50 protein-coding genes, 1 other RNA gene and 1 pseudogene (1 of these 52 running past the window's edge) are annotated in these 57,671 nt (G+C 45.5%); 31 read left to right on the plus strand and 21 right to left on the minus strand.

What is annotated here, in order from left to right:
• On the plus strand, positions 1 to 1,638 hold a 1,638-nt coding region (locus KSW37_RS06985), incomplete at its 5' end, for an ATP-grasp domain-containing protein (protein WP_217743436.1).
• A gap of 114 nt (positions 1,639 to 1,752) precedes the next feature.
• On the opposite strand, the gene KSW37_RS06990 is transcribed toward KSW37_RS06985, so the two are convergent.
• Both KSW37_RS06990 and KSW37_RS06995 read right to left on the minus strand, forming a co-directional pair.
• A complete protein-coding gene (locus KSW37_RS06990; RefSeq protein ID WP_217313749.1) occupies positions 1,753 to 2,091 on the minus strand; it encodes a helix-turn-helix domain-containing protein in 339 nt (112 codons plus the stop codon).
• Entirely contained in the window at positions 2,088 to 2,591 is a 504-nt protein-coding gene (locus KSW37_RS06995) for a hypothetical protein (RefSeq protein WP_217313748.1), read from the minus strand. The genes KSW37_RS06990 and KSW37_RS06995 overlap by 4 nt, the downstream gene beginning before the upstream one ends.
• Positions 2,592 to 2,963: 372 nt before the next feature.
• Between KSW37_RS06995 and KSW37_RS07000 the strand changes: the two genes are divergently transcribed.
• The 8 genes and pseudogenes from KSW37_RS07000 (at position 2,964) to KSW37_RS07035 (ending at position 9,928) form a co-directional block, all read left to right on the plus strand.
• Positions 2,964 to 3,563: a hypothetical protein gene (locus KSW37_RS07000; RefSeq protein ID WP_217313747.1), complete on the plus strand. Its 600-nt coding sequence runs from the start codon at positions 2,964 to 2,966 to the stop codon at positions 3,561 to 3,563.
• A 5-nt stretch (positions 3,564 to 3,568) separates the two neighbouring features.
• Positions 3,569 to 4,999 (plus strand): hypothetical protein, encoded by a 1,431-nt coding sequence (locus KSW37_RS07005; protein WP_217313746.1) that lies wholly within the window; start codon positions 3,569 to 3,571, stop codon positions 4,997 to 4,999.
• A gap of 7 nt (positions 5,000 to 5,006) precedes the next feature.
• Entirely contained in the window at positions 5,007 to 6,197 is a 1,191-nt protein-coding gene (locus tag KSW37_RS07010) for an HIRAN domain-containing protein (protein ID WP_217313745.1), read from the plus strand.
• A 61-nt stretch (positions 6,198 to 6,258) separates the two neighbouring features.
• On the plus strand, positions 6,259 to 6,981 hold the full coding sequence (locus KSW37_RS07015) for a hypothetical protein (protein WP_217313744.1): 723 nt from the start codon (positions 6,259 to 6,261) through the stop codon (positions 6,979 to 6,981).
• Positions 6,959 to 8,119: pseudogene (locus KSW37_RS07020) on the plus strand (ATP-grasp domain-containing protein); the annotation flags it as partial. The gene KSW37_RS07015 and the pseudogene KSW37_RS07020, both read left to right, overlap by 23 nt.
• A 176-nt stretch (positions 8,120 to 8,295) precedes the next feature.
• The gene (locus tag KSW37_RS07025; protein ID WP_117727890.1) at positions 8,296 to 8,610 is read left to right on the plus strand and encodes a type II toxin-antitoxin system RelE/ParE family toxin; all 315 of its coding nucleotides are present in this window, start codon (positions 8,296 to 8,298) and stop codon (positions 8,608 to 8,610) included.
• 7 nt (positions 8,611 to 8,617) lie between these two features.
• Complete coding sequence (locus KSW37_RS07030; RefSeq protein ID WP_117587730.1) at positions 8,618 to 8,962, plus strand: HigA family addiction module antitoxin; 345 nt, start codon at positions 8,618 to 8,620, stop codon at positions 8,960 to 8,962.
• A gap of 303 nt (positions 8,963 to 9,265) precedes the next feature.
• Positions 9,266 to 9,928, plus strand: a complete 663-nt coding sequence (locus KSW37_RS07035; RefSeq protein WP_217313743.1) for a hypothetical protein — start codon at positions 9,266 to 9,268, stop codon at positions 9,926 to 9,928.
• Between the two features lie 483 nt (positions 9,929 to 10,411).
• On the opposite strand, the gene KSW37_RS07040 is transcribed toward KSW37_RS07035, so the two are convergent.
• Complete coding sequence (locus tag KSW37_RS07040; RefSeq protein WP_217313742.1) at positions 10,412 to 11,164, minus strand: YaaA family protein; 753 nt, start codon at positions 11,162 to 11,164, stop codon at positions 10,412 to 10,414.
• Between the two features lie 160 nt (positions 11,165 to 11,324).
• Here KSW37_RS07040 and KSW37_RS07045 point away from each other — a divergent pair, with 160 nt between their 5' ends.
• Together KSW37_RS07045 and KSW37_RS07050 are read left to right on the plus strand one after the other, a co-directional pair.
• The gene (locus KSW37_RS07045) at positions 11,325 to 12,047 is read left to right on the plus strand and encodes a phosphatase (protein WP_153139586.1); all 723 of its coding nucleotides are present in this window, start codon (positions 11,325 to 11,327) and stop codon (positions 12,045 to 12,047) included.
• 34 nt (positions 12,048 to 12,081) lie between these two features.
• Positions 12,082 to 12,627 carry a beta-class carbonic anhydrase gene (locus KSW37_RS07050; RefSeq protein WP_254368571.1) on the plus strand — a complete coding sequence of 182 codons (546 nt, stop codon included), beginning with the start codon at positions 12,082 to 12,084 and terminating at the stop codon, positions 12,625 to 12,627.
• 35 nt (positions 12,628 to 12,662) lie between these two features.
• Here the strand turns inward: KSW37_RS07050 and KSW37_RS07055 are convergent, their stop codons facing one another.
• Together KSW37_RS07055 and KSW37_RS07060 are read right to left on the minus strand one after the other, a co-directional pair.
• Positions 12,663 to 13,172, minus strand: a complete 510-nt coding sequence (locus KSW37_RS07055) for an HD domain-containing protein (RefSeq protein ID WP_254368570.1) — start codon at positions 13,170 to 13,172, stop codon at positions 12,663 to 12,665.
• Between the two features lie 27 nt (positions 13,173 to 13,199).
• Positions 13,200 to 13,661 (minus strand): peroxiredoxin, encoded by a 462-nt coding sequence (locus tag KSW37_RS07060; protein WP_118139131.1) that lies wholly within the window; start codon positions 13,659 to 13,661, stop codon positions 13,200 to 13,202.
• 266 nt (positions 13,662 to 13,927) lie between these two features.
• On the opposite strand from KSW37_RS07060, the gene KSW37_RS07065 reads away from it, so the two are divergent.
• Positions 13,928 to 14,767 (plus strand): phospholipase, encoded by an 840-nt coding sequence (locus KSW37_RS07065; protein ID WP_228113750.1) that lies wholly within the window; start codon positions 13,928 to 13,930, stop codon positions 14,765 to 14,767.
• 4 nt (positions 14,768 to 14,771) lie between these two features.
• Here KSW37_RS07065 and KSW37_RS07070 read toward each other — a convergent pair whose 3' ends face one another.
• The gene (locus KSW37_RS07070) at positions 14,772 to 15,242 is read right to left on the minus strand and encodes a GAF domain-containing protein (RefSeq protein ID WP_217313741.1); all 471 of its coding nucleotides are present in this window, start codon (positions 15,240 to 15,242) and stop codon (positions 14,772 to 14,774) included.
• A gap of 311 nt (positions 15,243 to 15,553) precedes the next feature.
• On the opposite strand from KSW37_RS07070, the gene KSW37_RS07075 reads away from it, so the two are divergent.
• From KSW37_RS07075 to KSW37_RS07085, 3 genes are all read left to right on the plus strand, one after another.
• Positions 15,554 to 16,987: a glycoside hydrolase family 28 protein gene (locus KSW37_RS07075; RefSeq protein WP_254368569.1), complete on the plus strand. Its 1,434-nt coding sequence runs from the start codon at positions 15,554 to 15,556 to the stop codon at positions 16,985 to 16,987.
• Positions 16,988 to 17,071: 84 nt separating this feature from the next.
• Positions 17,072 to 17,620, plus strand: coding sequence for an NUDIX hydrolase (locus tag KSW37_RS07080; protein ID WP_217313740.1), 549 nt, complete (start codon positions 17,072 to 17,074; stop codon positions 17,618 to 17,620).
• A gap of 57 nt (positions 17,621 to 17,677) precedes the next feature.
• Positions 17,678 to 18,010, plus strand: a complete 333-nt coding sequence (locus tag KSW37_RS07085) for a cupin domain-containing protein (protein ID WP_022122055.1) — start codon at positions 17,678 to 17,680, stop codon at positions 18,008 to 18,010.
• A gap of 184 nt (positions 18,011 to 18,194) precedes the next feature.
• Here the strand turns inward: KSW37_RS07085 and KSW37_RS07090 are convergent, their stop codons facing one another.
• From KSW37_RS07090 to KSW37_RS07110, 5 genes are all read right to left on the minus strand, one after another.
• Positions 18,195 to 18,584, minus strand: a complete 390-nt coding sequence (locus tag KSW37_RS07090) for a VOC family protein (RefSeq protein ID WP_118139134.1) — start codon at positions 18,582 to 18,584, stop codon at positions 18,195 to 18,197.
• Positions 18,585 to 18,639: 55 nt separating this feature from the next.
• Positions 18,640 to 19,374, minus strand: a complete 735-nt coding sequence (locus KSW37_RS07095; RefSeq protein WP_217313739.1) for a hypothetical protein — start codon at positions 19,372 to 19,374, stop codon at positions 18,640 to 18,642.
• Positions 19,375 to 19,497: 123 nt separating this feature from the next.
• Positions 19,498 to 20,382: a carbohydrate kinase family protein gene (locus KSW37_RS07100; RefSeq protein WP_217313738.1), complete on the minus strand. Its 885-nt coding sequence runs from the start codon at positions 20,380 to 20,382 to the stop codon at positions 19,498 to 19,500.
• Between the two features lie 168 nt (positions 20,383 to 20,550).
• Complete coding sequence (locus KSW37_RS07105; protein WP_217313737.1) at positions 20,551 to 21,600, minus strand: zinc-dependent alcohol dehydrogenase; 1,050 nt, start codon at positions 21,598 to 21,600, stop codon at positions 20,551 to 20,553.
• Between the two features lie 58 nt (positions 21,601 to 21,658).
• Positions 21,659 to 23,053 carry an MFS transporter gene (locus tag KSW37_RS07110; RefSeq protein ID WP_217313736.1) on the minus strand — a complete coding sequence of 465 codons (1,395 nt, stop codon included), beginning with the start codon at positions 23,051 to 23,053 and terminating at the stop codon, positions 21,659 to 21,661.
• Between the two features lie 280 nt (positions 23,054 to 23,333).
• Between KSW37_RS07110 and KSW37_RS07115 the strand changes: the two genes are divergently transcribed.
• The gene (locus KSW37_RS07115; RefSeq protein WP_217313735.1) at positions 23,334 to 24,341 is read left to right on the plus strand and encodes a LacI family DNA-binding transcriptional regulator; all 1,008 of its coding nucleotides are present in this window, start codon (positions 23,334 to 23,336) and stop codon (positions 24,339 to 24,341) included.
• Positions 24,342 to 24,462: 121 nt separating this feature from the next.
• Here KSW37_RS07115 and KSW37_RS07120 read toward each other — a convergent pair whose 3' ends face one another.
• The gene (locus KSW37_RS07120; protein WP_217313734.1) at positions 24,463 to 25,836 is read right to left on the minus strand and encodes an NAD(P)/FAD-dependent oxidoreductase; all 1,374 of its coding nucleotides are present in this window, start codon (positions 25,834 to 25,836) and stop codon (positions 24,463 to 24,465) included.
• 326 nt (positions 25,837 to 26,162) lie between these two features.
• Between KSW37_RS07120 and KSW37_RS07125 the strand changes: the two genes are divergently transcribed.
• From KSW37_RS07125 to KSW37_RS07135, 3 genes are all read left to right on the plus strand, one after another.
• Complete coding sequence (locus KSW37_RS07125) at positions 26,163 to 27,167, plus strand: LacI family DNA-binding transcriptional regulator (RefSeq protein ID WP_217313752.1); 1,005 nt, start codon at positions 26,163 to 26,165, stop codon at positions 27,165 to 27,167.
• Between the two features lie 260 nt (positions 27,168 to 27,427).
• On the plus strand, positions 27,428 to 28,924 hold the full coding sequence (locus tag KSW37_RS07130) for a mannitol dehydrogenase family protein (protein WP_153086300.1): 1,497 nt from the start codon (positions 27,428 to 27,430) through the stop codon (positions 28,922 to 28,924).
• Between the two features lie 108 nt (positions 28,925 to 29,032).
• Positions 29,033 to 30,340: an MFS transporter gene (locus KSW37_RS07135; protein ID WP_254368568.1), complete on the plus strand. Its 1,308-nt coding sequence runs from the start codon at positions 29,033 to 29,035 to the stop codon at positions 30,338 to 30,340.
• 88 nt (positions 30,341 to 30,428) lie between these two features.
• Here the strand turns inward: KSW37_RS07135 and KSW37_RS07140 are convergent, their stop codons facing one another.
• Positions 30,429 to 30,887: a LexA family protein gene (locus KSW37_RS07140; RefSeq protein ID WP_217313733.1), complete on the minus strand. Its 459-nt coding sequence runs from the start codon at positions 30,885 to 30,887 to the stop codon at positions 30,429 to 30,431.
• Between the two features lie 74 nt (positions 30,888 to 30,961).
• Positions 30,962 to 32,317, minus strand: a complete 1,356-nt coding sequence (locus tag KSW37_RS07145; RefSeq protein WP_217313732.1) for a Y-family DNA polymerase — start codon at positions 32,315 to 32,317, stop codon at positions 30,962 to 30,964.
• Positions 32,318 to 32,487: 170 nt separating this feature from the next.
• On the opposite strand from KSW37_RS07145, the gene KSW37_RS07150 reads away from it, so the two are divergent.
• Together KSW37_RS07150 and KSW37_RS07155 are read left to right on the plus strand one after the other, a co-directional pair.
• On the plus strand, positions 32,488 to 33,009 hold the full coding sequence (locus tag KSW37_RS07150; protein ID WP_217313731.1) for a nitroreductase family protein: 522 nt from the start codon (positions 32,488 to 32,490) through the stop codon (positions 33,007 to 33,009).
• Positions 33,010 to 33,067: 58 nt separating this feature from the next.
• Complete coding sequence (locus tag KSW37_RS07155) at positions 33,068 to 35,254, plus strand: helix-turn-helix domain-containing protein (RefSeq protein WP_217313730.1); 2,187 nt, start codon at positions 33,068 to 33,070, stop codon at positions 35,252 to 35,254.
• A gap of 77 nt (positions 35,255 to 35,331) precedes the next feature.
• On the opposite strand, the gene KSW37_RS07160 is transcribed toward KSW37_RS07155, so the two are convergent.
• From KSW37_RS07160 to KSW37_RS07170, 3 genes are all read right to left on the minus strand, one after another.
• A complete protein-coding gene (locus KSW37_RS07160; protein WP_217313729.1) occupies positions 35,332 to 36,504 on the minus strand; it encodes a MalY/PatB family protein in 1,173 nt (390 codons plus the stop codon).
• Positions 36,505 to 36,537: 33 nt separating this feature from the next.
• Positions 36,538 to 37,722: an aminotransferase class V-fold PLP-dependent enzyme gene (locus tag KSW37_RS07165; RefSeq protein WP_217313728.1), complete on the minus strand. Its 1,185-nt coding sequence runs from the start codon at positions 37,720 to 37,722 to the stop codon at positions 36,538 to 36,540.
• A 169-nt stretch (positions 37,723 to 37,891) separates the two neighbouring features.
• A complete protein-coding gene (locus tag KSW37_RS07170) occupies positions 37,892 to 40,132 on the minus strand; it encodes an outer membrane beta-barrel family protein (RefSeq protein WP_217313727.1) in 2,241 nt (746 codons plus the stop codon).
• A 287-nt stretch (positions 40,133 to 40,419) separates the two neighbouring features.
• Here KSW37_RS07170 and KSW37_RS07175 point away from each other — a divergent pair, with 287 nt between their 5' ends.
• The gene (locus KSW37_RS07175) at positions 40,420 to 42,969 is read left to right on the plus strand and encodes a S9 family peptidase (RefSeq protein WP_217313726.1); all 2,550 of its coding nucleotides are present in this window, start codon (positions 40,420 to 40,422) and stop codon (positions 42,967 to 42,969) included.
• Between the two features lie 101 nt (positions 42,970 to 43,070).
• Here KSW37_RS07175 and KSW37_RS07180 read toward each other — a convergent pair whose 3' ends face one another.
• A complete protein-coding gene (locus tag KSW37_RS07180; RefSeq protein ID WP_217313725.1) occupies positions 43,071 to 44,243 on the minus strand; it encodes an MFS transporter in 1,173 nt (390 codons plus the stop codon).
• A 445-nt stretch (positions 44,244 to 44,688) separates the two neighbouring features.
• Here KSW37_RS07180 and KSW37_RS07185 point away from each other — a divergent pair, with 445 nt between their 5' ends.
• The 7 genes from KSW37_RS07185 (at position 44,689) to KSW37_RS07215 (ending at position 53,229) form a co-directional block, all read left to right on the plus strand.
• Positions 44,689 to 44,862, plus strand: coding sequence for a PG1828 family lipoprotein (locus KSW37_RS07185; RefSeq protein WP_181992451.1), 174 nt, complete (start codon positions 44,689 to 44,691; stop codon positions 44,860 to 44,862).
• A gap of 130 nt (positions 44,863 to 44,992) precedes the next feature.
• A complete protein-coding gene (gene mtaB / locus KSW37_RS07190) occupies positions 44,993 to 46,423 on the plus strand; it encodes a tRNA (N(6)-L-threonylcarbamoyladenosine(37)-C(2))-methylthiotransferase MtaB (protein ID WP_217313724.1) in 1,431 nt (476 codons plus the stop codon).
• Between the two features lie 53 nt (positions 46,424 to 46,476).
• A complete protein-coding gene (locus tag KSW37_RS07195; protein WP_217313723.1) occupies positions 46,477 to 47,382 on the plus strand; it encodes a TIGR01212 family radical SAM protein in 906 nt (301 codons plus the stop codon).
• Positions 47,383 to 47,384: 2 nt separating this feature from the next.
• Positions 47,385 to 48,401 carry a glycosyltransferase family 2 protein gene (locus tag KSW37_RS07200; protein ID WP_217313722.1) on the plus strand — a complete coding sequence of 339 codons (1,017 nt, stop codon included), beginning with the start codon at positions 47,385 to 47,387 and terminating at the stop codon, positions 48,399 to 48,401.
• 347 nt (positions 48,402 to 48,748) lie between these two features.
• Positions 48,749 to 49,996 carry a DUF4861 domain-containing protein gene (locus KSW37_RS07205; RefSeq protein ID WP_217313721.1) on the plus strand — a complete coding sequence of 416 codons (1,248 nt, stop codon included), beginning with the start codon at positions 48,749 to 48,751 and terminating at the stop codon, positions 49,994 to 49,996.
• Between the two features lie 260 nt (positions 49,997 to 50,256).
• Complete coding sequence (locus KSW37_RS07210; protein WP_233399981.1) at positions 50,257 to 51,036, plus strand: gliding motility protein GldB; 780 nt, start codon at positions 50,257 to 50,259, stop codon at positions 51,034 to 51,036.
• 3 nt (positions 51,037 to 51,039) lie between these two features.
• Positions 51,040 to 53,229, plus strand: coding sequence for a S9 family peptidase (locus KSW37_RS07215; protein WP_217313719.1), 2,190 nt, complete (start codon positions 51,040 to 51,042; stop codon positions 53,227 to 53,229).
• Positions 53,230 to 53,339: 110 nt separating this feature from the next.
• Here KSW37_RS07215 and KSW37_RS07220 read toward each other — a convergent pair whose 3' ends face one another.
• The 3 genes from KSW37_RS07220 to KSW37_RS07230 all read right to left on the minus strand — a co-directional run bounded on the left by KSW37_RS07220 (position 53,340) and on the right by KSW37_RS07230 (position 56,449).
• Positions 53,340 to 53,873, minus strand: coding sequence for a hypothetical protein (locus tag KSW37_RS07220; protein WP_217313718.1), 534 nt, complete (start codon positions 53,871 to 53,873; stop codon positions 53,340 to 53,342).
• A gap of 59 nt (positions 53,874 to 53,932) precedes the next feature.
• Positions 53,933 to 54,796: a sigma-70 family RNA polymerase sigma factor gene (locus KSW37_RS07225; protein ID WP_217313717.1), complete on the minus strand. Its 864-nt coding sequence runs from the start codon at positions 54,794 to 54,796 to the stop codon at positions 53,933 to 53,935.
• A gap of 183 nt (positions 54,797 to 54,979) precedes the next feature.
• Positions 54,980 to 56,449: a Do family serine endopeptidase gene (locus KSW37_RS07230; protein WP_217313716.1), complete on the minus strand. Its 1,470-nt coding sequence runs from the start codon at positions 56,447 to 56,449 to the stop codon at positions 54,980 to 54,982.
• A gap of 426 nt (positions 56,450 to 56,875) precedes the next feature.
• On the opposite strand from KSW37_RS07230, the gene rnpB reads away from it, so the two are divergent.
• Positions 56,876 to 57,276: RNase P RNA component class A (rnpB, locus tag KSW37_RS07235), an RNA gene on the plus strand.
• Positions 57,277 to 57,364: 88 nt separating this feature from the next.
• Positions 57,365 to 57,671 carry the 5' portion of a hypothetical protein gene (locus KSW37_RS07240; protein WP_217313715.1) on the plus strand. It continues 131 nt past the right edge of the window, so 307 of the gene's 438 nt are visible here — the first part of the coding sequence; it begins with the start codon at positions 57,365 to 57,367; its stop codon lies beyond the right edge, outside the window.

The raw sequence follows: 57,671 nt of genomic DNA on the forward strand, positions 1-57,671 counted from the left end.
GCAGCAGAGTATCCTGCTCAGACCAACTACCTCTATGTAACCTACGCAGGCGTGATGAGTGACATCAGCTACGAGTACGACCATCGTTCAATCATCGTACTCGGTTCGGGTGCTTACCGCATCGGTTCTTCCGTAGAGTTCGACTGGTGTGGCGTTCAGGCATTGAACACCATCCGCAAGGAAGGCTGGCGCTCAGTGATGATCAACTACAACCCAGAGACCGTATCTACCGACTACGATATGTGCGACCGTCTCTACTTCGACGAGTTGACCTTCGAGCGTGTGATGGATATCATCGAGATGGAGCAGCCTCATGGCGTCATCGTATCTACCGGTGGTCAGATTCCAAACAACCTGGCTATGCACCTGGATGCACAGAACGTGCCAATCCTGGGTACTGCTGCCAAGGACATCGATAACGCTGAGGACCGTGCCAAGTTCTCTCAGATGTTAACCAACAACGGTATCAACCAGCCAGAGTGGAGCGCCCTGACCTCTATGGAGGACATCGACAACTTCATCGAGCGTGTAGGTTTCCCAGTATTGGTTCGTCCTAGCTACGTGCTTTCTGGTGCTGCGATGAACGTATGTTCTAACGAGGAAGAGCTGAAGCGATTCCTGCAGTTGGCAGCCAACGTAAGTGAGGATCACCCAGTGGTAGTTAGTAAGTTTATTGAACATGCCAAAGAGATTGAGATGGATGCAGTGGCAAAGAATGGTGAGGTGATTGCCTATGCCATTTCCGAGCACATCGAGTTTGCCGGTGTTCACTCTGGCGATGCAACCATCCAGTTCCCTCCTCAGAAGTTGTATGTTGAGACAGTTCGTCGTGTGAAGCGAGTAGGTCGTCAGATTGCGAAGGAGTTGCACATCAATGGTCCGTTCAACATCCAGTTCATGGCTCGTGACAATGATATTCTCGTTATCGAGTGTAACTTGCGTGCCAGCCGTTCATTCCCATTCGTGAGCAAGGTATTGAAGATCAACCTCATCGAGTTGGCTACCCGCGTAATGCTCGGTTTGCCAGTAGAGAAGCCACACAAGAACCTCTTTGATCTCGACTATGTAGGTATCAAAGCATCTCAGTTCAGCTTCAACCGTCTGCAGAAGGCAGACCCAGTATTGGGTGTGGATATGAGCAGTACGGGTGAGGTAGGTTGCTTGGGCGACGATACATCTACCGCACTTCTGAAGAGTATGCTTTCTGTGGGTCATCGCATTCCAGCCAAGAACATCCTGCTTTCTACAGGTTCTGCCAAGCAGAAGGTAGATTTGCTCGATGCTGCCCAGATGCTGGTTAAGCATGGTTACAAGCTGTATGCAACTGGTGGTAGTAGCAAGTTCCTCACCGAGAACGGCATTGAGAACACCCGTGTGCTTTGGCCATCAGAGGAGGCAGAAGGCGGTGCGCCTAAGGCTTTGGAGATGCTCCACAACCATGAGATTGATATGGTAGTGAATATCCCGAAGAACTTGACTAGCAGCGAGTTGAGCAATGGTTACAAGATTCGTCGTGCTGCCATCGACCTGAACGTGCCATTGATTACCAATAGCCGTCTGGCGAGTGCTTTCATCTATGCATTCTGCACCACCAAGTTGGAGGATATCGACATCAAGGCTTGGGGAGAGTATAAATAGTTGATAGTTAATAGTTAAGAATTGACAGTTAAGTCATTCTTGATGATTCCCAATAGAAAAATCCCTGCTGTAGGAAAGGCTTCCTATGGCAGGGATTTATTATTATTTGTATGACTATTTTTTGCACATATCCTCAGCTACCATCATAGCAACATTTTGCGTATTTGGAAGTTTGTATGGACGATGGCTCTGTGTTGTGGTAATGATGTCATCACCAAGAACCGTCGCCATCTTTGCAATTGTAGCTAATGTGAGATTGTGTGTTCCACTCAGCCAACGACTTACTTCTGTTTCAGTCTTGCCAAGAGCCTTTGCGAAATCACGCTGTTTCATATTTCGTTCCTGTAATAGTTCAAAGACTCTGTTGGAAATAGCAACGCATAAGTCGACTTGTTTGTTTGTGTCCGCAGGAGTTGACTTGCGGATTTCATCCATCAGTTTATTTGTTTTCATATTAAATCCTCCTTATTATAGTCGATATCTATAGTCAATTCAAGTGGTCCATGTAAATTTGTACCATTGATTGTTATGATTCTTCTATTTTCAAGTTTCTTTATAATAATGTCTATCTTTTGTAAGTTTCGTACGGCTCTATGCAGATTTACATCTTCTTGATATGTTTGCGTTTTCTTTATACCACCATTTCCTAAGATTAAAATCTTATGGCTGATATTAAGGCAATACAATCTTAAATTAGATGTATCAAGATGAGAGGGTAGTGCCATCACCCTGTCACGTTTGCTTCCTTCATATCTGAAGAATCTATCTTCTGCACCATTTTCTTTGATAATATCAATCCTTCTAATGAGGATTTGTACATCTTGGGCATATTGATCCTTATAGGTGAGAAGGAATTTTTCGAATTCGGTATATTCCTCACCCTCGAATCTTGGAGAATAAAGGCTGACTTTTTCTCCAGTTTCCAATAGCTCTATTAATAAGTTCTTTTCCATATAACTTATATTTTTGCTGCAAAGATAAACATAAAAGTTGATTTTTGCAAGAATATTATGTTAAACTTTACTTTTATGTTTATCATTTTATGATAGCATGCATAATCCCACTTGAAGCTTTTCGATTTGTTAGTTTATAAACTTAGAAGTTTATAATATTGATGCTTAGCTATTTGCCATTTGATAAAACTGCAAAGTAATTATGTCGAATTGTGAGTGTAATAATAACAACCAGCCAACAAAATCCATGTAAATTATGCAACGCATACAAAAAGGGTTAAATATATAATGATAATAGGGAAATTATTTGTTGTATAATAGATTTTTCTGTATCTTTGCACAGAATTTTTAAATAACACAAAAATAAAGGTTATGCAGAAAAAGTGGACAAAAGAAACTGTTTTTGAAGAAAGCAAGAAATATTCTTCAAGATCTGAGTTCAAAAAAAAGAAATCTGGTGCATTCCGTATTGCGTATATGAACGGATGGTTGGACGAAATGATATGGTTGGTGCGTCCGACAGCCAAACCTATCAAATGGACTAAAGAGGCGGTTTTCGAAGAGTCAAGAAAGTATTTTATAGTTACGGAATTTATGAATAATGCCGTGACTGCATACACTATTGCCAAAAATAATAATTGGCTAACTGAAATGGATTGGTTAGCTCCTAGCAAGCGTAAGCCTTCTGGATATTGGAAGATAAAAGAGAATGTAATAAATGAATCTAAAAATTATAAGTCGGTTACAGAATTTCAAAGAAAGAATAGTCGAGCTTTTGATTCGGCAAAACTCAACGGATGGCTTGATGAAATGGACTGGTTGGCAAAAACAAACAGAAAACCTGTTGGCTATTGGAAAGAGAAAAATAACGTATTTGAGGAATCTAAGAAATACAACAATAGGAGTGATTTTTGTGAAGGATGTTATCTTGCTTATATTACAGCTAAAAATAATGGAGGCTTAATGAAATGATATGGTTGAAAAAAACAAGAAATTCTCCAAAAGGGTATTGGGAGGATAAAGAGAAAGTTTTTAAGGAAGCCCGAAAATACAAATATAAAAGTGAGTTTCGTCATAAGGCTCCGTCTGCATATAAATCTGCACTATTACATCATTGGCTCGGAGAAATGGAATTTGAAACAAAAGTCTCAAAAGGGGATCCACGAGGTCCGATTCATATTATTTATGTATATATAGACGAAGTAAATAAATATGCTTATGTTGGTGCAACGAATGATATGAAGAGGCGAGATTGGGAACATAAAAATCAGAAAAATGATCCTGTCTATAAGTATTTTTATAGTAAGAGTTTGAAAATTCCAGCATATAAAATCTTATTAGACGGGCTAACAATAGTCGAGAGACAAAGAGAAGAACGTGTTCAATCTTTATATTATCGTGATGTTTTGCATTACACATTGATTAATAATATCAATCTGACAGGTGAAAATGTTGGCTCTGTTGGAAGTTTAATAAAGAAATGGACAAAGAAAGCAGTATTGCGTGAAGCTGAAAAATATAAAACTCCAACAGAATTTTTTACAAAATCTGCTGGAGCGTATGATGCAGCTCTAAAATATAAGATGATGAACAATGAAACATTTCCATGGTTTTACAGTAAACGTATGCCTCCACGATGGTGGAGTGTAAAAGAACATGTGTTTGAAGAGTCAAAGAACTATAAATCATGGAATGAATTCTTTTTGAAGTCACCAGCAGCTCATTTTTCTGCAAGAAAGCATAAATGGGAAGATGAAATGACATGGTTGCTCCGTGACCAAGTTCCACAAGGTTATTGGCAAAATGAAGAAAATGTAATAGAAGAGTCTAAAAAGTATTCAACGAGAACAGACTTTTTCAAAGGTTGCCATGCTGCTTATGACTATGCAGCCAAAAATAATCTATGGGAGAAAATGCCTTGGATAAAAACTAAGGTGAAAGAACATGGTTATTGGACAAAAGAACGTGTATTCGAAGAAGGTGGCAAATATTCAACCAAAATGGAGTTTAAAAGAGGTGCACCAACTGCTTATTCTTTAGCGACAAAAAACAATTGGATAAACGAAATGGAGTGGGCTGCTTCTGATGCCAAGCCACAGGGATTTTGGCAAAACAAGCAGAATGTAATAGCTGAATCACATAAATATTCTTCACGAAGTGAATTTAGATGGGGTACTCCGAGTGCTTATAGGTCAGCTATAGATAATGGCTGGATAGATGAAATGAAATGGCTGAAGCGTCCGCAAAATTATAACCTCAAGTGGACTCGTGAGAATGTATTCATAGAATCCCATAAATATGACTCTCGTGGTGCCTTTAAAAAAGGATGTCCATCTGCATACCGAGTGGCAAACGTAAATGGCTGGATGGTAGAAATGATATGGTTGAATATAAAGAACAAAAAATAAGATAGATATGAATGATATAAATTTTGATATAACAAAACATTGGCTTCCTGTTGGTGAAAAACAGGGAAGTATAGAGAAAGACACCTTAAGAATAAAGGTGTCTGGCATAAATTTTCACACAAAACCTGAAGCAAACTTTTGGGGAGTTTTTACAGGATGCATCAAAACTGAACCAAACAATCCATATGATACTAATGCTATTGGTTTCTATAAGACTGATGGGCAACTTTTGGGATTTGTTCAAAAAGAGTTGCAAGATTACGTTAATAAGTTTAGCAAAGGAAAAGAGTTGGACTGTGTAATTGCAATTACACCATTCATTTCTAAGGATGGTAAGGTTCGTAATCAGGCTTATGCAACAATCCTTAAATTTTTTGAGGATGATGTAGAATATGCAACAGAAATGATTAATAGAATCACTGAAGATGTTGGCAATGACGCTTTTATTGAAATTACTCATTTTGAAAAAGAGTTGCCAACACTCAATGTGTCACAGCCAAAAGTTGATGATAAAGATAATAATAATGAAAATAAAGATAGTAATGTCATATTCAGATATGATGAATTTTACAAATTTTCACAAAGCGATAAAACAGGAAAGAAAACTTATGATACACTCACAGTAAGAATAGAGAATGCTGATTGGTACTTTGATAGAAAGAAGTGGCAAGCAGGAGTATTCAGTGGATATGTGGATGTAGTGCATTTGGAAAGCCTTAATCAATATGGCATTTATCGAGAAGACAATACCCTTGTTGGTTGTCCTAATAGTTTTGACTTTGATGATGAAATCAAGGAATTCGCAGAAGGACAGCGTGTATATTGTATATTTTTGCTTGTTCCGCATATTGACAGCAAGACTTCTTGTATTGATATTAAAGGGAAGGCTGTTTTGATTAAGTTCTTTGAAGGGGAAAAGGACTATGCCCGTAAATTATTTGAAGATACTAGAACTCGACTTGCCCAAGATGCTATTTCTGATTACAAGAAATTCGTGGAAAAGAAAGAAGAGTTAGAACTTTGTGATATTAAGGTAATGTTAAGTTGGTCATTTGATACTCGCCGATATACCTTTGGAGATGATGCTACAACCTATCTTGATGACAAAGGGAAGCCCCAAAAGCCCAAAAGTGGGTGTGTAACTCTTGTAGCAATGCTTGTCTTGGGCTGTCTCTATGTTGTTTATTATACTTGGTGACAGTTATTGATTAATTTGTAATGTTGAAGTAGCAAGAGTTATTGTAAAAATATAATTCAATATGGAAGAAAATAGAATAAATGAAATTGGCAAGATGAGTCTGCCTGACAAGGTTTGTAATATATTAAAGGCTATTGGCAGCTGTTGTCCATTTACAGCCCCAATAGTAAGTCTGTTATCTGATTTTCAAAATCACAAGCAGAATCTATTGATAGAAGATGTGCTAAAAAAAGCATTTGCAATGATAGATGAACTTGATAATAGAGTTCGGAACATGGAATATATAAATAGTCAAGAATTTATCTGTGACTTGTTACGAACTGTAGATTATTCAAAAGATGAAATCGATGAAAATAAAAGAATTATGTATGCTAAATATTTAACAGCATGTTGCCACATTGATAATGCTGAGAATAGATGCAAGCGTATGTTCTTAGAATTAATGGAAAAAATTGATGGATTAGATTTCTATATTTTAAAGTCTTTAAAAAACACTTTTGATGGTAAAAATGCCATTGAAAGGATTTATAGTAAGTACAACGATGAATATAATAGCGATGTTTCGAAGAAAGAGGTTATGAACCACTTCTACTATCTGACTTCGCTTGGTTTAATAGAGATGTCAGACCAAGAAGAAGTTGAAGCTTTTTTGCAAAAATACAAAGAATGTCTATCTAGCAGTACGTTTAGAAAGGCTCATTTATATCAAAGAACAACTTTGGGTGATGATTTATACCATTTTATAAGTAAAATCGACATGTCTTCTTGTAGTAAAGCAGATTGATACCCTTGCAGCAGAGTATCCTGCTCAGACCAACTACCTCTATGTAACCTACGCAGGCGTGAAGAGCGACATCACCTTCGAGAACGACCATCGTTCAATCATCGTACTCGGTTCGGGTGCTTACCGCATCGGTTCTTCCGTAGAGTTCGACTGGTGTGGCGTTCAGGCATTGAACACCATCCGCAAGGAAGGCTGGCGCTCAGTGATGATCAACTACAACCCAGAGACCGTATCTACCGACTACGATATGTGCGACCGTCTCTACTTCGACGAGTTGACCTTCGAGCGTGTGATGGATATCATCGAGATGGAGCAGCCTCATGGCGTCATCGTATCTACCGGTGGTCAGATTCCAAACAACCTGGCTATGCACCTGGATGCACAGAACGTGCCAATCCTGGGTACTGCTGCCAAGGACATCGATAACGCTGAGGACCGTGCCAAGTTCTCTCAGATGTTAACCAACAACGGTATCAACCAGCCAGAGTGGAGCGCCCTGACCTCTATGGAGGACATCGACAACTTCATCGAGCGTGTAGGTTTCCCAGTATTGGTTCGTCCTAGCTACGTGCTTTCTGGTGCTGCGATGAACGTATGTTCTAACGAGGAAGAGCTGAAGCGATTCCTGCAGTTGGCAGCCAACGTGAGTGAGGATCACCCAGTGGTAGTTAGTAAGTTTATCGAACATGCCAAAGAGATTGAGATGGATGCTGTAGCAAAGAATGGTGAGGTGATTGCCTATGCCATTTCCGAGCACATCGAGTTTGCCGGTGTTCACTCAGGCGATGCAACCATCCAGTTCCCTCCTCAGAAGTTGTATGTTGAGACAGTTCGTCGTGTGAAGCGAGTAGGTCGTCAGATTGCCAAGGAGTTGCACATCAACGGTCCGTTCAACATCCAGTTCATGGCTCGTGACAATGATATTCTCGTTATCGAGTGTAACTTGCGTGCCAGCCGTTCGTTCCCATTCGTGAGCAAGGTATTGAAGATCAACCTCATCGAGTTGGCTACCCGTGTGATGCTCGGTTTGCCGGTAGAGAAGCCACACAAGAACCTCTTCGATCTCGACTATGTAGGTATCAAGGCATCTCAGTTCAGCTTCAAGGCGGATCCTGTATTGGGTGTGGACATGATATCCTTTGTTTTAAATTGTTATTTTGGGACAAAGGCAATAAAAATAATGAGAAACGAGATGATTCTTATGATTTTTAACACAGATAATCACAATTATAGTTGTTAAGCAAAAGTTTCCTTCACAAAATTTGTGAATATCGAATTAAAATATTATCTTTGCAGCATCAAAACATTAAGGTTATGATAGTAAATTTCAACGAGGATTATCTGCGTGATCTATATAGATCTGGCAAATCTGATAAAAAGCATCGCTTTCAACCGCAAATAGTTAGAAAGTATATTCGAGTGATAGACCTTATGATATCGGAAGATAACGTTCAAGGTCTATGGAAATATAATTCTCTCAATTATGAACGGTTAGAAGGAAATAAAGAAGGTTTGTCCTCGGTAAGAGTGAATGACCAATATCGAATAGAATTTGAAGAAGAATTTGAGGATGGTCAAACTATTGCAACCATATGTAATATAACTGAATTGTCAAACCATTATAAATAATATAGTTATGAGCAACGATAATAAAACAACAAAGGAAATGCGAGCAAACGAGATGACTCCAGCTTTTCCTACGCATCCAGGGGATGTTCTGAAGGATGAGATAGAATACCGTGGAATCTCTCAGCGCCAGTTGGCGGAGGAAATGGGGATTGCTTATTCTGCCCTGAACGAAATTCTGAATGCTCGTCGCCCAGTAACGGAAAAAACGGCCCTGCTCTTTGAGGCTGCACTTGGAGTGAATGCTGAGCCTTTGTTGAAAATGCAGATGAGATATAATCTGCAATCTACTAAAAGTGATTCTACTTTTATGACGAGATTGGCAAAAGTAAGAAGGGTGGCTGCAGCCTTGTAAAAACAGAAGATATGAATAGTGATAATATAGATTTTGTAACTTGTTGCATTGGCTACTTGTCTCGTTGCTTGGGATAATATAATCAGCAAGTATATCTACGTCTTAAGACTTCTGGTATACTTGCTGATTTGATTTTTTACACAGATAATCATAATGTATAGAGTCTGATAACTCTATCTTTTATCATAAAACGCCCATTTATAACTCTATCTTTTAGCAAAGTTAACATAAAATAATTGCTTATCTCGCTAATAATCAGTATTTTTGCGCATAATCTTTTAAAGAATCAAAAAAACTAAGAATATGGCTAGAGCAACAGGTTCAATCAATTATTTGGAGCATCGCACGCCCTTGAAGGACGAAAGCGGTAAGTATCAGATACATCCGATGTTCGTAAAACGGGATATCGTTGACCAGGAGAAAATGGAGAAGCGTGTTCGCGATCATTGTGCGATGAACGTTTCGTCCTTTATCTCCGCATTGGAAACGCTGGAGGATGAAACGCTTTACGCCTTGGCTGAGGGCAACGAGGTGAGGGTAGGCGATATGTTTATCGTCAAGCCTAAGCTGGGGATGGTGAAGCATAAGGACAAGAATGGAATCGAATGGAAAAAGACCTATCATGAGGGGGATCTGATTCCAGCCAATGAGGTGGATATCTGCGGCTTGGAAATTCAGCCCACGAAGGAGTTTCTGGAGAGGCTGAAGCGCCACTCTAATGGTTGCAGCCGACAGTATTGGAGTGTGAAATCTACTCCAAAAGAGGCGGATAAGGAGTTTGCTGATATTGTAGAGATTTGTCAGCAGCAGGGTTATATTACGGTGAAGGATATGATTCGTGAATTCGGTGTCACCCGCTATCATGCCAATAAGGTATTGAATGATCTCTGTGAGGAACCGGCTGCCAGAATGTATGCTACCAAGGAAGGTCCTATAACGCTCTATCGTTTGTGGAAGAAGGAGTAACTAAGACGTAGTTGTTGAAACGGCTCTTTAGGTTGACGGAATCGTTTCCTTAACTTGAATGAATCGGTTCCTTAACTTGAATGAAGCGTCTCTTCTCGTTGAAGGATGCGTATCCGAGAGTTAAAAGAAGCGTTTCCAGGAGTCAGAACAAGCGTCTTTTAGAGTACAAGCATATACCTTCTCAGACATTGCCACTAGGCTCAGCAGCTCTGCCGAGCCTAGTCAGCAGGTCTGCTGACTGCAGTCAGCACCTCTGCTGAGCCTAGTGACAACACCTTTTAGTCGTACAGCTATAACCTGTTTAGTTGTACAACTGTATACCCTATAGTCGTACAACTATAACCTCTTTAGTTGTACAACTATACACTTTTTAGTTGTACAATCGTAAAATGATGATACTTCTATGAGATATATTGGGTGCTCTCATTCAATCCAAACATACAGCATCTTCCTTTTATAACGTTCGTTTGCTTTTGTTCTATTTCAACGAACGAAATGAGGAAAAGCAGCTTCTCCTAATTCTGGCGCATATTCAAAACCTTCGTAACTGAAGCCTGCCAGTTCCTCTGGAGTAAGAAGCTGATTATTCAAGATATATCTCACCATGGCTCCACGGCAAGATTTAGCCCATACAGCCTGCATCTTCAATCTGCCGTCTTTCTGGCGGACATAAAAGAGTGGCTGAATGACCTTTATCTCCTGACAGACTCTCTTCCAATCAAACAGATGTTCATATTCCTCTGTAGAAAGATGGATGAGTATACCATCGTCAGCTTTCACACTATCGATGAGAACATCTGTCAGTTTGTCTTTCCAGAACTGATTGATAGGCTTGTCGTTTGTAGCTTCGAGCGATACGCAATGCTCCATACGATAAGGTACGATGCCATCCAACGGTCGAAGCAAGCCATAAAGGAAGCAGGTAATCCAGAGATGTTTCTGGGCATACTCTAACGCCTCCTCGCTCAAAGAACTGGCACGCAAATGTTTGTATGCCTGACCATTGTAAGCCAGGATAGCCGGCCTCTTCTCTGCAGCCATAAAATCATGATATCGCTTCCAGTTCGTCATTGCAATCTTGCTGCTGCAATCCAGTTGCTTAGCCAATTCCTCTACATTCATCATTGCCATTTCTTTGGCCAAGTCATTGGCAACTGATTGGAATAGTGGCACGGAGATAGGCTTCCTGTCTGCCTTCTCAAACATGATTTTGGCATTTGCCAATAATATCTGCATAATAATCAATCTTTTGAATTGTACTTGCAAAGATAAGAAAAAATCAATATACAATGCTAAATAGCCAAGAAAAATCCCATAAAATTAAAATTTTTTATAAAACGAGCATTATATAGTACTTTTTCTTGTGTAATCTATAAATATTTGTTACCTTTGCCCCATGAAAACATTATTAGACGTTCATACACATACAATAGCATCAGGTCATGCCTTCAGCAGTTTGCAGGAAATGACCTTGACAGCAAAGGAGAAAGGGTTGGATATCTTGGGAATCACAGAGCACGGTCCCAATATCCCGGGTACCTGTGATCCTATCTATTTCAGAAACCTTCATTGTGTTCCACGCCAGCTCTATGGAATCAAACTGATGCTTGGAGCAGAACTCAACATCCTCAATACGAAGGGAGATATCGATCTCGACGAGGATTACTGGCGTATGCTGGATATCCGAATAGCAGGCATCCATAGCCTTTGCTGGCAGGGAGGAAGTAAGGAGGAGAATACGCAGGGTGTCATCAATGCCATGCGCAATCCCTTCGTGCAGATTATCTCTCATCCCGGCGACGGTACGGCAGAACTGGATTTCGAGGAACTCATGAAAGTTTCCAGGGAGACGCATACCTTGCTTGAAATCAACAACCATTCCATGGCTCCCATCCGCCACAAGACTGTGGCTGCTCCCAATAATCTGGAACTGCTGGAACTTGCCAAGAAGTATGAAACTCCAGTCATCTTCGGAAGTGATGCCCACTTCTCTACGATGATTGCCGACTACAGCAACATTATGCCACTGGTAGAAAAAGCTGAGTTCCCGGATGAGCTGGTTCTCAACTATCAGCCAGAGAAATTCATGGCTTACCTCAAGCCAACCCCAGAGAAATAGGAAAATTTAGTTTCACTTTTCAATTTACACGACTATGATTATAGAAGAAATCATCAAGTATAATGAAAACTTCGTAGCCAGTAAGGGTTACGAAAAGTATCTTACGAGTAAATATCCAGACAAGAAACTTGCCATTCTTTCCTGTATGGACACCCGCCTGACTGAGCTTCTGCCAGCAGCTTTGGGCCTGAAGAACGGAGATGCCAAGCTCATCAAGAACGCCGGTGGACTGATTATCAGTCCTTTCGACTCTGCCATGCGTAGTCTCCTTGTAGCCATCTACGAGTTGGGTGTAGAGGAAATCATGGTCATCGCCCATTCCAACTGCGGTGCATGCCACATGAACGGACAGCAGATGAAGGAATTGATGCTCAAACGTGGCATCCATCAGAATGTTATCGATACCATCGGGCTTTGCGGCATCGACCTCGACCATTGGCTGGAGGGATTCCACGACACAGAGGATTCTGTAAGGAATACCATCAATACAATCCGTACACACCCTCTCGTACCAAAAGACGTCAATCTTCATGGCTATATCATTGACTCACAGACGGGCAAACTGACAGAAGTGAAATAGAATAAAGGTATTATTTTAATTAAAACACATTTTCGTTACAGCCCCCACATATCATTCAGCATACTGATAGCTGATTCCGAGCGGAATACATGGTCGCGGAAGGTGATGATACCTTCGGGAGCAAGGTGGGCTTCGAAGGAATTCACCAGGAAATCTGCTTCGAGCAGAATGCGGTGGTCGAGGCTGGTAACATCTTGATAAGTATGATGATGGGCAATGAGCCAGCAGATTCTTTCTATCTGTGCGGCTGTGAACCCATCTACTTCTGACAGTACTTTTCTTGCCTCGTCAGGACCCAGTTCTTCCTGATGTTTGCCATCGCAGTTGCCGTATCTGGCTTCTGAAACGTGAATGCCTACATCGTGAAGGATAGCTGCTGCTTCGAGCACGTAAAGGTCTTCCTGGTTCATTCCCTCTGCTATCGCTATCATACGGGCAAAATCGTGTACCTTTACGAAATGCTGGATGCGAGGCGCATCGCCACCATCATATTTTATCATCGCCTTCATCAGTTGGGCGAGTGTCAATTCCTTGTTTGTCATCATTTTATCTGATTTTGTCAATATTGTTTTTTATTGATGGATATAATCCAAAATCTGTTCGGCATGAATCTTGGTCTTGATCTCTTTAGGAGTGAAGATCTTTTCGATGACTCCTTCTTCGTTGACAAGATAGGTAGTGCGGAGAATGCCTATGGACTTTCTGCCGCAGGTTACCTTCTCGCCCCAGCAGCCGAGTTCCTGCAGTAGTGTGGTTTCGGTATCTGCGATAAGAGGGAACTGCAAACCCTTGGTTTCGGCAAACTTCTTCTGCAGAGCCTGTTTGTCCTTGCTCACGCCGATAATCTCGTAACCGGCTGCAGCCAGCTCTTCCTTATGTGCCTGCAGTGAGCAAGCCTCGGCAGTGCATCCGCTGGTGTTAGCCTTCGGATAACTGTAGAGCACAATCTTGCGACCACGATAGTCGCTTGCCTTTATTTCACGTCCGTCCTGGTCAATGCCAAGAATCTCTGGTATTTTATCTCCTACATTCATAATTCTATATTTATTTATTATATGTATTGTTATGATGCAAAGATAATAAAAATAATGCGAACCGATGTGATTCTTATGATTTTTAACACAAATAATCGTTGTTTATCTTTCTACCTGGAAGTTTAAACGAATCTTTCTTTTGGATAAAAAAAGAAAAATATAGGTAGGATATTTGGTAATATGCTGATATTTACATACTTTTGTGTGATGAACGTTCATGGTATGAAACAGGGAGCGTGATACTAAACAGGTAAAAAAGGAAGAAAATGAAGAAGATATTTTTGTTCATATTATTCTGTCTTTCCGTATGCAGCATGTCGGCTTACGACTTTCTGCGAGCTGTGAAAGATGAGATTCCGGGAGGTTACAACTTCTGGGTTTATACGCCGGTAGATTATTTTTATTCGCAAGAGCAGACACCGGTCATCATCTTTCTGCATGGTGCCAGTCTTTGTGGAAGAAATCTGAATAAGGTGAGAAGATACGGACCGCTTGATGCCATCGTCAAGGGGCGCGATATCGATGCGCTGACCATCGTTCCGCAGAATCCGGGAGGAGCCTGGAATCCGAAGAAAATCATGGATATGCTAGACTGGGTGAAGAAGAATTACCCATGCGATTCTAATAGGGTTTATGTCTTGGGCATGAGTTTGGGCGGTTATGGTACCATGGATGTCTGTGCTACTTATCCCGATAGGATAGCTGCCGGCATGGCGCTGTGTGGTGGCTGTTCGTATAAGGATGTGAGTGGATTGGGCGATTTGCCTTTCTGGATTATCCATGGCACAGCAGATAGGGCAGTACCGGTCAAGCAATCGAAGGTGGTGGTAGATAAACTTGTGAAGGATGGCAAGGATACCCGATTGATATACGACTGGTGGAAGGGTGCCAATCACGGTACCCCTGCCCGCGTGTTTTATCTGAAGAAAACCTATCAGTGGCTCTTCTCGCACAGTCTATTAAATAAAGACAGACCCGTGAACCGCAACATCAGTATTACGATGAGTGATCTGGGCAGAGCATATGGTGATGTGAACCGAAATGCCCCTCAGCCTGAACTCATCGATGGTCCGAGTGTGATCAAGCAAGAGGGAAATGAATATTAAGGAATCAGGTGAACAGTTCTGCTACCTTCTCCAGCCAATTCTTATCAATATCATCGAAGGTGCTGAGGTGTTCGCTGTCAATATCCAGTACGGCGATTACCTCACCATTCCTGATAACAGGCACTACAATCTCCGAACGGGAGGCACTGCTGCAGGCAATATGCCCCGGAAATTTCTCAACATCTTCTACCACGATGGTTTCCGCCTTGTCCCAAGCTGTGCCGCAAACTCCCTTGCCCCTTTTGATGCGAGTGCAGGCCAGCGGTCCCTGAAAAGGACCCAGCACAAGAGTTCCATCGATGACCCGGTAGAAGCCCACCCACCAGAAGTGGAAGGTGTCCATGATGCATGCTGAAATATTTGCCATATTGGCGATGATGTCGCTTTCGCCCTCTATGAACGACTTGAGCTGAGGGAGGAGCATGGCGTAAAGTTCCTCCTTCGTTTCTCCTTTTATAATAAGATGTTCTGCCATGATGTCTTTTTCTTTGATTAAATCCCTTTATGTGAATGAATTTTATGCCTTGCAAAGATACTGTTTTTTCTAAAATTAGGGGCTAAGAATGGGTTAAATCTTCTAAAATTAGGGGCTAAGAACGGGTTAAATCTTCTAAAATTAGGGGCTAAGAATTAGTTAAACTTTCTAAAATTAGGGGCTAAGAATAGGTTGTTTGTAGCAGTTCCCCAAAGTGGAATAGGTTATACAAGTTTTTTTTCAGGTCTTTTTCAATGATATCTGACGATTTTTTATTAACTTTGCAATCGAAATCATAAAAACAAACTATAATGGATACAAAAACAATGTTAGTGGCGATGACATGCCTTTGTGCATTCAACAGCCTTCAGGGAAATGCTCAGGTGGTAGGAGGTAATACTTTGGCTGCAACTGTGGTTGAGCAGCATAGAATCACGCTTCGTGACAGTATCTTAAACCATATTAGCGGAGCAAAGATTGCTGAGAAATCATTGCAGATTAAGAAGTTTGGAGCCAAGAACGATGGTAAGACCGATTGCCGTGCAGCCTTTGCCAAGGCTATCAAGAAGGCTTCGGCTATGAAGGGTGCCAAAATCGTGGTGCCTGCAGGTACCTATTATATCAAGGGACCTATCGTACTAGCAAGCAATATCTGTCTGGAACTGCAGAAGGGAGCTACCCTGAAGTTTGCGCCAGAAGAGAAGTACTATCCTATCGTTAATACCAGTTGGGAGGGAACTTTCCTCTACAACTATTCTCCTCTCATCTATGCCTATGGCTGCAAGAACGTTTCCATCATCGGCGAGGGCACTATCGACGGTAATGCCATGACCACCTTTGCCAAGTGGAAGCCTAATCAGAAGAAAGCGCAGCAGTTGAGCCGCAAGATGAATCACGAGGAAGTGCCTGTAAGTGAGCGCAAGTTTGGAGATGGCTGTTGGCTTCGTCCTCAGCTCGTGCAACTCTATAATTGCCAAGATGTTACCTTGGAAGGTGTGAAGATTACCAATTCTCCATTCTGGTGCATCCATCTGCTGAAGAGCGAGAATATCATCTGTCGTAATCTGCGATATGATGCCAAACTTGTCAATAACGATGGTATTGACCCGGAGTGTTCCCGAAACATTCTGATAGAGGGGGTGGCTTTTGATAATGGCGATGACAACGTTGCCATCAAGAGTGGTCGTGATAATGATGGCTGGAATGCCAAGATGCCATCAGAGAACATCATCATCCGAAACTGCCATTTCAAGGGCTTGCATGCTGTGGTTATCGGTAGCGAAATGTCTTCGGGAGTAAGAAACGTCATCGTAGAGAACTGCGATTATGCTGGTTATTGCAAGCGTGGCATCTTTATCAAGACCAATCCCGACCGTGGCGGTTTTGTGGAGAATGTTTTCGTAAAGAACTGCAGTTTTGGCGATGTGGAAGACCTCTTCTATGTAACCAGCCGTTATGCTGGCGAGGGGTTGACCAATCATCATTTCTCTACCGTGAAGAATATCTTTGTGGATGGTTTGAAGTGTAACAACGTGAGCGCTGCAGCCTTGGTTTTGCAGGGTACAGAGGCTAAGCCTGTTACTAATGTTTCTTTCGATAATATTGAGGTGAAGAATGCCAAGACTGGCATCAGCTTCGAGAATGTAATGGGGGTAAACATGGGTGAATGCAGCATTGGCGGCAAGGTGGGAACTCCTACCCAGGTTACATCAAAGGATAAAGTTTTGGAAAGAAATAACAAGTAAACTTTTCTCTTTTCAATCTTTTTTCGTACTTTTGCACCATCAATTAAAATAAAGAAAATCCAGTTTTTTAAATGAAGTAAGAAAATGGCTGATAAAGATATGAAATGGAAGACGCTCTCGCAGAAGTATCTGATAGAGAAGCCATGGCTCACGGCACGAGTGGATAAGGTGGAATTGCCTACGGGAGCCATTATCGATGAATATTACGTGCTGGAATATCCCGATTGGGTGAACACCATCGCCATCACGAAGGACGGAATGTTCGTATTTGTGCGCCAGTATCGCTATGCGATAGGTAAGACGGTGAATGAACTCTGCGCAGGAGTGATAGAGAAGGGCGAGGACCCGATGGCGGCTGCCAAGCGAGAGCTGATGGAAGAGACTGGGTTCGGTGGCGGAAACTGGCAGAAGTGGATGACGATTTCGGCTAATCCGAGCACTCATACCAATCTTACCCATTGCTATCTGGCTACGGATGTGGAGCGCATGGATGTTCAGCATCTTGACCAGGCTGAGGATATCGAGGTTCGCCTCTTCTCAAGAGAAGAAGTAATGGAAATGCTGGAGAAGGGAGAAATCTGGCAGAGCCTGATGGCCGCTCCGCTATGGAAGTATTTTGCGAAGGAAAAGTAAACTGCAACTTTTTACTTGCAAGAGTAAAGTAGACATTAAACAATAAACATTATAAAGATGGTAATAGATTTCGAAAAGATTGCTGAGGCTCATTTGGAGGGCTTCAAGGGTGGACAGGGAAAACTCGATACTCGTAACTATGTGGATGACAAGGTGAAGATTATGTATTCCACCTTGCGTCCGGGTGCATCAACTGGTCTTCATACTCATGAGGGCAACTGCGAGATTATCTATGTGGTAAGCGGCACTGCTACTTTCCATTATGATGATACCGTGGAGGAGGTTCGACAGGGACAGGTGCATTACTGCCCGATGAACCACGCTCATTATATGGAGAATCTCACTGACCATGATCTGGTGTATCTCGCCATTGTGCCTGAGCATCATTAATATCCTTGAAACATCAATTAGGGAAAACGCATCATATTCCTCAAGGAAAACGAAAAAAGAAAGTCCAACTCGGATGCCTCTCTCTCAGAAAGGCTCCAAGCTGGACTTTCGTCATTTTTATCTCTCTCTCTCTTTCTCTTGTATTGCTATGCTAATCTGTGTTTATCTAAAAGTCAGCTGCGGATTAGAGTTTCTCGCAGAATTCGATTTTCTCCTTGTTTGGACCCTCAATGGTGAAGAACTTTACGCCGTTCTCCCAGAAAGGAAGACCATTTACCTGCTGATCCAGCATCTTGAAGGTGCCGGCTTCCTTCACTACCAGGAAGAGATTCTCTATGTTCTTTACATCGATGGCGATGTGGTCGATGGCTCCATATTCCATCTTTGCCTGATGGTTCTGATAGGTCTCGATGATGAGATTGTGGAGCTGGAGGAAGGCTACTTCCTCGGTGCCGTTTACTGTGCGGAGGGCTGTCTCGAAGCCCAGGGCATGATAAAACTCAATGGTCTTGTTGATGTCGTTGGTAGGAATGCCAATGTGCTGCACACCTGTTGTAAAATCTTTAATCTTCATAATGAATCTGTGTTTAGATGATTGTTATGATAAAACTTTCTGTGTTTTTTGAGATTTAGAAGCGGATGATTTCTGCTCCAATCTGGAAATAGCTCTCGTTGCTCTGAGGATTCCACATGCCCTTGGCATAAACCGGAACGGTGTAGTTGCCGAGCTTGAGGTCGTGGGAGGCTTGCAGCGATACGTGAACGATGCCTGCCGTGGTTCCAAAGAAGTGGGCATCCTCGCCAGCTCTGTTCAGGGCGAAGGCTCCACCAACTCCTGCATCTACCTTCCAGCCATCCTTCTGGTAGATAGGGTATTCCGCATAGGCGAAGGTGGAATATTTCTGCTTCGTATTGTCGCTGTTGCGGTCGCGTCCGAAGACTACCGTTGACCAGCTCAGGAGCAGTGGAAACTTCTCGTCCTGAAACCGGTAGCTTAATGTAGCATCGAGGAATCGGCCCGTGGTATGGGCAGAGTAGTTCCAGTATTCCTTATTATTATAGGTGGCACCAGGGGAGAAGTTGTAGGTGTCCCACAGGGCGAATCCCCATCCGCCAGCCTTCAGATTCAGATAATGGTTAAACTCCTTATAGGAGCCTTCCGAGTTGCAACCACCCCAAAGGCCCACGGTAACGTGGTCATTGACCATCGTATAGCTCAGGTCGGTGAGGAGGACGATGCCGTCGGAAACTTCCATGCCACGCCACAGATGATTGTTCTGCACGTTGGCTTTCAGATGGAGCTGTGCCTGGGCATTTCCCAGACACGCTGCCATCATCAATACAATAACTACAATTCTTTTCATGGTTTTACTACAAAATAAACTTTTTGAACCTAACTAATTATGAACCTTATAAACGTTAACTAATTACTTAAACCATATATTACAGATAATTATAATTTGCATATAATTTGGGCAAATAAGGGCTTATCTTATAAATTCCTTTGGCAAGACCGACATGGCTCCATTCTGTGTACAGACGAATGCTGAAACCTTTACAGCCAATTCATGTGCCTCTCTGACGCTCTTGCCCTTCAGGATGCTTGCCACGAATGCGCCTGTGAATGAATCACCGGCACCTACTGTGTCTGCCACTTCCACTTTTGGTGTCTCGATAAACGAAACCTCGCCAGGAGTGAACACATAACTGCCGTTTACGCCGCAGGTAAGGATGAGCATCTTCAGATTATACTTGCCCAAGAGGAGCCAGCATTTATTCTCCAAGTCGATGCCCGGATAGCCGAAGATGCGGCTTACGGTGATCAATTCCTCGTCGTTGATCTTGAGGATGTTGCATCGTTTGATGCTCTCGGTGATAATTTCCTTGGTATAGAATCCCTGACGGAGATTGATATCGAATATTTTGAGGATTCCTTCTCCCTCAGGCATGTGGTCGAGGAAGCGGTAGATGGTGTTGCGGGAAACCTCGTTGCGCTGAGCCAGCGAACCGAAGCAGGCTGCGGTGCAGTTCTTTGCCAATTCCTCCAGGGCTGGGGTGTAAGGAATGTTGTCCCAGGCTGCTCCTTCCTTAATGTCGTAGCAAGGAATGCCGTTGGCATCGAGTGAAACCTGGACGGTGCCTGTAGGGTAGGCTACCTTATCTATCTGATAGTTGAGATGGTGATCGTTGAGTTCCTTTTCCAGTTCCTTGCCCAGCTCATCATCGCCCATTGCGCTGACCGCACAGCTATTGAGTCCGAACTGTGAAACGTGGTAAGCAAAGTTGGCAGGAGCGCCACCTAGCTTCTTTCCTTCAGGAAGCACATCGAAGAGTGCCTCGCCGATACCTATCACTGATTGTTTCTTTTCCATTGTCATTTTTACTTTAAGAATGTTAGAGATGTTACTTGATTTCTGTTGCAAAGGTAGCATTTTTCAGCTACCTTCACAAAGAAAAATCATCTAAACTTTCTGCAAACGTTCCCGCAATCGTTTCCAATTTCTGCAATCGTTTGCAGTATGTTTCTTCTCTCCTATCCTTTATTTATTCTCTCCTGGTTTCTGTTCGAAATCGATGAGAACCTTCATGCTTGTTTCGCGATGAGCGTCGATAAACTTGTAGGCATCATCGTATTCCTCGAAGGCAAAGCGGTTGCTTACCAGTGGCTTGAGGTTAACGATACCCTTGTTGACATAATCGATGGCTGTGAGATAATCTTCGTGGCGATACATCATTGAACCGATGAGTCTCAACTCATGCTCGCCCAGATAGAACATGCTGAGGGCTGGGTCCTTGGCAAAGACTGCCACAACCACGATGTCGCTACCTTTCTCGATGGTCTCCATCAGCGAACGGATGGAAACTTCTACACCTGCTACCTCGAAACCTACCTGATAGCCTTCCTCTCCGAAAAGTTCCTGGGCTGCCTCCTTCAAGGTCTTCTTGGTGATGTTGAGAGTATGCTTGATGCCGCACTCGCGAGCCTTAGCCAGGCGGAGGTCGCTTACATCGGTAATGAGTACATTCTTGGCACCACGTGCAATGCAGAACTGGGCTATGAGGTTGCCGATGGTTCCTGCACCGCTCACTACTACATTCTTACCCTTTACGTCGGTGCGGTTGCTGGCATGGGCACCAACGGCTGAAGGCTCAATCATGGCACCATAGTCGAGGCTCATGCCTTCCGGCAACTTAGCCACGCGGTCGTCATCTACAACAAAGAAATCCTGTGCTGCACCATCTGCCTGGAAAGCCTGAACACGCAGGTGCTCACAAACGTTATACTGTCCTCTCTTGCAAGGGTTGCACTTGCCGCAAACCAACTGTGGGCGAGCGGTGATGTGGTCGCCAGGCTTGCAGACGGTAACTTCGCTGCCTACAGCCATAACCACTCCTGAGTACTCATGTCCCTGAACCACTGGGTAGAATGTGGCTGGGTGAAGACCGTGGTAAGAGTGAATCTCGCTACCGCAGATGCCGATGCGCTTGATGTTGACGAGAACCTGATGAGCAGTTAAGTCTGCTGCCTTTGGTTCTGCTACTTCCTTGAATTCGATATGCTTTGGTTCTACCAATATTGCCTGTCTCATAATTATAATGTTTTGAAATTGTTATTGTTATGTTGGTGGGATGAAAGATCCCGTTTTTTTATTTCTTCTTATTCTCCAGATCGGTCATGATCTGCTTGTATTGCTTCTTGTTGAGCTTGTAGAAGCAGAGGCATCCTGCGGTGATGATCCACAAGACTCCCGGAATGGTGCTGAAGGCGTGGTGCATGATGCTCAATACTTCTGGATTCTGCACTGCGTTGCTTACATATCCTGCACTGCCCAGAGCAATGGCGAGAAGCGATGTTCCGAGTGCCATTCCTATCTTGTTGCCCAGCGAAATGAAGGCGTACTGGAATCCGTCGTTTCTGATGCCCGTCTTCCACTCGCCATACTCCACACAGTCGGGGATGATGGCATAGATGGCTGTATTGAAGCCTGAGAAGAAGAACCACGACAAAGCTGAGAACAGATAGAACATAATGGCGCTGCCGTTAGGGCTGAAGAAGTACAGACCTATCATCGTAATACCGGTGAGGAAAGCGAAGATGGCTGCCGTGAAACCCTTGTTGCCCGTTTTTCTGAATACCAGAGGGAAGCAGGCTGCACCTATGATGCTTGGCACGATGATGGCCATGGAATAGTAGGAGAAGAGCGTTGCCGAACCTTCTACATAAGTGAAATAGTAGAGCATGTCAGCGTTGCGTCCGTAATGGATGAAACCGAAGAGCAACTGTCCTAAGAGGGCGAGCAGATAGGGCTTGTTCTTCATCACGGAGCGAAGCTGCACCTTTAGAGGGAGCTTCTGTCCCACAGGAACTTCTACCACTTCCTTGGTCTTGTGGAAGCAGAACAGATGGCAGGCGGCGAAGATGATGCCGTAGAGTACAGCCACAGCCAGATAACCATATTTGGTATCGCCTGCGCCAAACCAGCTGATGAGCGGAACAGTTACGATGTTGATTACTCCAATGGCCATCATGGCGCTCACCGAACGGCTGGTGTTGAGCTTGGCTCTCTCATCAATGTCTTGCGTCATGGCTCCGCAGAGTGTGCCGTAAGGCAGGTTCACGCAGGTATATCCCAGCACCAGGATGCAGTAGGTTACTGCCATATAGATAATCTTGGCGGTCTGGCTCCATTCCGGATGAGCCCAGAAGGTGAGTATAAGTACCAGTGCCGTGATAGGAGCTCCGAAGAGCAGCCATGGGCGGAATCGTCCCCATCGGGTGTGGGTCTTGTCGGTAAGTGTGCCGATGATGGGGTCGTTGATGGCATCCCAGAATCGGGAAACAAGCATCAGGGTTGCTACGGCACCCATGCTGATTCCGAACACGTCGGTGTAGAAAATCATGAGGAAATTGCCCACGAACATCCAACTGAAGTTGCAGCCCACATCGCCCATTCCATAGGCGAGCTTACTGATGAAGGGAACCTTTCCCTGTGAATTGTTCTCTAGCGAAGTGTTCGCTTGAAATTTAGAATCTTGTTCCATATTTCTTTTTTTAGGTTTGATTGTGATACTTAATGTTGTTTATTCTTTGTCTTGTGAAAAAATAGAGCGATTTGAGAAATCGTTTTTCCTTTTCACGCTGCAAAGATAGAATGTTTTTACTGGTAAAACAAGAAAAAAAACGATTCTTTTTTCGCAACCGTTCCCGCAACCGTTCCCATTTTCCGCAACCGTTCCCAAAAAGATTTCTCAGTTTTTTGTTGTTGCTTTCATGGAAAATAAGTATCTTTGCGGGCACATTTAACAAGAAAGAAAAAGAGATATGGCAAAATATGTAACCATCATGGATATTGCAAGGGAGTTGGGGATTTCCAAGTCCACCGTTTCGCGTGCTCTTTCGGGAGATACGGGTAATGTGAAGACGGAAACCTTGCAGAAGATATTGGCAACTGCCGAGCGGATGGGCTATCATCGCAACGAACTGGCAGTGAACTTTCGCCAGCAGAGTACTCATAACATCGGCATCATCATCCCCGAAATCGTAACAACGTTCTATATGACCTTTATTAATGATGCTCAAGCCATCTTGCGCAAGCAGGGGTATAAGGTGATGATTGCCATCTCTAACGAGAATCCTGAGCAGGAGAGAGAGAGCATTTTGATGATGGAGCAGCTGCGTGTGGATGGCATCCTGATGAGTGCATGCGATAAGGAGCATAATGTGGACCTATATAATAAGGTGATAGAAAGAGGCATTCCCATTGTGTTTTTCGATAGAACGGTGGAGAAGGTAAAGGCTTCACAGGTGCACATGGACGATTACATCATGTCGTTTTTCATGGTGGAGGCTTTGTTGCGCAAGGGGTATAAGCATATTATTCATATCCCGGGACCTGCTTATATCCGAAACAGCTATGAACGATTGAGGGGCTATAGGGATGCGCTGGAAAAGTTTCATATAGAGTATCAGGCGCAAGATGTCTTGTCGCCAGCCTTGTCGGCTGAAGAGGGTAGTTGGGTGATGGAGCGTTTCCTGGAGAAGAATGTGCCCTTTGATGCGGTATTTGGCTTTACGGAGACTGCTGTGTTGGGAGCCAAGAGTGCTATCCAGAAGCGTGGCTTGCGCATTCCTGAGGATGTGGCACTTTGCTGCATGTCGGGCACAGCCTTGGCTACTTTGGTTCATCCTCAGTTGACGGTAGTGGAGCAGCCTATTGAGAAAATGGCGCAGGAAAGTTGCCGACTGTTGCTGGAGCATATTGCCGATGGTTATAGAAGGATAGAGGAAATTGCATTGAGAGGTGAAACAGTGATAAGGGAATCTACTTAATAAAGGTATCGACTTCTGAAATCTGCATAAAAGAAACGGGTGTATCATCTATATTATTGAATGATACACCCGTTTTCTATCTCTTTATCTTAAGCTTTTAAACTTAATCTATCGCCTTATCTTAAGCTTCCTCTTCCTCTTCTTCATTTTCCAGCAAGTCGGTGCCGAGGTGAGTGGTCTGCTCACGCTTCAATCGGTCGCGCACCTCCTTAGGCTTGGTGGCGTAGGTAATCATTCGGATAGAATCGTTATAGCTTACGTACTTCCAGAGCCAGTTGAGCATTACCATTACCTTGTTCTTTACGCCAAGGATAGAGCGGAGGTGAACTACCAGCCACAATACCCAGGCAAAGAAGCCTTGGCTGTGGAACTTGCCAAGCTCTACTACAGCCTTGTGTCTTCCGATGGTAGCCATAGAACCCAGGTTCTTGTAGCGGAAAGGCTTGAGCTGGGAATCAGTGGCTCCCTCTGCAATCTTCTGGATATTTTTAGCCAGGAGTGCTGCCTGCTGAATGGCTACCTGTGCCAACTGTGGATGACCGCCAGGATAAGCTGGGTCTGTGGTCTGGATACACTGGTCGCCGATGGCGAAGAGACCGTCCATGCCAGGGATGCGGTTGAATTCATCTACTACGATTCGGAAACCACGGCCCAAATGGTCGCCATCGATACCTGTGATAGGCTGTGCCTTTACACCTGATACCCAGAGGAAGGTGCGGGTAGGAATCTCCTGACCGTCCTTCATCAGAACCTTGTGGTCCTTGTAGTCGGTTACCATTTTGCCAAACTGTACATCCACACCCATGCTGGTAAGGAATTCGTATGCTTTCTTAGAAGAGTCCTGTGACATTCCGGCGAGCAGTCTGTCGCCCGCTTCCAGAAGATAGATGTGCATCAGAGATGAGTCCATATCAGGATAATCATAAGGAATCACGTAGCGCTTCATTTCAGAGAGGGCTCCGGCAATCTCTACACCTGTGGCACCACCGCCTACAATGACCACGTTCAGGAGTTCCTGTCGCTCCTCTTCTGTGGCACAGGTCAATGCACGCTCTAGGTTACTCAACACAGCGTTGCGCAATCCCATTGCTTCAGAAACGGTCTTCATCGGAATCGCCCATTTCTCGATGTTGGCATTGCCATAGAAATTGGTGGTGGTTCCTGCTGCGAACACCAGGTAATCGTACTCGATCTTACCGATGGAAGTCTGCAGAATCTTCTTGTCTGGGAATACGGCTCTCGCTTCTGCCATGCGGAAGTAGAAGTTCTTGCGCTTGCGGAAAATCTGGCGGAAAGGGAAGGAGATGGAACTTGGGTCGATACCTGCCGAAGCTATCTGATAGATAAGCGGAGGGAACTGATGGAAATTGTTCTTATCGATCAACACCACCTGCAGGTTTGAATTGCAGAGGTCTTCTGCCAAACGAAGACCACCGAGTCCGCCACCTACGATAACTACTCTCTTCAACTGATTTCTCTTGATATTAATGCTCATAACTACTGCTGTTTTTACATATTAATTACATATATTTGCAGAAAATTCTGTTCTCTATAAGGCGTAATGCCTGGTTCTTGCTGAAAATTCGACTGCAAAGGTACAACTTTTTGATGAGGTGGCAAAGGAAGATGAGAAGAAATGTAGGATTGAAGATTGTTGCAATCGTTCTCATTTTAGATTTAGGAAAATGAACTTGTAAAATGTAATATTCAGATAGCATTTTTATGAGCATTTTTTCGAGAAATGTTGTCGGTTTAAAGGAAAAGTTGTATATTTGCATCGACAATTTTAAAAGACGAACGAATTTTTATAAAAACATCATGATGAAACATGTAACAATTAAGGATATAGCCCGTTCGCTCTGCATCTCGGTTTCTACCGTTTCCAGGGCGTTGACGGATGACAAGAACATTCGCAAGGAGACGCGAGAGATGGTGGTAGAGGAGGCAAAACGACTCGGCTACAAGCGCAATCCGGTGGCGATGAACCTGAAGATGGGGCGTACGAACACCATAGGTGTCATCGTGCCGGAAATGCATACTCCTTATGCTTCGCAGGTGATTAACGGAATGCAGGAGGTACTTTACAAGAAGAATCAGAAGGTGATGATTGCCGAGAGCGATGAAAAGCCGGAGCGGGAGTTGGAGAACCTGAAGATGATGGAGCAGTTTATGGTAGATGGTCTGATTGTGAGCCTCTGCAGCTACCGTAAGAACATAGAAATGTATCAGCAGTTGGCAGCAGATGGTATGGCGATAGTCTTCTACGACCGCATTCCATACGGATTGAAAATGCCGCAGGTAATGGTGGATGATAATGTAGATTCTTATTTCATGGTAGAGCATCTTATCCGCCTGGGCAGGAAGCGCATCGTCTATCTGCAGGGACCCGACGACATTTATAATGCCTATCAGCGAGGCTTGGGTTATCGTGAGGCGATGGAGAAATTCCATCTCTTCGACCCGGAGCTGATTGTGAAGACGGGAATGACCTTCAAGGATGGAGCTGATGCCATCGACCATCTTATATATAATAAGGTGGATTTTGATGCCATCTTCGCCTTTACCGACACCTTGGCGATAGGTGCACAGAACCAACTCCGTGCCTTGGGTAGACGGGTACCGGAAGAGATATTCGTGGCAGGTTTTTCGGGCACCGAATTATCAACCATCGTATCTCCTCAGATTACTACTATGGAGCCTCCGTTGGAGGAGATGGGCAGAAAGGCGGCAGAACTGGTGATGGAGAAAATCAATAATCCGGAGATGGAAGATAGACAGGTGGTGTTGAAGACCACGATGAAATGTAGACAATCTACGGGAGAATAATCAAACTTCGTGGTTTCCGGTAATCACTAGAAAGTGGTTCTCGGTAATCGCCTGAAAGTATTTAAAACGTTTGCAGAAATTGGGAACGTTTGCGGGAACGTTTGCAAGTTTTTTTCGAAAAAAATATCTTTTTATCTCGAAAAAACGCAATATCTTTGCCATCGGAAACGGGAGATAAGATAGCTGAGGAAACTCCTCGGCTACTTGCTTCTCCCAAAATGAATAAACAATTAATATTTACAGCTAACAATAAAAGAATTATGGCAAATTTAGTGAATGCAAACGCAGCAAATGCAGCTCAGGTAGTAAAAGGTTATGCTTATAACCGCAGTTTGGTAAAGGCAGGTATCCTGCACTTCGGAGTAGGTAACTTCCATCGTGCTCACCTGGAGTTTATGACCAATATGCTCCTCGAGAACAATACCCAGCAGAACTGGGGCATCTGTGGAGCAATGATACTCCCTGGTGATGAACGTCTCTACCATGCCCTGAAGAAGCAGGATGGTGAATACACCCTTACCGTATGTGGACGTGATGACAGCATCCAGGTTTATCAGTTGGGTGCGCTCGTTGAACTCTATTGGGGCATTGAGGAGCAGGAACAGATTCTGAACAAGATTGCGTCTAAGGATATCAAGATCATCACCCTCACTATCACCGAGGGCGGATACAACATTTCACGTCAGAGTGGCGAATTCATGCTCGACAATGCGCAGGTGGCTCACGATATCGAGAATCCAGCCAAGCCGGTTACAGCCTTCGGATATGTAGCCGAGGGATTGCGTCGCCGCAAGGCAGCAGGCAATGGTCCTATCACCATCCTTTCCTGCGATAATCTGCAGCACAATGGCAATACAGCCCGCAAGGCTTTCATGACTTTCGTGGGAGCTCAGGACAAGGAACTCGCTGCCTGGATGGAGGAGAACGTTACCTTCCCTAACTCAATGGTTGACCGCATTACTCCAGCTACCCGTCCTGCCGACATCGAGCGACTGAATGCTCAGAACGGCACTTGCGATGAGGCTCCTGTTTATTGCGAGGATTTCATCCAATGGGTAGTAGAGGATAATTTTGCAGCCGGTCGCCCAGCATGGGAAACCGTGGGCGCTCAGATGACCGACGATGTGACAGCCTTCGAGAATATGAAGCTTTCTCTCTTGAATGCTTCACATACATTGCTCTCTTATCCATCTTTCCTCGGCGGTTACCGCAAGGTAGATGCAGCCATGCACGATGAGAGAATCCGTAAGTTTGTACGTGCCTTCATGGACGATGACATTACTCCTTACGTGCCAGCTCCAAAGGATACTGATCTCGAGGCATACAAGCAGTGCCTGGTTGAGCGCTTCGGCAACCGCATGGTCAGCGACCAGGTGGCTCGTCTCTGCTTCGATGGTGCAAGCAAGTTCCCGGTTTACGTAATGCCGAACCTGGAGAAGATGATTGCTGATGATGCTTCTGGCAAGCGCCAGAATGTGGAGTTCAAGCGTGTGGCTTACCTCTTTGCTGCTTACCGTCATTATCTGAAGTATCAGGTAGATGACAATGGTGATGCATTCGAAGTGGCAGATCCATGGCTCACCGTTGATGACCATAAGGCCATCGATAGCGATGATGCGCTCGATTTTCTCGGCATTTCAGCCTTTACAAGTACCGATCTCAAGGCAGCTCCTCATTTCGTAGAGCTTTACTTGAAGATGGTAGAAGACATCAAGGCAAAGGGTGCCATGAAGGTTTTGGAAGATGAAATCTTGTAATTTAGAGAATAGTTTTTGGGAATAAAAGTCAGGTGTTTTTATGGATTGTTTAATTCGTCGAAACACCTGACGATAGCGTAACTTTCTCTAATTTAAACCTAGATAAACATGAAACAATCGATAACACTCAAGAGTGCAGGACCCTTCCTGCTCCTGACATTCATCTATTTTATAGTGGGCTTTCTCACTACCGTCAATGGTCAGTGTCAGGGTCCCTTGAAGATAGCCTTCCTCTCGGAGGTTACCACTACCAAGAACTCCCTGGCAACGCTCATCTCCTTCGCTTTCTTCCTGGGCTATCTGCTCAATAGTGCGAAGACGGGACGCTTGCTCAACAAAGTGGGCTATAAGAAGACGCTCATCCGTTCGATGCTGGTAATGGTGCTGGGACTTGCCTTCTATCTTGCTTCGGCGCTGATTGCTGAATATTGGGGTGGGGCAGGCGTGCATCTCTCGCAGGATTTCGTACCATTCGGATATTTCGTTTTCCTTTTCGGTTCCTATCTGATGGGTACGTCAGCGGCAATGCTTCAGGTGGTTATCAATCCTTACGTTGCTGCCTATCCTTTGCCGGGAACCCAACCGGTGCAGCGCATGAACTTCACCTGTGCGGTGAATTCTTTCGGAACTACCATCGCTCCATTCTTCGTAACGGGCGTGATGTTTGCAGGTGTGTCCCTGGATTCTGTTTCTGCCGACCAGCTCACCATTCCATTCCTGGTAATGATGCTCATCATTGCCTTTACAACATGGAGCACTTCCAGGGCGAATCTTCCAGACATTGAGGGTACGAGAGAGGAGACTCAAAATGTGGAATCTGAAGGAAAGACAACTCCTTCTGATGATTCCGGAAATGCGAAGAAACGCAGCATCTGGTCGTTCCGCCATTTGAAATATGGTGTGATTGCCATCTTCTTCTATGTGGGAACCGAGGTGGGAATCGGCAACAATATGAATCTCCATGCAATGGATTTGATGGGGCATGGTTACGATTTTTCTCCAGCCCTTCTTGCCACACTCTATTGGGGTGGATTCATGATTGGCAGAATGGTTTCTGCCGGTTTGAAGAACGTGGCACCTCGCCCTATGCTCATCACCGTTACGGTGGCGGCAATCGTATTGATGTCTGTTTCCATGTTTACCGAGAATCTCTGGCTGATGGCTGCTGTGGGATTATTTCATAGTGTGATGTGGAGTTGCATCTTTACTTTGGCGGTGGATGGCTTGAAGGAGTATACTTCCAAGGCTTCGGGCGTGTTCATGATGGGAGTTTTCGGTGGTGCAGTATTCCCTGTGCTTCAGGGTTTGCTTGCCGATTATATCGGTTCGTGGCAGTTCACCTGGCTCGTTCCTCTCTTCTGCGAGTTCGTTATCCTTTGGTACGGACTTGTGGGGTATAAGAAGCAGGAAGCATAAAAGGCAATAGTTATAATAAGCATAAAAACCGGGATGTTTTTTATTCGAAGCATCCCGGTTTTTCTATCTCTTCAATTTCTCTTTTTAATCATTCCGCAATCTGATGAATCACATAGGTAACCACGCCCCAGATCATGAAGCGGTTGGTTTCATCTACCCGGATAGGAGAGAAGTTCTTGTTCCATGGAATGAGCCAGCCGAAGGTGCCGCTCTCATCCATCTTGAATTGCTTGATGGTGAATTCGCCATCCACGAAGGCGATGACGAAGTTGCCGTTGGATGGCTCTATCTGCCTGTCTACGATGGCTAGGTCACCGTCGAGAATGCCTGCATCTTGCATGCTGTCGCCTGAAACACGTACATAGAAAGTTGCCTCACGATGGCGAACCAGAATATCGTTGAGGTCTATCTCTCCCTCCATATAGTCTTGTGCCGGCGAAGGGAAGCCTGCTTTTACGCTTTGCTCTGCCAGCGGAATAGGCATCTTGGCTCCGAATTCCGCAGGGTGAAATGTCAGTTTTATCTTGTTATCGTTATTCTTATTCATCTTGTTTTTTCTTATTTATGGAGCTCATTTTTAGAATGGGCTTATTCTGCTTTAGAATGGGCTTATTCTGCCTCTCATTGAGTTTTTACTTTCAGAATATCATGGATGTTCGTGGTAAACTGCTTCGACATGTATTCGCGTTTCAGGTCGAATCGGCAGTCTGTGCCTTGTATGGCCTGGCGTATGGTGCCATAACCATTCTTCCGGTTGATGGCGTCGATAGCCTCCATCAGCTTTTTTTGCTTGCTTCGGTCGATGGGGTCGAAGAGGTCTTGCTGGCGAGGATGGTCGGGTGAGATTTGCCACAGGATAACGCCAGCTTTCTTGAAGTGAAACGACATGTCGGGGCAATCGGGCCTGCTGTCTGCCATCGGTTTCGGGTATTTAGCCCGGAGAATGGTGAGGGCAGCACCTACTATCTCTTCCTGCGCATTGGTGGCAATGGGCAGGGTAAGGGAATCGTGGATGGTGTATTCAGGCACATGCTCGTTAAAACGGGAAGTCCATGCGAACACTGTGATGCCCTGACATACGCTACCTTGTCTCCTTAATTTTTCTGTACAACGTACAGCGAAATTAGCCACGGCTTCTTCTATCACATTTTTGTCGGTAATGCCCTCGTTGGCAAAACTCCTGCTGGTGCAGATACTCTTCTTCTGCGGCAGTTCCTCGATGCTGATGCAGCTTTCGCCATTCAGTTCTTTCCATGTTCTTAGGGTGGTGATATTGAAATGGCTGCGGACCCAACTTTCTTTCTTGTCGGCAAATTGGGCAGCAGTTCGGATGCCCATATAATCGAGTTTCCTAGAAATCTGTCGTCCGATTCCCCATACATCTTCTATCGGGAACAGAGATAAAGCCTTGTGTCTTCGCTCATCAGTATCGATGAGACAGCAGCCTTGGTAACCCTTGTATTTCTTGGCGAATTTAGAACCGATTTTTGCCAGAGTCTTTGTTTCTGCAATGCCGATGGAGATAGGGATTCCTACGGCTCGGAGCACATCGGCAGAAATCCTGGCGCCATATTGGTGGAGCAGGGATTCATTATTTAAAAATGTATCGTTTTCTTTCAGATTATCCTGGAAGAAGCGCTCTGCCATAGACTGATCCACATCGAAGAAACTTTCATCGATAGAGTATTGGTCGATGTGGGGCGAGTAGTGCGACAGCATAGACATCACTCTGTTGGAGAGCGAACCGTAGAGTGTATAGTTGCTGGAGAAGATAGCCACTCCCTCAGCCTCCAGTTTTTCCTTAACCTGATAGAACGGGTCCCCCATCTTATACCCCAATGCCTTGGCTTCTTCAGAGCGCGCAATGACGCACCCGTCGTTGTTACTCAATACAACCACGGGCTTTCCTATCAGGTCGGGGCGAAACACTCGCTCGCACGAACAGTAGAAGTTGTTGCAGTCTGCCAGTCCTATCATATCTTATAATTAACATCTCTTGTTATCACCAGAAATCCTGGTTTGATGTGCAAAAATACAAAAAATAATCCGAAAACGATAGTTTTTCATTCAAGTTTTTTGTCGTTTCATGATTTATTCTTACCTTTGTGGTCATAAGCTAGTATTGAAACATCATAAAACTGAACGATATGAATCATAAGAATAACATGTTGGCATTGAGCCAGGAGCGTTTCTCGGCTCGCAAGTTTACTCCAGAGGCAGTTAGCCAGGAGGATTTGGACTATATTATGGAGTGTGTGCGCTTGGCACCATCGGCAGTGAATAGGCAGCCTTGGCGCTGGCTCATCGTGCGCTCGGAAGAGGCGAAGAAGAAACTGCAGGAGTGCTATGACCGTGAATGGTTCAAGACGGCTCCTATATATATTATAGGTATGAAAAACGTGAATGAGAACTGGGTGCGCAGATATGATGAGAAACCGCATGGCGATATTGATGTGGCGATAGCGGCAGAGCATCTCTGTCTGGCTGCAACAGAGTGCGGACTGGGCACCTGCTGGGTCTGCAATTACGATACGGCGAAGATGCAGCAGTTCTTTGCTCGCGAGGGCTATGAGGCGGTGGTCATCATTCCTGTAGGTCATATTGCTGAAGACTGTCCACGCGCAGAGAAGAAGCGTAAGGAGATGAGCGAAATCACGGAAGAAATCTAGTCCTGATATAAGAAGAAATCTAGTTCTGATATAAAATCTGGTACAAAAAAGAAGCTGTATGGAAATGAACGAAGAATCCATCCTGGCATGGAATATCATAGAAAAGACAAGTGCCAACCTCTTCCTTACCGGAAAGGCGGGCACAGGTAAGACGACCTTCCTCAAGCGATTGAAAGAATTGTCGCCAAAACGGATGATTGTGCTTGCTCCTACGGGCATTGCAGCCATCAACGCCGGAGGAATGACCATCCATTCGTTCTTCCAGCTTCCCTTCTCGCCATACGTGCCGGGCACGACCTTTGGCAGCGGCGAACAGAAACGCTATCAGTTCAGCAAGCTCAAGCGCAATATCATCCGAAGCATCGACCTGCTGGTAATCGACGAAATCAGTATGGTGCGTAGCGATTTGCTCGATGCTATTGACTCCGTGCTTCGCCAGTATCGCAAGCGCCACGACCTGCCTTTCGGTGGTGTGCAACTCTTGATGATAGGCGATTTGCAGCAGCTCGCACCTGTTGTTACGCCACAGGAAGAGCATCTTTTAGGGCAGCATTATGATACTCCTTTCTTCTTCAGCAGCAACGCTCTGAAGCAGGTGGGTTATCTTACCGTCGAACTTAAAAAGATATACAGACAGCAAGATGAGCAGTTTATCTCGCTGCTCAACCAGATTAGGGAAAACAAGGCTTCAGAAGAGACATTGCAGGCTCTGAACCAGCGCTATATTCCAAATTTTGTACCGCCAAAGGAGGGCAATTATATCCGGCTTACCACCCATAATGCACCTGCCCAGTATATTAACGAACAGCAGCTTGCCGCCTTGCCTGCGCAGTCGTTTTCTTTTACAGCAGACATAGAGGGTGACTTTCCGGAAACATCTTATCCTGCCGATTTCAAACTCACATTGAAACCGGGAGCCCAGGTGATGTTCATCAAGAACGACCCGCAGCATCGTTTCTATAATGGTATGATAGGCGAGGTGATAGGGGTCAAGACCGATGAAAACGGCAGCAAGATTATCGTTCGCAGTAAGGACTCGGGCGAGGAGTTTGAACTGGAGAAAATGGAATGGACCAATGCGAAATATACCCTGAACGAGAAAACCAAGGAGATAGAGGAAACAGTGGAAGGAAAATTCATGCAGTATCCTCTGCGTCTGGCGTGGGCAATAACTATCCACAAGAGTCAGGGACTTACTTTCGAACATGCCATTATTGATGCTTCTCATTCTTTTACGCATGGTCAGACCTATGTTGCATTGAGCCGCTGCAAGACTTTAGAGGGTATGGTGCTCAGCGAACCGCTTTCTCGCGGAGCCATTATCAGCAGCCAGACAGTGGATGCATTCAGCAGTCAGCTTACTGCGCCTACTCAGGAGCAAATCAGCAGTCTGGAGCTGCAGTATATCATTTATTGCATCAGTGAACTCTTCGATTTCTATTCTATCAGAGCCAGTTATGAGCATCTGATGCGCTGCCTGGTAGAGTTTTTTAATGGTAAATATCCGCGTGTGGTAAGCGAGTATCAGAAGCTGCAGGTGGTATTGAAGAGTCTGATAGCCGTATCGGATAAATTCCGTGTGCAGTATACGGGTATGCTTGCCCGAAATCCTGATGTAAGACAGGCTGAACTGCAAGACCGTATTCATAAGGGAGCTATGTATTTTCTTGATAAAATCGGCATTCTGATTGATTTAATCAGAAAGTCGAATCTTGATACAGACAACAAGGTAGCAAGGAAGCAGTTTGAAGACCGCTTCTCTGTTTTCTCAGAGGATGTAAAATTAAAAGAACGGCTTTTGAAGTATGAATGTAGTGCCGAATTCACGGTAACGGATTATCTGAAAAAGAAGGCGCAGTTCTTGCTGTTGGATGCAGATGCCTCATCAGATAGCGGTTCGGGCAGAAAGTCAAGGAGACAGAAGAGGTCGAATGAACCGAAGGTGCCGAAAGTCGCTTCGAAGGAGGTAAGTTATGATTTCTATATGCAGGGAATGACGGTAGATCAGATTGCTGCTAAGCGGGGTTATACCAAAGGTACCATTATTGGTCATCTTACTCCTTATGTGAAAGAAGGAAAGATTGGACTGCGGGCGCTGATTTCAAGTGCCCATGAAAAGAAAATCCGTGATTTCATGAAGGCTCATCCTGAATTGGAGCATTTTAGCGAAATAAGGGAAGCTTTGGGAGCTGGTATTGATTATTACGAAATCAAACTGGTTCATGATTTGATGGAGGGGAAATAAAGGTCTTCTTCTACCATATTATAATAATAGCCGTAACTATATTTGCAGTAGTTACGGCTATTGTTTTTCTTAAAAATCTAGAGTTGGCTCACAGCCTTTTCCTGCTGCTGTAAAGCCTGTTTGATAACACTTTTTGGTGCAGCCACATTCAATCGCATGAATCCTTCTCCGCCAGGTCCGAACATCTCTCCATCGTTCAATGCCAGATGAGCCTTGTCGATGAATAGGTCGAGAAGCGCATCGTGTGAAAGATGCAGGTCTCGGCAGTTGAGCCAGACAAGGAAGGATGCCTGTGGACGCAACGGGCGAATGCCCGGAATATGTTCGCGGCAGTAATCTTCTACAAATCGGATATTGTCCTCAATATAGGCAAGCATCGCCTTGCGCCATTCTTCTCCCTTTCGGAAGGCAGCGATGGTAGCGATAGGAGCAAAGAGGGTTGGTTCATCCAACTCATTTGCGCTTAACCATCTATAAAACTTATTCCGAATATCTTCGTTTGGAATAATGGCGTAGCTGCTCACGATTCCTGCAATATTAAAGGTTTTGGAAGGAGCCTGGAAGGTGATGCTGATGTTGCGTGCCTTGTCTGAAACCGAGGCAAACGGGATGTGCTTGTGTCCGAAGAGCGCCATATCCGCATGAATCTCATCGCTGATAACGAGCAGATGGTGCTCATAGCAGAAGTCGGCAAGCTGCTGCAAGGTTTCCTTGCTCCAGGTAATACCGCCCGGATTATGAGGATTGCAGAGAATGAGAATCTTGCATTTCTTATCGCAAACCTTCTCGAGGTTTTCGAAATCCATCTCGTAATATCCGTCTTCCCTCATCTTCAGCGGATTGAAGACCACCTCTCTGCCATTACCCTCTGGGGTGAGGCGGAATGGGTGATAAACGGGAGGCTGGATGATGACTTTTTCATCAGGCTGGGTAAAGACATTCACCACGAGTCCGATGCCTTTTACAATACCTGGAATGAATCTTATCCACTCTCGTTTCACATCCCACTGATGGTGGTCGCGAACCCAGTCGATGATGCTAGGCAGGTAATCTTCCGGTTCCATGGTGTAGCCGAAAAGGGAGTGTTCCAATCGTGCCTTAAGGGCATCTGTAATGAAAGATGGGGTCTCGAAATCCATATCGGCTACCCAGAGTGGCAGCAGGTCATCTCGTCCCCAACGAGGCAACAAGGCACCATGTTTCAGGTCGTCGCTGCCCGAACGGTCTATGACTTTATCGAAATTGTACATTTTACTTTGAGTCTATTAACTATAAACTATCAATTATAAACTATCAACGGCCTGCTTGATGTCTTCGAAGAGATCATCCACATCCTCCAGGCCTACGCTGAGGCGGATAGTGGTGTCTTTCACGTCCATCGACTTGCGCATGCTCTCAGAGAAAGCTCCGAAGATGGTGCTTGCCGGATGGATGGCGAGCGAACGGTTGTCGAAGAGGTTGGTAGCGCGATGGATGAGTTTCAGATTGTTCAGAAAACTGAAGCAGGCTTCCTTGCTCTCCAGGTCGATGCAGATCATGGCTCCCGCCGTTTTTCCAAACTGACGCTGTGCCAACTCGTGATAAGGATTATCCTCCAGACCAACATAGTTTACATATTTTATCTGAGGCAGAGAGCACAGCTTCTTGGCAAGTTCCAGGGCATTGCTGCTCTGCACACGATAGCGCGCATCGAGCGTTTCGAGTCCGATGGTTTGCATATAAGCTACCTGTGGGGTCATATAGGCACCGAAATTGAAGAGCATTTCTCCATAGAGACGTTTGGCGAAATCGCCGTTGTAAGGAGTACCGTAGTCGATAACCAGACCGCCGAGCGAAGTTGCACCGCCACTTACATATTTAGAACTGGAAACCACCTCAATATCTACTCCCAGACTCTTAGCCGAGAACTGTGTGAAAGGAATCACGGTAGAATCCACTACCAGCGGAACATTCTTTTCGTGAGCCACTTCCGAAATGGCTTTCAGATCGGCAACCTCCAGTTGTGGGTTGGTCAGGATTTCGAGGAAGACGCAGCAGGTGTCATCATCAATGGTTTCGCGCACGGCTTCGATATTGGTCAAATCGCGCAAGCGCACCTTTACGCCAAAACGGCGCAGAGTGGCTACGAGCAGGGCATAAGTATTGCCGAAGAGATGCTTCGAGGTAACGATGTTCTTACCTTGTGCAGCCAGCGCCATGAGGGTGTTGCTGATTGCCGCCATTCCTGAGTTGAAGGCTGTGGCGTGGGCAGCATCGGTGAGGGCTGCCACGCGACGCTCCAGGTTGGTTACCGTAGGATTCTCTACGCGCGAATAATCTGGAGCCTTAATCTTGTCGGTGAATGCTTCTGCCATGATGGCAGCATTGTCGAATTCGTAGGCAAGGGTGTTATATACTGGCACGCTCAGCGAATCGTATGCATCGCGGCGCTCATATTCCAAATGAATAGCTTGAGTCTGTTTCTTCATTATTCTGTTATTTTATGTGATATTTTTGCGTGCAAAAGTACAAAAAAGAAATTGAATAGACAATAAATCGTATAAAAAAACGAGTTGCGAATGCTTTTTTTATGCATTGCAACTCGTTGGAGAGAGTATTGTTTATTCTATTCAACGTTTTCTATTGTTTCTGATCTTGTTAATTTTCATTCATTCCACCCGTCTGGATTCCCTGCTTTTCTTCCTGGAAATCATTCTTGATGTTGGATTTCACCTTTTGGAATTGCTTCTTGGTGTTGCCGAATTTCCAGGTGAGTGTGAGGCTGATCTGGCGCAGAGGCACCTTTACCGTCATATTCTGTACATAGTCTGAACCCACGGCTTTCTGCTTGATGTTGAGTTTGTTATCGGTTGGTGTGAGGAACATCAGACTCAAGTCCAGCTTATCCTTGACGATGGATTTGGAGAGAGTGGAGTAGAAGAATGACATTCCGTTCTGATAGCCTTGCAGGTTGTGCTGTTTGCTCTGAATGATACTTCCTACAGTCCATTGCAACTCCCAAGGAAGTGTCTGTTGCAGATTAATCATCGTACTGCTGTTCCAGCCATGATTCTTCCATCCCAAGACTTCACTTCGCAAATCATTGTAGCTCAGACTCTCGTTCAGCATCAATCTCGTCTTCTTGAACACCAGCCAGTTGGCAAAGATATTCAGACTGGCGTTGCGGGTTTTCGAAACTTTGCCGTAGGTGGTGTTGAGCAGGTTGTCTGCATCGATGAACGAATACTGCTCTATCTTGTTGTTGCAGAGTCCATAGCCCAGAGTTGTACTCAGAATGAAGCGTGGATTGTAATAATTAAATACCATGCTCACCTGATGCGACTTCACCACGTCGAGGTCAGTATTACCATAGCTGATGGCGGTAGGATTACTGCGGTCAACATAAGGGTTGAGGTAGGTAATTCCCGGACGGGTGATGCGCATGCTGTAGTTCACACCGAGATTCATGCCTGGAGCGATGGCGTAAGAGATGCTGGCGCTCGGTACGAGATTGCCGTAATCTTTATCAAAATCATCACCCTTACCCTGTTCAAACTTCACTTTCTCCCAGGTTTGTTCGTATCGGGTTCCCAGCATGGTTCCTATCTTTCCGAAGTTTCCCTTCCATTCTGCATAGGCGGCAAGAATGTTCTGGGTGTTCTTATACTCCATACTGTTGGCAGGGGTCAGCGTCTCAGTTTTATCTGCCGCCACATCGTAGTAGCGTGAATCGCTTCTGTTGATGCGAGCTATGTATTTGGCTCCGAAATTCAGGCGCTGGGTGGCGCTGAGCGAATGGGTAAAATCTGCCTGGAAAGTATGTTCAGTGCCTCGGGTCTTACTTTTGGAGAGCAGATCGTTGAGCTGGAGAGCCGTCACATGGCTGATGTCGTCGTAGAACGTATAGTTGTCTGTGTGAGATGGGTTGGTACTGAATAGATAGCTGAGAATGAGGTAGTTCGTGCGCTCCTTGTTGAAAAATCGCTGATAATCGATGCTTCCGTTGAAGGAGGTATTGTCCAGATTCTGTTTCATCTCATTGCCGTATTCGAATCCTTTGCCGTAGATTCCGCCTGTCATCTTTGTGAGTGGGTGACCTGTAATCTTCTGGTTGAAGGAGGTCAGACCTGCCGTAGCGCTGATGCTGCTCAGCGAATCGAGATCGTAGCTTAAGCTGATGTTGCCCATTGAGAAAGGCTGCTTCATATCCGAATTCTGATAATAGTTCATCGTGCAGCCATCCTTCTGGAATCGGTCGAAGGAGATGGTGGTTCCATTCATGCGCTGATGATTGTACATTCCGTTGGCACTATAGGTGAGCTTGCCCTGCTGACCGCTGATGAAGGCGGAGATGCGCTGCGTCTGGTTACCGACAGCAGCACTGATGTTGCCATTATAGCCATTGCTGAAGTCGTTGCCTCCGGCTCCATTCACTGTTTGCTTGTTGAGTACGATGTTGAGCACGCCGCCCGTACCTTCAGCATCATATTTGGCTCCCGGGTTGGTGATTACTTCTATGTTTTTTACCATAGTTGCCGGCATTGCCTTGAAAATCTGCGAAGGGTTGGCTGAGAACATCGGATTCGGCTTTCCATCCACATACACTTTGAAACTGGATGAACCGTTCACGGTGATATTGTCCTGTCCATCCACCGTAACCATCGGCACCTTGCGCAGCATGTCGAGAACGGTAGAGGCCTTGGCGTCAGCATCCTGTTGCACGTTGTAGGTCATCTTGTCGGTCTCCATTTTTACCAGCGGTTTCGAGGCAACCACGGTAACGCTTGCCAGGTCGAAGTCCTTCCATATCGAGTCGTTTTTCTCGACATCACTCTGTGCGAAACTTTCGAGTGAGCAGACGAGCAGGGTGCTCATCAATATCAATGATTTCTGTTTCATATTCTTTCCCTTTTCTTTTCTTATGTTAATGCTATCTTTTTCTTATTCTTTTTAAGTTCATGCGCCTTTCTTCTGTAGATTGGCGATGCAAAGATAAGGTGTTTTCTTGAAACAGCAATGAATGGGAGAGGGGTTTAACCCAACAATAACCTACTGGCTCATCCGATTAACTTAAAGATAACATTTGTATGGCAAAAATGCAGCAAAAAAAGCAAATTGTAACAGAAATATTCGTTTATCTCGAATTTTATTTGTAATTTCGCACAAAAATCAAAATAAGGACATTTATGAATAAACTGATTCTGAAAACAACAAAAAGCGGACTGCTGGCAGCTGCCCTGATGGCTTCAATCTCTGCCAGTGCCGAAACTATAGAGGTGAAAACGCTGAAATATGCAGGCCCCTATGCCGTAGCACAGCCTTGGATGGCTGACAGTGTGAACATCAAGGGCGAAGCGTTCGACCTTAAGCAGCTGCTCGATTCGCCATTGTCTTTCACCTTATTAAACAAGGGTAAGGAGGTGAGTGCAGCCCAACTCCTTGCCGACAAGCAGGATGCGCTCCATCTGGCTTCTTTCTGCGTATCTAACACCCAGCGCACCAAAGCAACCATTGCGGTAGAAGGATTGGAGCAATACCGCCTGTTCGTAGACGGCGAACAGGTAGCGGTGAACGGCGATAAGGCTGAAACCATCCTGACTCCTTCGCAGCATACAGTTGTCATCAAATTTCTTACCCGGAAGAATGCATCTTCTGATAAGAAATCAATCAAGTTGACCGTAACCGCAGCCAACGGTGCTCCGCTTTCTGTAGGCGATGCGACGGCAAAGCGTGCCTATAACATTTATGATGTGATTTGTGCGCCTAACTATCCGAGTGTTTCTATCTCGCCAAACGGAAAGTTTATCGTAGTTCGGAAAACCTGGGTAGATAGAAAAGGTAATAACCATAGCATTAGTGAGTTGCGCAACTCTCAGACTAACAGACTGATGGCTACATTTGAGGAGAGCGTGAAATGGATGCCTTCAAGCAATAAACTGTATTTCACGCAGAAGGCGAGCGACAGCAGTATTGCCGGAGAAGAAAAGCAGGATGGCACATTGCAGCTCATTACCATCAATCCGCTGACGATGGAGCGCGAAGTGCTGGCAAGCAATCTTCCTGAAGGCTGGTTCCAGTTTACACCCGATGAAAAAACGCTCATCTATACGCTCACTACTGAAGGCAGAAAAAGGGATCCGCAAGTTTATGATGTAAAAGAACCGGAAGACAGACAGCCTGGTTGGCGCGAGCGCAGCAATCTCGCCAAATATGATCTTGCATCGGGCATTCTCCAGCCGCTCACCTTCGGTTACCACAACATCTACCTGATGGATATTTCTGCCGATTCGCGTTATCTGCTGATAGGCAAGGGAGAGGAGCAACTCACCAAGCGTCCAACAACCCTAACATCATTCTACCGCCTGGATTTGGGTAGTATGAATGCATCTGCAGCCACTGCGCCAAAGGTAGAAACCCTGATAGAAAAGGGCGAATTTCTGAACAGCGCCCAGTTCTCGCCAGATGGCAAGAGCATTCTCGTGAGCGCTTCGCCGGAAGCTTTCAACGGCATTGGAAAGAATGTGGAAGAAGGACAGACACCTAGCATGATCGACACCCAGCTCTATCTGATGACCTTGTCGGATAAGAAGGTTCGTCCGCTGACCAGGGATTTCAATCCGAATGTGCTGAGCACGGAATGGAGCAAGGTCGATGGAAACATCTATTTTACAGCCGAAGATAAAGACTGCGTGCACCTCTTCCAGCTCAATCCGAAATCGGGTAAGTTTACGCTTCTCAAAACTCCTGAAGAGTACATCAAGAGTTTCTCGCTTGCATCTTCTGCAGCAGAAATGGCTTTCTCCGGTCAGAGTGCATCCAATGCCGACCGACTCTATAAGATGAATACGAAGGCGCTGAAATCGCAATTGGTTGACGATTTGAGTGCGCGCGAGTTGAAGGATGTTGAACTGGGCGAATGCAAGGCTTGGAATTATGTCAATTCAAGGGGCGACACCCTTTGCTGCCGTTACTATCTGCCACCTCATTTTGATGCTGCCAAGAAGTATCCGATGATAGTGAACTATTATGGCGGATGCAGTCCTACGAGCCGCATGTTCCAGAGCCGTTATCCTCATCATGTTTATGCGGCGATGGGCTATGTAGTGCTGGTTGTGAATCCTAGTGGAGCCACCGGATTCGGTCAGAAATTCTCAGCCCGCCATGTAGATACGGCAGGCGAGGGAGTGGCTGAAGACATCATCTCCAGCACCCAGGCTTTCTGTGATGAGCATGCTTTCGTAAACCGCAAGAAGATAGGCTGCATCGGCGCCAGCTACGGCGGATTCATGACTCAGTATCTTCAGACCAAGACCGACCTCTTTGCTGCTGCCATCTCGCATGCAGGCATCAGCGACCACACCAGCTATTGGGGTGAGGGCTATTGGGGCTACAGCTACAGCGAAGTTTCTATGGCGAACGAATATCCTTGGACCAACAAGCATCTCTTTGTAGATCAGAGTCCACTCTATAATGCCGACAAGATTCATACTCCGCTGCTGTTTGTTCACGGTACGGCAGATAATAATGTGCCTGTGGGCGAGAGCATCCAACTCTATACAGCGCTGAAACTCCTTGGCCGTCCTACGGCGATGGTATTGGTAGATGGTCAGGATCATCACATCATCGACTACGAGAAGCGACTGAAATGGCAGAACACCATCTTTGCCTGGTTTGCCAAGTGGTTGCAGGATGATGCTTCCTGGTGGACGGAAATGTACGGAGATGAAAAGATGTAGTTGAAGCCTCGGCAGAAATGCCGGCTTCAGTCTCTATCAAATAAGAAAAGAGATTATGTTCCTGTAAGTCGGGAATATAATCTCTTTTCTTTTTTATATGTTTATTTCTTGCAGCTTAGCGTGATAAGCAGAGAAATCATGGCGAAAGCGATTCCTACGATGCAGACACCAAGCCAGTCGGCTTGCGTCCAGACGTAACCGGCACAGAAAGTGCCTAGCGAACCACCGATGAAATAGCTGGTCATGAAGATGGTGTTGGCGCGGTTGGAAGCTTGCGGAATCTCCTGCAGACAACCACTCTGATTGCTGAGCTGCTGACATTGCAGACCGATGTCAACCAAAATGATGGCTGCGATGAGTCCGGCGTAAGTGTCGCCGAAAAGCAAGGCTATTGCCCAGGCGATGATCTGCATTCCTGCTCCGAACAGATTGAATTTTCGAATGCCAAACCTAGGAATCAGTTTTCCCACACCACTGGCAGCAACGGCTCCCATGATTCCGCAAAGTCCGAGCATTCCTACCATATCACTTCCTGCGCTGAAAGGTGGCTGCGCCAGATGGAACGCCAGACAAGACCATATTGCCATCATACTGCCGAACCCGAAGGCTGCACGGATGGAATAGATGCGGATAGAAGGATGGAAAACGAAAATTTCTGCTATCGTGGTCATCAGCCCTCTGTAGGTTCCTACATAGTTGCGCTTCATTTCAGGCATCATCAGCAGCATGATTCCCATGCAAAACACCATCACGAAAGCAGCTATGATAAACATCTCCCGCCATCCCAGCCATTCGCCGATGTAACCGCTGATTACTCGTGAGGCAAGAATGCCCGTCAGCAGTCCGGAGAGTACAATGCCCATATTCCTGCTCTTGTTCTTGGGTTCCGAAAACTGTCCGGCTATCGGAATGAAGAACTGCGGAATCACCGAACAGGCGCCAATCAGCAGTGAAGCTCCCCAGAGCATCCATACGTTTTGCGCTGCAGCCATCACAATTGCCATCAATGCAGCAATGGTCATATTGACAAGGATGAGTTTCTTGCGCGAAAGCATGTCGCCCAAGGGGATGAGGAAGAATAAGCCCAGCGCATAACCTATCTGGGTAATGACGGTGATGAGGTTAGCCTTCTGCTCGGTAATATCCAGGTCGTGGCGGATGAGTTCGAGAAGCGGCTGATTGTAGTAGCAGTTGGCTACGGTGAGTCCTGCGACGATAGCCATCATCAGGAGAATGCTGCGGGGAATGCCCTGATTTTCTTTTAGCTGTATCATTTTCTGTCTGTTTGTTTCTTTGTTTTGAGTGCAAAGTTACGAAAAAAATCTCGGCAATCAAAGTTTTTGGGGACGATTTCTTGGGAAAAACTTCTCTCTCATGCAGAAAATCTTCTCTCTCAGGCAGAAAAAGTTTCTGTCTTTTCCCTCGCGCGCGTACCTTATTATATGTATATAGTGCTGCTCTGAAGAGGTGTTGGCGCGCACCCTTGTTACGCTAAAAAACACCGAAAAGTGTTAAAATTAGGCTGTTTCCGAGCACACCAAAAACTTTAACCTTTGTTAGCACTTTGTAAGTAGCTGATTTATAGCGATTTGTAATTTTGTTACAAAAACGCCTAAAAAAAAGTCGCAAAAAAAAGAACAACGTATCAAAAAAATGCTTACCTTTGCATCGTTCAAAAGAACAAATGATTGTTTTACAGATTTTAAAAAAGCAAAGAAAATGAAGAAATTAGTTTTTATGTTCGTAGCTATCGCAGCTATCTCTTTCGCATCATGTGGTAACAAAACAGCTCAGAACACAGCTTCTGCTGATTCTGACACAGCTCAGGTAGATACAACTGCTGCTGACACAACTGCTGCTGCTGATACAACAGCTGCTGATTCTGCTAAGTAATTTGAAATTACTTGCGAACGAAAAAATGAGAGAAACAACCGCTGGACTTCGGTCTAGCGGCTTTTTCGTTTTATAGAGACTATGTTTCATTTTTTTAGGTTACCTTTTAGAATATTAGAAAAGATAATTTATGATAGATTCAAGTGCCTTCCAAGGTAAAAAGGCAGCTTACTATACGCTAGGCTGCAAACTCAACTTCTCTGAAACTTCCACTTTTGGCAAAATGCTCGAAGACATGGGCGTCATTACTGCTAAAAAGGGGGAGAAAGCTGATATTTGTCTTATTAACACCTGCTCGGTAACAGAAGTTGCCGATCATAAATGCCGTCAGGCTATCCACAGGATGGTGAGAAACAATCCGGGTGCATTCGTTATCGTGACGGGCTGTTATGCGCAGCTCGAATCAGAGAATGTCAGCAAGATAGAGGGCGTAGACCTCGTGTTGGGTGCTAACGAGAAGGCTCACTTGATTCAATATCTCAGCGATGCATGGGCGCAGAAGTTTGCCCAGGAAAACGGATTGGCTGCTCAGACTCCTCAGAACGTCGATGCGGAAAGTCCTCAGAACTGCGATGCTGAAACCTCTCAGAACGGCGATGCTGCGGCTCTTCATCAGCATTATAGCGTGAAGACAAAGGAAATCAAGACCTTCCAGCCTTCTTGCTCGCGTGGCAACCGTACCCGTTATTTCCTGAAGGTGCAGGACGGCTGCAATTATTATTGCACCTATTGCACCATTCCATTTGCCCGAGGCAATTCGCGCAACCCGAGCATCCAGTCGCTTGTGGCTCAATGTGAGCAGGCGGCTGCTGAAGGCGGTAAGGAAATCGTCATTACCGGTGTGAATATCGGTGATTTCGGTCAGACTACCCACGAGCGATTCATCGACCTTGTCAAGGCGATGGATCAGGTAGAAGGAATCAAGCGTTACCGCATCTCGAGTCTGGAGCCTGATCTCTGTGATGATGATCTCATAGAGTATTGTGCCCAGAGCCGTGCCTTTATGCCTCATTTCCACATTCCTCTGCAGAGCGGAAGCGATGAGGTGCTCAAGCTGATGCACCGTCGTTACGACAAGGCGCTCTTTGCCCACAAGGTGAATCTTATCAAGGAGAAGATGCCTGATGCGTTTATCGGTGTCGATGTGATGGTGGGCTGTCGCGGCGAAACTCCGGAGTGTTTTGAAGAATGCTATGAGTTTCTGAAGAGTCTGCCTGTTACCCAGCTTCACGTCTTCCCTTATTCTGAACGTCCGGGTACGGCTGCCTTGAAGATTCCGTATGTGGTTGACGAGAAGGAGAAGAAGAAGCGCTCCAAGCGACTGTTGGAGTTGAGCGATCAGAAGACGCAGGAATTCTATGCTCAATACATCGGTACAGAGGCTGAGGTCCTCTTCGAGAAGGCGCCAAGAGGTAAAGCGATGCATGGATTCACCAAGAACTATATCCGCGTAGAACTTTCGCCAGCTCTCGCCAAGGAAGAATACGACAACCAGCTTATCAAGGTTCGCCTGGGTGGTTTTAATCACGATAAGACGGCGCTGAAGGGAGAGCTTCTTTAGTTGATAGTTAATAGTTTATAGTTTATAGTAAAAAGGGCTAATCATAAAGTTCAATGTTCAAAGCTCAAAGTCCAATGTATTACAACGATTTTGGAACATGGATCCGGAAGCAGTTTCCTGATTTCCGTGTTCAGAAGATTTCGATAGACGCGGGATTCTCCTGTCCTAACAGAGATGGGAGAATTTCGAGTGGCGGATGTACGTATTGCGACAACCGCACCTTCAATCCCAGCTATTGCGACCGGAAAAAGTCGATTACTGAACAGCTGGAGGAGGGAAAGGCTTTCTTCAGCAGGAAGTATCCTGATATGAAATATCTGGCTTATTTCCAGGCTTATACCAATACATACGCCAGGGTGGAGCAACTGAGGCAGATGTATGAAGAGGCTCTTGAGGTGGAAGATGTGGTGGGAATCGTTATCGGAACCCGTCCGGATTGTGTGAGCGATGAATTGCTCGATTATCTTGAAGAACTGAACCGCCGCACCTTCGTACTGGTGGAATATGGCATTGAGAGTGCCAATGATGAAACCTTGAAACGCATCAACCGCGGACATGATTTTGCCTGTTGCCGTAGTGCCGTAGAGCGTACTCATGCCAGGGGAATCCTTACGGGCGGTCACATCATCATCGGCTTGCCGGGAGAAGATGCGGAAGAAAGTCTGCGCCAGGCTCCTCTCATCTCTTCCTTGCCGCTTGATATTCTCAAGATTCATCAGATGCAGATTATCAGGGGCACCCGGCTGGCACAGGAATATGCTGAGCATCCCTTCCATGTTTACACGGTAGAGGAATATATTGATGTCATCGTGAAATACATCCGTCTGCTCAGAAAGGATTTGGTGCTGGAGCGCTTCGTCAGTCAGTCGCCCAAAGAACTGCTGATTGCTCCCAAATGGGGACTCAAGAACTATGAGTTTACCAATCTCCTGAATAACAGATTAAAGAGTTTACAATAAATATGGCAAAAGTAGCAATCGTTATATTAAACTGGAATGGTCAGAAGATGCTGGCAAAGTATCTTCCGAATGTCATCGAATATTCCCGTCAGGATGCTGAAATCTGGGTGGCGGACAATTCTTCTTCTGATGGTTCGATGCACCTTCTGGAGACTCAGTTTCCTCAGGTTAAGACCATTGTTCTGGAGCAGAATTTCGGCTTTGCTGAAGGCTATAACCGTGCCTTGAAGCAGATTGATGCAGCGTATTACGTGCTCCTGAATAGCGATGTTGAGGTTTCGCATCATTGGCTTACACCGCTCATCGAGTTTATGGATTCGCATCAGCAGGTGGCTGCCTGCCAGCCTAAGCTGCTTGCCGAATACGATAAGGACAGCTTTGAGTATGCTGGCGCTTGCGGCGGATTCCTCGACAAATATGGCTATCCGTTCTGTCGCGGCCGCATCTTTGATACGGTAGAGCGCGATAATGGGCAGTATGATTACCAGCAGGAAATCTTGTGGGCTACGGGTGCCTGTATGATGATTCGCTCAAAAGATTATTGGACTGCCGGAGGTTTAGACGGCCGTTTCTTTGCCCATAATGAAGAGATAGATCTTTGCTGGCGCTTGCGTCTGATGGGCAGAAAAATCTACTGCATTCCTGAGAGTGAGGTTTATCATGTGGGTGGTGGAACCCTGCCGAAAAGCAATCCGATGAAGATTTATCTGAATTTTAGAAATAATTTAACCATGCTTTATAAGAATCTGAGTGATACGGAGTTGACTCACGTAATGCGTATGCGCAGATTTCTGGATTACCTTGCTGCTTTCGAAACATTGGTTCTGAAGCGCAACTGGGGCGACTTCAAGGCCATCTTCAAGGCGCGCAGGGCTTTCAAGGCATGGAAACATGAGTTTGACGAAGATCGCAGAAAGATACAAGCGGGTAGGGTGAAGGAGGAGATTCCGCAGGTTTACAATCTCTCTATCATCTGGCAATATTACGCCAAGGGCAAGAAACTCTTCTCGCAGTTGTAGATAATAAACTGAAGTTTCGCATGTGGTTTAAGTACGGGCTGAAGGCCCGCTCCTAGAAGCAGCACGCCCTGAAAGGGCAGAAGCTCTTAGCCCAGGGCAGCGCCCTGGGTATAATAGCAATCAGCAAGGCGCCCTGTAAGGGCAAAAGCTTTGTTAATTGCCTGGTTTTAAAGCTTTTGCCCTTACAGGGCGACAAGTTTGCGTTCATAAACACCCAGGGCGATGCCCTGGGCTAGGAGCTTCTGCCCTTTCAGGGCGTGTGGGGCTTACTTGCGAAACAGGGCGTGTGGGGCTTACTTGCGAAACATGAATAGACTATTAATAAACAAACTTAAAAATAAAAATCTATGAAGAAAAGACAAATGATGATGGCGCTGGTTTCGCTGATGGTTCTGTCAGCCCAGGCGCAGGCTAATTTCCAGGTGTCGGTTTCCAATCCTTCCAAGGTGGCAAGAACCGATGCTCCGGTGGTTGTAGATCTCAGCAAGTTGGGTGCTATTGGCGACATTCAGCGCGCTGTAGTAACCGTTGACGGCAAGGAGATTCCTTCACAGCTCGACGACACCAACCGCGATTGTACCAACGATGAACTCTGTTTCCTTGCCGATTTAGGCAAGAAAGAAACCAAGACCTATCAGGTGCAACTCTATCGTGAGGGTGAGCAGGCACAGTATCCGGCTCGTACTTTTGCAGAACTCTGCTTGCCAAGCAGAAACAGGAAACTGGCTAAGAACAGGCAGGATATTTATCTGCGCAGCATCTCTTTTGATAAGAAAACCAAGGATCCTTATCACTACGTCCATTCTCATGGCACCTGCTTCGAAAACGAACTGATTGCCATGCGTGTTTATTTTGATCATCGTCAGACCATCGACCTTTATGGCAAAATCAACAAGGGGCTGGTGATTCAGGATACACAGTTCTATCCTTCAGATGAACAGATTCAGGCTGGTTCGGGCGATGATTGTCTCTGGGTAGGCAATACCTACGGACTGGGTGCGCTCCGTGGCTGGGACGGTAAAGACCAGGTGCTGTTCAACAACGTGAAATACCAGGAGCAGCGCGTCATTTCAGAAGGTCCGCTCCGTGCCATCGTCGAAGTTGTGGATAAGGGTTGGGTTCCGGCTCCGGGCTTGCAGCCTGTCAATGCCACCATCCGCTACACTATCTATGCCGGTCATCGCGATTTCGACGTAGATGTATTCTTCAACAAGGATGTTTCTGATTATCAGTTTGCTACAGGACTCATCAACGTAAAGGGTTCCAGCGAATTTGCTGATGGCAAGGGTTTGCGTGGCTGTTACGGCAGCGACTGGCCAACAGGCAAGGACGATGGAAAGCACAAGTTGGAGACCGTAGGCTTGGGCATTTATGTGCCGCAGTCAGCCCTGATAAGTCAGCAGCCAGCCAATAAGGATTGCTATACTCAGGTAGTGAAACCTGCAGGCAGCCAGCTCAGTTATAAGCTTGCTTATACCAGTGCCAACGAAACCTATGGTTTCAAGGGCGAGAAGGAGTGGTATGAGTGGTTGAAAGCCTGGAAGAAGCAGATAGAAGAGCCGGTTCAGGTTTCTGTTTCTGTCATGATCCGATAAGCAGTTTTTTTTATCATCTGATAAGTAGAAAAAAATGCACAAATAGCCAGCAATGAGCAAAAAAGACTTACGTTTTATTCATTGCTGGCTATTTTGCAAACAAATTTAAGAGAAAAACCCATTTTTTTTGCGAATGCGTATGATTTTTTAGCAAAAAAGCTTGGTAATTTAAATAATTTTTAGTATTTTTGCAGTCGTAACTCGAAGATTTGTGAATTATCGTGAAAAGGTTTTTTAATTATATAGTCATATTAGCAATAGTGCTTCTCAGTTCGGCCTGTGAGTTTAAGTTCAAGCCGAACGAGGAAGGAGAGGCTGTGCCCCTGTCGGTACAGCGTTACGACCGATTGGAAAGCAGATATCTTACTACCGGTGATTTCTCTGCCCTGCAGCAGATGAATACCGATTACCCGATAGAAACCCGTACGCTGATAGAGAAAATGCTCCAGCTTGGCACCATTACCGACGCCAATATCAGCAACCGTTTCCTCATGTTCTATCAGGATTCTACCCTGCAGGCGCTTATCGCCGATGCTGAGGCAGAATTTGCCAATATGGAAGACATCAACGAGCAGCTGAAATCTTCCTTCTCGCGTCTGAACAGTTGGATTCCGGAACTCCAGCAGCCTTGTTTCTATGCTCAGATTGGTGCTTTAGACCAGAGCATCGTGGTAGGAGAACATTCTGTAGGAATTTCGCTCGATAAATACATGGGCGAAAACTATCCGCTCTACAAGAAGTTCTATACACCGCAGCAGCGCAGCACCATGTCGCGCCAGTACATTGTGCCGGATTGCCTTACCTTCTATCTGCTGAGCATCTATCCGATGGACCACTTTGACACCCGTCCGCAGCTCGACCGCGATCTGCACATGGGCAAGATTATGTGGGCTGTGAACAAGGCGATGGGCAAGGAGATTTTCAAAACCAAGTATGTGAAGACAATCTGCGCTTATGTAAAGCGCAACCCTAAAGTAACAGTAAAACAACTGCTCAATGACGAAGATTATTCGCCTATTGAGGCATTACATAAAGATTAACACATGAAAAGATTTCCAGTTTTTATTGCAACTGTCATGATGGTTTCAGCAATGCATGCTGCAGATAAGCTCGACCTGAAGGCCATTACCTCCGGCGAGTTTGCTGCCTCTTATGTTACCGGTATTAACCCTATTGATGGCACCGATTTGTATGCTTCTGTCAGCAATGATGGCAAGCAGGTTATCAGTTATTCGTTCAAGACGGGCAAGCAGATGAGCATCCTCTTCGATGTGAACGCAGCCAAGGCTCCTTTCGGACAGATTGAAGGTTATGTAATCAGTCCTGATGGTAAGAAATTGCTTATCATGACCCATCGCGAGGCTATCTACCGCCGCTCGTTCAAGGCAGAGTATTTCATATATGATATTGCTAAGAAGAGTTTGAAGAAACTTTCTCAGGGCGTTAACCAGCAGGTGGCTACCTGGTCGCCTGATTCACGCCACATCGCTTTCGTAAAGGATAACAATCTCTTTGTTACCGATGGAGATAAGGAAACCCAGATTACCCGTGACGGTAAGTTCAACGAGGTAATCAATGGTATTCCTGATTGGGTTTACGAAGAGGAATTCAGCTTCAACCGCGCCTTTGCATGGAATGCGGATGGAACTGCCATCGGCTGGATCCGATTTGACGAATCGCACGTAAAGACTTATTCTCTGCAGATGTTCGAGGGTTCTCATCCTACCCGTAGCGAGTATCACGACTATCCGGGAGAGTATTCCTATAAATATCCTAAGGCAGGACAGGACAACTCTAAGGTGAGCCTTTGGAGCTATGATATGAAGAACGGAAAGACCGTGGCGCTCGAAGTGCCTGTAGATTCCGACGGCTATTATCCACGCATCAAGACATCGCCAGACGCCAACAGTCTGATTGTCTATACGATGAACCGCCATCAGGACGACATGCGCCTCTATGCAGTCAATCCTTTCACCGGCAAGAGCAGGATGCTCATCAAGGAGAGTGTGCCTAAGTTTGTAAAGGAAGAGGTGATTGAAAACAGCATCGTGGGCAAGAAGAACATCCTGCTGCCTAGCGACCGCGACGGCTTCATGCATCTCTATCTCTATGATATGAACGGTAAGCTCCTGCGCCAGGTAGAGAAGGGCAACTATGATGTTACCTCTATCTACGGAATGGATGAGAAGACGGGCGATGTTTATTTCCAGGCTGCCAAACTCAATGCGCACGACCGCCAGGTTTACGTGGCTCATAAGAACGGAAAGGTGGAGCGCCTTACCGATGCGGCTGGTTCCAACTCGGCTAACTTCTCGGGCGATTACCGCTATTTCGTAAACACCTGGAGCAGCTACAGCCATCCTTATGTCTTCACCGTGCGCAGCAACAAGGGCAAGCTTATCAAGACATTGGAAGACAACAAGCAGCTGCTCGAAAAGACCCGGAAGTATAATTGGGGCAAGCGCGAGACTTTCTCTTTCACCACTTCCGAAGGTGTAAAACTGGACGGCTGGATGGTAAAGCCGGTTGATTTCGACGCCAGCAAGAAGTATCCTGTCATCCTCTTCCAGTATTCCGGTCCGGGCAACCAGCAGGTACTCGATTCATGGAGCACGGGCAGTATGGGCAATGGCGGTGCTTTCGATTATTATCTTGCACAGGAAGGATTCATCATTGCCTGCGTAGATGGTCGTGGAACAGGCGGTAGAGGAGCAGAGTTTGAGAAGTCTACTTATCTCCGTCTGGGTGATTTAGAGTCGAAAGATCAGGTTGAGACAGCTCTCTACATGGGTTCTCTGCCTTATGTAGACAAGGATAATATCGGCATTTGGGGCTGGAGCTATGGTGGTTTCAATACGCTGATGAGTATGAGCGAGGGTCGTCCTGTGTTCAAGGCAGGTGTGGCTGTGGCTCCTCCTACCTGCTACCGCTTCTATGATTCGGTTTATACAGAGCGCTACATGCGCACTCCTAAGGAGAACGAAGAGGGTTACAAGGTGAACCCTATCGAGCGGGTAAAGCAGCAGCATGGTGCGTTGCTTATCTGTCACGGATTGGCAGATGACAATGTGCATCCGCAGAATACCTTCGAATATACTGAGGCGTTGGTTCAGTCAGACAAGGACTTCAAGACCCTGTGGTACACGAACCGCAATCATGGCATTTCGGGTGGCAATACCCGCAACCATCTGCTTCGCCAGATAGCTAACTGGTTCAAGCAGAACCTGAAGTAGAAAATGATATGATATAAAAAGTGAAGCCATTCCCGGCAGAAAACGGGAATGGCTTCTTCATTTAATGTTAACCTTGTTTACTTTTTGCGAAGTAAGGTACGTTTGATTTCTTATTCATTTTTAGCGCCTTTTCTGCGCTTTTCTTTCTTGGCTTTCTTAGCCTTCTTCACTTTTACCTCTTCAACCTCTTCATCGTTTGGCTGAACAGATGAAAAATGAAAATCAGTAGGGTTGATGGTCTTCACCTGATAAGGGCTAGGCGCATCGTTCGTCTGCTGTCCGTTCTTTGCCTTCTTAGCCTTTGGCTTCTGAATGTATCTTGCATAGAGCTTGTTCCATTTCTTTTCAGCTTTCTTCTGGTCGAAGTCAAACATCACGATACATGTGCGTTTGCCGGCACCTTGCTGCTCCAGATAGTCGCGCAACTGGTATGAATAGTTCTCGCGGCTTACCAAGAACTTGCTCTTGCGGGTGAAGTAGGCAGAATCAACCTTCTGTACGTCTGTGAAATAGACTGTCGAGTCATTAAACGACGAGGCAAATCCAAAGATGTATGCAGTCTTAGCATCGTTCTTAGCAGATGCAGAGAGCGAGCTGAAACATGCTAATGCGATAGATGCGAATGCAATTTTTGTAATTTTCATTTCTTTTTTTGTCTTATGTTGTTTGTGCTGTCTGCCCCATCAGTTATGCGGATATTTCCTTATCCCAGATAGGACTTCAGCAGATTATTTTTCGTACTGGTCCGGAGTCGCCTGATAGCTTTTTCCTTAATCTGGCGCACTCTTTCCCTTGTAAGATGATACTTGGTTCCGATTTCTTCGAGCGACAGTTCAGGAGTCCCGATGCCATAGAAGGCAGCAATGATTTTCTGGTCTTTGTCCGGCAGCGTGCCGAGCAGTCTTTCTATTTCTGCTCTCAGCGACTCTGTCAGCAGCTCATTGTCGGTCGGTTTATCCGAATTGGCCATCAGGTCGAGCATGCTGCCTTCTTCATCGTCAGAAAAAGGAGCATCCACGCTCAGGTGGCGGCTTGTTGACGAAGCCTTCATGGCGTCCTCTATCTTGTCTTCCGACAAGTCTACGCGGTCAACCATTTCGTCTACACTCGGTTTGCGTTCAAATTCCTGTTCAAATTTGTTTATCTCCCTGTTAATCTTGTTAACGCTTCCCACCTGGTTGAGCGGAAGGCGCACAAGTCTGCTCTGCTCGGCTATGGCCTGCAGAATGCTCTGGCGAATCCACCATACGGCGTAAGAGATAAACTTAAACCCTCGGGTTTCATCAAACTTCTGTGCGGCTTTGATAAGCCCCACATTTCCTTCGTTGATAAGATCAGGCAAACTGAGCCCCTGGTTCTGGTATTGTTTTGCAACAGACACCACGAAACGGAGATTGGCTTTTGTTAATCTCTCCAATGCCCTACGGTCACCTTTTCTTATACGCTGAGCGAGCTCTACCTCTTCATCTGTAGAGAGCAGCTCCTCATGAGCAATATCTTGAAGATATTTTTCCAACGATGCGCTTGCGCGATTCGTAATTGACTGAGTAATTTTTAATTGTCTCATGCTGGCATCAAATTTTAAGTAGTTGCAAAAATACACTTTTTTGTTTAAATACCAAAAAAAATAGTAGATATTTTTCAGAAATACCTACTATTTTATTGTTTTTTGTCTGTTTCTTGAGTTTTTTGGGCAGAAAAAAAGCCTTTTCTACTCAATCATGAGACGGTTTTCTAAAAACTCTTACCCTTAGTCTTTCTGCAGCGGAACAGCGAAGTAAGCCTTCTTGCCTGTTGGCCATATACCCTGGATGTAGAGCACTGGGTCCTTGCTGGTAGAAGCACTCTTTACAGCCTTCTGCAGGTCATCAATCGTATTGATGTTGTTGTCGTTGATGCGCTGGATGATGAAACCGCGTGAAATGCCACCATCCTTCAGGGCGCCGCTGTTCACCTTCATTACCTCTACACCATACTTGATGTTGAGCTGGTTCTTCTGGCTCTCAGTAATAGGGCGGAAGCTGCCACCGAGCACGTCGAGGTCGGCGCTCTTGATAACCGAAGTATTACCCTGAGCATTCTTCAGTGTGATGGTCTTGGTGCTTGCCTTCTTGTTGCGCAGGTAGGTGATGCTCATCTTGTCGCCAGGACGCTTGCCGTTCAGGATTTCCTGCAGCTCAGCCATCTTGGTCACCTTCTTGCCGTCAACCTTGGTAATCACGTCACCTTCCTTCAGTCCTGCTTCAGCACCGTTGCCGTCTTCATCAACCTTGGCAATGTAAACACCCTCGTTGGTTCCCAGGTTCACTTCCTTGCCGTTCTCCTTCTGGGCGTTGATATAGTTCAGCACATCGCTTCCCTGTATGCTCAGCATCACGCGCTGTACGCTGCCGTATTTCTTCAGGTCGTCTACCACCTTGTTCATGATAGAGGTAGGGATGGCGAAACCGTAGCCGGAGTAAGAACCGGTCTGGGAATAGAGCATGGCGTTGATGCCTACCAGTTCGCCCTGGGTGTTGACGAGTGCACCGCCCGAGTTACCTGCGTTGATGGCAGCATCAGTCTGGATGAAGCTCTCTACACCGTTGGCACCGAGCGAACGTGCCTTGGCAGAGATAATGCCGGCTGTAACCGTATTGTTCAGTCCGAATGGGTTGCCCACGGCGATGACCCATTCACCCACCTTCACCTTGTCGCTGTCGGCGATAGGCAGGGTAGGCAGGTTCTTGCCGTCTACCTTGATGAGGGCGAGGTCGGTAGTCTTGTCGGTTCCGATGATGCGTGCCGAGAATTCGCGGTTGTCGTTCAGTGTTACGGTCAGCTCGTCAGCACCTTCTACCACGTGGTTGTTGGTAACGATGTAACCGTCCTGGCTGATGATGACGCCCGAACCGGTAGCCTCTCTCTTCGGAGTCTGCACTTTCTGCTTGCGTGTTCCTCCGTTGCCCTGTCCCGGGTTGCCGAAGAAGCCGAACGGGTCGAAGAATCCTCCGAATGGATCGTCCTGCACATCTACTGTCTTCACCTTCGAGTTCTGTACGTATTTAATATGTACTACTGCAGGCAGCGCCTTCTCGGCAGCATAGGTTAAGTCTACAGGCTGACCTGCTGGGGCAGCAGTAGCTGCAGGTGTAGCATTTACTTTCATGAAAGCACCGGCTGAAAATGCGAGCGAACCAACGCAGAGCACAGCCACAACATAATTACTTAATTTTTTCATGTCTCTTATTTTTTTATTGTTTACTTTTCTTTTCTTTGGAATTGCAACAGCTAATATCATGCCAAAGTCAGTTTGTCATGCACCACTCTGTTTTCCGGTTGCAAATATAGGGTCATTTTTTGATATTCGCTTCATTCTCTGCATAAATTTATTCCGTTTTAACAATTCAAATTAACACTTTAACGGCTATTAAACAAGAAATGCCCTAAATTCACAAATATTTGAATGTAAGCACGAAAATCTTAGTTCTGTATACGTAACTAACTTCTATTGATTGATAAATATCTGTTAAGCGATAGGTGCTCAGAAACTCGGTTTAACCGGGAAAAAGAGTGAAAAATAGCCTTGCGAATAACTAATGATGCATAAAAAAGTGAGGAATCGTGCGATAGTATCAAAAGTTTTTTGTACTTTTGCATGTCGAAAGCAGTGCTCCGGTCTGTCGCTGGCATCTTTCAGGTGCGAGAGGAAAGTCCGGGCAGCATAGGGCATCCCACTTCCGAAACTAGAAGCTATTGGTGACAGTAGGTGTCGGTAGAAGAAAATAACCGCTTTCACTTATCCCGTTTGTCCAGTCTGGGGTGGTGAGAGTAAGGGTGAGAAGGTGGTGTAAGAGACCACCAGCTGGCGGGTGATCGTCAGGCTGTGCCATCTGGGAGCTGTAAGCTCATGTATACCGCAGATTGAGGGCGGCTCGTCCGATTGCCTTCGGGCTGCTGTGGAGGGTAGAGTGCTTGAGCCCAAGGGTGACTTTGGGACTAGATAAATGACAGACATTCTTATTTTCAATAGGAACACAGAACTCGGCTTATAGGGGCACTGCTTTCTTTTCTTTTTCAGCATCGCAGCCTTTTTATATATATAATAAGGTATAAGATGCATCATTTTTAAACGATTTTAAAAACTAGCAAGATTATGAAACTCAGAGAACCGGAAAAGCAGATATTAGATGATTTCGAACATAAGGTAGCGGGCAAGATAGCGAAATATGGCAATGAGCCCGATTTCCCGAAGTTTGAGAACTACGGCATTACCCGTATGGAGCTGGATGATTATCTTTTCGATAAGCAGGCGATACTCGATATGGGCGGTTCCAAGCGCAGCCAGCTCACCATCGGCGGTTTCATCACCGTCCTCCCCGTATTGGTACTGTCCTGTTTCCCGGACAAGTCACCCATCTATGACAACGGCAAGATGCTCACCACGGTCATAGCCGTCATCG

The organism is Segatella copri, assembly GCF_019127135.1.
Lineage (GTDB): Bacteria > Bacteroidota > Bacteroidia > Bacteroidales > Bacteroidaceae > Prevotella.

Bases quoted from the DNA above. Each gene is read 5' to 3' on its own strand.
- KSW37_RS07135 (WP_254368568.1), top strand. From the start codon at position 29,033: ATGAAACAATCGATAACACTCAAGAGTGCAGGACCCTTCCTGCTCCTG.
- KSW37_RS07230 (WP_217313716.1), bottom strand. From the start codon at position 56,449: ATGAAAAAATTAAGTAATTATGTTGTGGCTGTGCTCTGCGTTGGTTCG.
- KSW37_RS07155 (WP_217313730.1), top strand. From the start codon at position 33,068: ATGGAAATGAACGAAGAATCCATCCTGGCATGGAATATCATAGAAAAG.
- KSW37_RS07145 (WP_217313732.1), bottom strand. From the start codon at position 32,317: ATGATAGGACTGGCAGACTGCAACAACTTCTACTGTTCGTGCGAGCGA.
- KSW37_RS07115 (WP_217313735.1), top strand. From the start codon at position 23,334: ATGGCAAAATATGTAACCATCATGGATATTGCAAGGGAGTTGGGGATT.
- KSW37_RS06995 (WP_217313748.1), bottom strand. From the start codon at position 2,591: ATGGAAAAGAACTTATTAATAGAGCTATTGGAAACTGGAGAAAAAGTC.
- KSW37_RS07015 (WP_217313744.1), top strand. From the start codon at position 6,259: ATGGAAGAAAATAGAATAAATGAAATTGGCAAGATGAGTCTGCCTGAC.
- KSW37_RS07220 (WP_217313718.1), bottom strand. From the start codon at position 53,873: ATGAAAATTACAAAAATTGCATTCGCATCTATCGCATTAGCATGTTTC.
- KSW37_RS06990 (WP_217313749.1), bottom strand. From the start codon at position 2,091: ATGAAAACAAATAAACTGATGGATGAAATCCGCAAGTCAACTCCTGCG.
- KSW37_RS07110 (WP_217313736.1), bottom strand. From the start codon at position 23,053: ATGGAACAAGATTCTAAATTTCAAGCGAACACTTCGCTAGAGAACAAT.
- KSW37_RS07125 (WP_217313752.1), top strand. From the start codon at position 26,163: ATGAAACATGTAACAATTAAGGATATAGCCCGTTCGCTCTGCATCTCG.
- KSW37_RS07195 (WP_217313723.1), top strand. From the start codon at position 46,477: ATGTTCAAAGCTCAAAGTCCAATGTATTACAACGATTTTGGAACATGG.
- KSW37_RS07180 (WP_217313725.1), bottom strand. From the start codon at position 44,243: ATGATACAGCTAAAAGAAAATCAGGGCATTCCCCGCAGCATTCTCCTG.
- KSW37_RS07065 (WP_228113750.1), top strand. From the start codon at position 13,928: ATGAAGAAGATATTTTTGTTCATATTATTCTGTCTTTCCGTATGCAGC.
- KSW37_RS07010 (WP_217313745.1), top strand. From the start codon at position 5,007: ATGAATGATATAAATTTTGATATAACAAAACATTGGCTTCCTGTTGGT.
- KSW37_RS07200 (WP_217313722.1), top strand. From the start codon at position 47,385: ATGGCAAAAGTAGCAATCGTTATATTAAACTGGAATGGTCAGAAGATG.
- mtaB (WP_217313724.1), top strand. From the start codon at position 44,993: ATGATAGATTCAAGTGCCTTCCAAGGTAAAAAGGCAGCTTACTATACG.
- KSW37_RS07120 (WP_217313734.1), bottom strand. From the start codon at position 25,836: ATGAGCATTAATATCAAGAGAAATCAGTTGAAGAGAGTAGTTATCGTA.
- KSW37_RS07075 (WP_254368569.1), top strand. From the start codon at position 15,554: ATGGATACAAAAACAATGTTAGTGGCGATGACATGCCTTTGTGCATTC.
- KSW37_RS07070 (WP_217313741.1), bottom strand. From the start codon at position 15,242: ATGGCAGAACATCTTATTATAAAAGGAGAAACGAAGGAGGAACTTTAC.
- KSW37_RS07030 (WP_117587730.1), top strand. From the start codon at position 8,618: ATGAGCAACGATAATAAAACAACAAAGGAAATGCGAGCAAACGAGATG.
- KSW37_RS07140 (WP_217313733.1), bottom strand. From the start codon at position 30,887: ATGAATAAGAATAACGATAACAAGATAAAACTGACATTTCACCCTGCG.
- KSW37_RS07035 (WP_217313743.1), top strand. From the start codon at position 9,266: ATGGCTAGAGCAACAGGTTCAATCAATTATTTGGAGCATCGCACGCCC.
- KSW37_RS07170 (WP_217313727.1), bottom strand. From the start codon at position 40,132: ATGAAACAGAAATCATTGATATTGATGAGCACCCTGCTCGTCTGCTCA.
- KSW37_RS07205 (WP_217313721.1), top strand. From the start codon at position 48,749: ATGAAGAAAAGACAAATGATGATGGCGCTGGTTTCGCTGATGGTTCTG.
- KSW37_RS07050 (WP_254368571.1), top strand. From the start codon at position 12,082: ATGATTATAGAAGAAATCATCAAGTATAATGAAAACTTCGTAGCCAGT.
- KSW37_RS07000 (WP_217313747.1), top strand. From the start codon at position 2,964: ATGCAGAAAAAGTGGACAAAAGAAACTGTTTTTGAAGAAAGCAAGAAA.
- KSW37_RS07080 (WP_217313740.1), top strand. From the start codon at position 17,072: ATGGCTGATAAAGATATGAAATGGAAGACGCTCTCGCAGAAGTATCTG.
- KSW37_RS07090 (WP_118139134.1), bottom strand. From the start codon at position 18,584: ATGAAGATTAAAGATTTTACAACAGGTGTGCAGCACATTGGCATTCCT.
- KSW37_RS07055 (WP_254368570.1), bottom strand. From the start codon at position 13,172: ATGATGACAAACAAGGAATTGACACTCGCCCAACTGATGAAGGCGATG.
- KSW37_RS07165 (WP_217313728.1), bottom strand. From the start codon at position 37,722: ATGAAGAAACAGACTCAAGCTATTCATTTGGAATATGAGCGCCGCGAT.
- KSW37_RS07025 (WP_117727890.1), top strand. From the start codon at position 8,296: ATGATAGTAAATTTCAACGAGGATTATCTGCGTGATCTATATAGATCT.
- KSW37_RS07060 (WP_118139131.1), bottom strand. From the start codon at position 13,661: ATGAATGTAGGAGATAAAATACCAGAGATTCTTGGCATTGACCAGGAC.
- KSW37_RS07040 (WP_217313742.1), bottom strand. From the start codon at position 11,164: ATGCAGATATTATTGGCAAATGCCAAAATCATGTTTGAGAAGGCAGAC.
- KSW37_RS07100 (WP_217313738.1), bottom strand. From the start codon at position 20,382: ATGGAAAAGAAACAATCAGTGATAGGTATCGGCGAGGCACTCTTCGAT.
- KSW37_RS07160 (WP_217313729.1), bottom strand. From the start codon at position 36,504: ATGTACAATTTCGATAAAGTCATAGACCGTTCGGGCAGCGACGACCTG.
- KSW37_RS07215 (WP_217313719.1), top strand. From the start codon at position 51,040: ATGAAAAGATTTCCAGTTTTTATTGCAACTGTCATGATGGTTTCAGCA.
- KSW37_RS07185 (WP_181992451.1), top strand. From the start codon at position 44,689: ATGAAGAAATTAGTTTTTATGTTCGTAGCTATCGCAGCTATCTCTTTC.
- KSW37_RS07085 (WP_022122055.1), top strand. From the start codon at position 17,678: ATGGTAATAGATTTCGAAAAGATTGCTGAGGCTCATTTGGAGGGCTTC.
- KSW37_RS07225 (WP_217313717.1), bottom strand. From the start codon at position 54,796: ATGAGACAATTAAAAATTACTCAGTCAATTACGAATCGCGCAAGCGCA.
- KSW37_RS07095 (WP_217313739.1), bottom strand. From the start codon at position 19,374: ATGAAAAGAATTGTAGTTATTGTATTGATGATGGCAGCGTGTCTGGGA.
- KSW37_RS07150 (WP_217313731.1), top strand. From the start codon at position 32,488: ATGAATCATAAGAATAACATGTTGGCATTGAGCCAGGAGCGTTTCTCG.
- KSW37_RS07130 (WP_153086300.1), top strand. From the start codon at position 27,428: ATGGCAAATTTAGTGAATGCAAACGCAGCAAATGCAGCTCAGGTAGTA.
- KSW37_RS07105 (WP_217313737.1), bottom strand. From the start codon at position 21,600: ATGAGACAGGCAATATTGGTAGAACCAAAGCATATCGAATTCAAGGAA.
- KSW37_RS07175 (WP_217313726.1), top strand. From the start codon at position 40,420: ATGAATAAACTGATTCTGAAAACAACAAAAAGCGGACTGCTGGCAGCT.
- KSW37_RS07045 (WP_153139586.1), top strand. From the start codon at position 11,325: ATGAAAACATTATTAGACGTTCATACACATACAATAGCATCAGGTCAT.